Genomic DNA, 57,671 nt, shown 5'->3' with positions numbered 1-57,671 from the left:
ACTTAACAAAGCTTGAGCATATGTCTTATGTCCTTGCGGCAATAGGCGTGCCCTTATTGGTGGTCTCGCTTATCCTGGGCATCCAATGGGCCTATATAAAAGTGCCGGGTGTATCGTGGCTGGATATGAAAATCATCGGTTCGTTTATATTGCTCATCGGCTACAGTGTGTTCTTATACTTAAAAATCCGGAAACAAATGTATGGAAGGACATTGGCCTTTCTGAATATTGGATCCTTCATGATCGTGTTAATCAACTTTTTCCTTTTCGGAAGCCTTTCAACATTCCACTTTTGGAATACTTAGGAGGAAATTATGAGAAAAATTATTGTCGGTTCTAGACGAAGTAAATTAGCGATCACCCAAACGAATTGGGTGATTGCCCAACTTAAAGAACTTGGGGCTCCATATGAGTTCGAGGTGAAGGAAATTGTGACAAAGGGTGACCAAATCCTCGATGTCACACTTTCCAAGGTAGGCGGTAAAGGCTTGTTCGTCAAAGAGATCGAACAAGCGATGCTCGATAAAGAAATCGATATGGCCGTACATAGCATGAAGGATATGCCGGCAGTGCTTCCCGAAGGCTTGACGATCGGGTGCATACCTCCACGTGAGGATCACCGGGATGCCTTGATATCAAAAAATCATGAAACCTTATCCGGATTGAAGCCAGGCTCCATCATCGGCACTAGCAGCCTGCGCCGTGGCGCCCAGATTTTAGCAAGAAGGCCGGACCTTGAAATCAAATGGATTCGCGGCAATATCGATACCCGCTTGAACAAGCTGAAAACGGAAGATTATGATGCGATCATCTTAGCGGCAGCCGGACTTTCAAGAATGGGCTGGGAGCGGGAAATCGTTACCGAATTCCTGGATGAAGACATTTGCATTCCAGCAGTCGGTCAAGGAGCGCTTTCCATTGAATGCCGTGAAGACGACAAAGAGTTGCTCGCTGAACTTGCTAAATTAACATGCGAAAAAACGAAAAAGACCGTCGAAGCGGAGCGTGCCTATTTGGATAAAATGGAAGGCGGATGTCAGGTACCGATTGCCGGCTTCGCGGTGGCAAAGGATAATGGCTCCGTTGCCTTGACGGCATTGGTCGCTTCCCCGGATGGAAAGGTGATTTACAAGGAAATGGTCGAGGGTGAAGATCCCGAGGCAGTCGGACATGAAGCTGCCAAAAAAATAAGTGAAATGGGCGGTAAAGAATTGATCGATCGCGTAAAAGCGGAGCTCGATCAGTAATGACTCCCTTTCAGCCTCTTAAGGATTATCAGGTACTGATCACCAGAGGGAAAGGACAGGCTGATGGCTTAAAGGCATCTATCGAGGAAAATGGCGGAACGCCGCTTCTTGTGCCATTGCTGGAGTTCACCCTGCCTGATCGTTTGGAGGAGGTCCGTCAATGCTTAGCGGCGATTCATACCTATGACTGGATCATCTTGACCAGTCAAAATGGGGTGGATTACTTCTTTCAGCTTCTTGGTAAACGGCCAAGGACTCTTCCGAAGATAGCGGTGATCGGTTCCAAAACGGAAGTCGCCCTGAAACGGTACGGATATGAGGCGGATTTCGTGCCATCCGAATTTGTTGCCGAAGGGTTCGTTTCGGAGTTCATTACCATATTGGAACCTGGAACCCGTGTGCTGCTGGCGAAAGGGAATCTAGCCAGGTCCGTCATTGCGGAGGCAATCAATGAAGGTGGAGCATCATGTGATGAAGTGATCATCTATCGCACCGTACTTCCAGCAAGCAGCGAACAAGAACTCGTCCATCTTATAAAGAATCATGCCATTGACATCATAACCTTTACGAGTTCTTCGACGGTCAATCATTTCCTGCAGATCATGGAAAGCCATGAATTGGGTACATACATAGACCGGATCGTCATCGCATGCATCGGTCCCATCGCCGCCAAGACGGCTGTTAAACATGGATTATCAGTAGACGTGTGTCCTGATGTCTATACGACGGACGCCATGGTTGCCGATATCATTCACTTCATCATGAAACGAAATACTAAGGGAGGAACTTTACAATGAAAAATATTCCATTCAATCGCCACCGCCGTTTGCGTGCAAGTGCAGGCATGAGGGCTTTGGTCCGTGAAACACAATTGCATAAAGAGGATTTGATTTATCCCATCTTCATCATTGATGGTGAACAGGTAAAAAATGAAATTAACTCGATGCCGGGTATCTATCAGCTTTCCATGGATAACTTGGAGGCGGAAATGGATGAAGTGGTAAGTCTTGGGATTAAATCGGTCATTTTATTCGGTGTACCCTTTGAACATGATAAAGACGAACACGGTACAGGGGCGTTTCACCATAACGGACTCGTGCAGGAAGCGACCCGCCTTATCAAAAAACAATATCCGGAAGTGATCGTCATTGCTGACACCTGCCTTTGTGAGTATACAAGCCATGGCCATTGCGGAGTGGTTGAAGGGGAAAAAATCCTCAATGATGCTTCCCTGGACCTTCTTGCCAAAACAGCAATCAGCCAGGCAGAGGCCGGCGCTGATATCATCGCCCCTTCCAATATGATGGACGGGTTCGTGGCAGCCATCCGTGCAGGACTTGATGAAGCCGGATATGAAGATATACCGATCATGTCCTATGCCGTGAAATATGCTTCTGCTTTTTACGGTCCCTTCCGTGATGCAGCGAATGGCGCGCCGCAATTCGGCGACAGGAAAACATATCAAATGGATCCAGCCAACCGTCTTGAAGCATTCCGTGAAGCGGAATCCGATGTCGCTGAAGGTGCGGATTTCCTAATCGTTAAACCGGCACTCGCTTATATGGACATCATCCGGGATGTTAAAAATAATTTTAATCTCCCTGTTGTTTCCTACAATGTCAGCGGTGAATATTCAATGGTCAAGGCAGCCGCCCAAAATGGCTGGATTGATGAAAAAGCGATCGTGACGGAAATGCTGACAGGATTGAAGCGTGCGGGTTCCGACTTGATCATCACGTACTTCTCAAAAGATGTTGCACGGTGGATGGACGAAGATCAACAAAGATAAAAAAAAACCGGTAATGGAAAAGGGGATTGAATCATGCGGTCATATGAAAAATCGAAAAAAGCGTTTGCCGAAGCAGTAAACTTGATGCCAGGCGGAGTGAACAGCCCGGTACGTGCCTTCAAGTCAGTGGACATGGACCCCATTTTCATGGAGCGCGGCAAAGGCTCAAAAATGTATGATATCGATGGCAATGAATATATCGACTATGTTCTTTCATGGGGACCGCTTATCCTCGGTCACACAAATGATCGTGTCGTCGAAGCATTGAAAAAGGTAGCCGAATCGGGCACTAGCTTTGGAACATCTACGGTAATCGAGAATGAACTCGCTAAGTTGGTCATAGACCGCGTGCCTTCGATTGAGATGATCAGGATGGTATCTTCCGGAACGGAAGCGACCATGAGTGCTCTCAGGTTGGCACGAGGCGTTACAGGACGTGATAAAATCCTGAAATTCGAAGGCTCTTATCATGGACACGGAGATTCCCTGTTAATCAAAGCAGGTTCCGGCGTTGCCACGTTAGGATTACCGGATAGCCCCGGTGTACCGGAAGGCATTGCCAAAAATACGATTACCGTGCCTTATAATGATCTTGCAGCAACCAAATATGCATTTGAACAATTTGGCGAAGATATCGCCTGTATCATCGTCGAGCCGGTTGCCGGCAATATGGGGGTCGTTGCGCCACAGCCAGGCTTCCTCGAAGGCTTACGGGAAGTGACGACCGAATATGGGGCCTTATTGATCTTTGATGAAGTCATGACAGGCTTCCGTGTCGGATATCATTGTGCCCAAGGGTATTTTGGCATCGCGCCGGATCTTACCTGCCTTGGCAAAGTGATTGGCGGTGGACTGCCGGTTGGAGCCTTCGGAGGCAAGCGTGAATTGATGGAACGAATTGCTCCTAGCGGAACGATTTATCAAGCGGGAACATTGTCAGGCAACCCGCTGGCCATGACGGCTGGTCTTGAAACACTGAGCCAATTGACGCCTGAATCTTATCAAGAATTCACTCGAAAAGGCGATATGCTTGAAAAAGGCATTGGCGAAGCAGCCAAAAAGTACGATGTCCCACATACATTCAACCGGGCAGGCTCGATGATCGGACTATTCTTCACGAATGAAGAAGTCATCAACTACGATACAGCCAAAACATCCGATCTTGAATTTTTCGCCTCTTACTATCGGGAAATGGCGGACCAAGGCATCTACCTGCCGCCGTCCCAGTTCGAGGGCTTATTCCTATCCACTGCACATAGTGATGAAGATATCGAAAAAACCATCTCAGCTGCAGAAAAGGCTTTTGCCAAATTAAAGAAATGATTCGAAAAAAAACGCTTAAGTCAGGCTACCCTCCTCCAAACGCTTTTGGAGAACGGAAGCCTGACTTTTTTTTATTTACTCGATTGTGGCCGGATTAAGTAGGGTGTAGGTCGAATTAATGTGGTTACAGGCCGGATTAAGTTGGATGTAGGTCGGATTAATGTGGAGGTAGGCCGAAAAAGTGGGCGCAGGCCGGATTAAGTTGGTTCAGGACGAAAAAAGGTAGCAGTAGGCCGAATTAAGTTGGATGTAGGTCGGATTAAGTTGGGTTCAGGACGAAAAAAGGTAGCAGTAGGCCGAATTAAGTTGGGCTCAGGCCGGATTAAGTTGGTTGCAGGCCGAAAAAAGGTAGCAGTAGGCCGAATAAAAGTCACTGTAGGCGAATTATAGGCAAAAGCCCGAATCATGTACATGAAATTTCTCCTTTATAGCTGCGGACAAAAACGTGGACTAGATAGGTTTAGATGAAAATAAGGAATAATTGATCGTTTTCCTTCATAGATTGTTATTGGTATATGTACCGTTTCTGAAGTTGAAAGGAGGAGTTGTTTTGTCGCAAGAAAATGAATCGCATTTACGATTTTCTTTAGAGGAATCCGTTTGGTTCCAGAAGGGACAGGAAGTGGCTGAGCTTTATTCGATTTCCCTGGATCCGAATGTGACGATTCAAGAGAGTGATCAATATGTTTTTATACGAGGCTCGTTAGACTTATGCGGTGAATACAAGGACTCGCAAAATGGTGAACAAGAGGAGTTTTCGCAAACCTTTTTGCCAAAAGCCGTGCAAAAGGTCGAGAGGCATCTCAATGGACTTAATGAGTTCACACACCGTTTTCCGGTTGATATAACGATTCCGACAAATCGGGTTGCTTCATTGGAGGAAATCGATGTCTCGATTCAGAGCTTTGACTATGCGTTGCCGGAACATAATCACTTGAAATTGCAGGCGGATTTATTGATAACTGGAATTTACAATGATTCATACGTGGAAGAGCGGTTCGATACGGAACAGGAAGCAGGGGAATTGGAGGAACAGGAAGAAACGGATGGAGAAAATGAGTCTTACATTCCTTATGCGGCTGGAATGCCGACCATTCCGGATTTTCAGCCTGTTTTCCGTGATGAGGAGGAAGATGAGTTATATTCGCCATTTTCCGCTGAGGCAAAACGGGTAGCCGAAGCTAACGAAGAGGAAGAAGAAGAGCCGATTTACTTAAGCGATCAGCACAGCGCTCCTGTTTTCGAAATGCCGGTGTCACCTTATCCTGAAGAGGAGGAGTGGGAAGCGGAAGTAAGCAGACAGGAAGACACGGATGCCAGTGAACAAGGGTCCGAAGAACCTGTATTATCCGTGCAGGAAGAGAGGTCTAGCAGGCAGGAAAAAACGATAGAGAACGTGGAATTGCCAATGGCGTCCTTGAATGCGGAAGAAGGTCAGGGGGATGCTGGCAATCATCAGAGTGTTCCAATTGCCAGCGGTCCAGTGTCACGGTTCAAAACCGAGGGCGGCGCCCTTCAGGAAGAGGATGAAGTTGTGGCCGCAGGTCCGATCCTCAACGAACAGGTGAAGGTGGAAAAGGAAGTCGAGCTTCCTTCATCGATAGGGGACCTGTTCAAAGAAAGGGAAAGACCGGCACCGCAAGCCAAAGATAAGGAAGTGAAAACGTACAAGGGCCGGAAGCAAGCAGCGGAACGGGATGAAAAAGAAACGGCTGAGCATGGGGAAAAGCAGTCTTCCATCATGGATTTATTCGGCAGGAAGCAAGATGAAGAATTGGTAAGGATGAAGGTCTGCATCGTTCAGCAAGGAGAAACGCTTGAAGACTTGGCGCAGCGTTATGATGTAACGGTCCAATCGATACTCTTCAGCAATGAATTGGAGTCGAATCAGAGTATCGAGGAAGGTCAAGTCGTTTATATACCGAAGGCGGTTGCCTATAAAAATTAACCGTGACAGAGAGCAGCGCATCCATATGGCCTGCTCCTGTTTTTTACGAAGGTAACGGGTTTAGTTTTTTTAGAGAAGGTGAGTGGGTCTCGTGAGGGAAAACGAGAATCAGCAGTCGGTTAATCGGGATCGGGACACGGAAGCCGTCTTGAGGGAATATGCCCTTTATGTACAATATATAGAGGATTTCGGACGGGTGAAGAAAGTATACAGTGATCGTGGTACGTTTGCCTTGAAATCAATTTTACCGCATAATGGCATAGATTTTATTAAAAATGTCCAAAAGCTTTACCATCGCGGTTATAATCGGATCGTTCCCATCTATCAAACGATGGATCAGCGTTATGCCGTCCTCCATAATGGCCGGTTGTATTACTTGATGCCGTGGTTGAACAACGAAGGGGACGGGGAGCGTGATGAAAAGCATAAGCAAATGTTCCGGGAGCTTGCCCGGATGCATACGCTGACCGTAAAGGAAACGCAAGTGGATATAGAAGAACGGGAAGCACATTATGAGCGGACGCTTGAGGCCTGGAATAATGAGAAGGACTTTATGGATGAGTATATTGTCAGTTGTGAAAAGAAGTGGTATATGTCGCCATTCGAAATGTCTGTGTGTACGTTCTTCACTGATATTTCACAAGCCCTGAAGTACTCGATCAAGAAGTTTGAAACCTGGTATGAAAAGACGAAGGAAAGTGAAAAGGTTCGAACCGTCGTTACTCACGGAAAGATTTCCCTTAAGCATTTCGTTTATGATGAACGGGGATATGGCTATTTCATCAATTTTGAGAATTCGAATACGGCACCGCCTCATTTCGATTTATTGCCTTTTCTCGTTAAATCGGCGAGGACCTATCCGATCCAAAGTGATGATTGCGTCGATTGGCTATATAACTATATGCGATATTTTCCGCTGAAGGAAGAAGAACTGCTGCTCATGCAAAGCTATCTTGCTTTTCCTTCATCTGCTTTGGAGCTGGTGAAGGGATATTCGGAGGGCAGGTCGATCCGCTCCGAGCTGGATCATGTCACCCAACTGCAGCGGCAATTCTGGTTATTGAAAAACATTGAGTATATGGTGATGAAAATCGAGGAAATCGAGCAGCAGAAAAAGGCGGCTGCCGAGGCTGCCAAAGAAGAGCAGTCGCCCTCAAGCTAAATATACATGATTGGATCATCTCCAGTCATGTATATTTTTTTGCTGTAGGGGAATAATTAAATCCATTCGAAATATAAAGACATGGCCAGGAAAATGAATGCGACCAACAGGAGCATATCAAAGAAAGTCGGGAAAATCAGGGTCCGCAATCCTTGGAAAACGATGAAGGGAACGATGAACTGCTGGCAAACACCGCGGAATTTTTTCATCCAAGGCGGTAAAGTATAGGGAGTATATCTTCGTTTCATATTTATTACCTTCCTTTTTTGGACGTCTAATATTCTATGGGCGGCAGTGGAAAAGGTGAAAAAACCGTCACAATGACCGTTGGTGGAGGATACTATGAGATATGGATGGTCCTGCTTCGTTAAAAAAGTAAGCGAAAAGATGATTGACTCTAGCCCCATTTTTTTTGTACTATATACTATATGCGTTTAATGATTTTACATATGAATAGAAATCAATGCTAAGACCGGAAATAGTAAGATGAAATGCACTTTTCAGAGAGGAAGCCGATTGGTGAGAGGCTTTCAGGCAGCAGCATCCGAAGTCGTCCGCGAGCAGTTTTCGTGAAAGATTTTTAGTAGCGAAGGCCGGTGAAGAGCCGTTATCCGATTTGAGAGCCGAAAGGGATTATTTTTCTTTTTCGGAAAAAAGGTGGCACCGCGAACAACTTCCTTCGTCCTTTTATGATGATGGAAGTTTTTTTTATGCCCAAAAAGGAGGAAATGATATGGAAGAGAACCAGATTTCGATGCCGACTAAATATGATCCGCAGGCAATAGAGAAAGGCCGCTACAAATGGTGGCTTGATGGGAAGTTTTTTGAAACGAAGAGTGATGATACAAAAGAACCTTATACGATTGTCATCCCGCCGCCGAACGTGACAGGCAAGCTGCATCTTGGCCACGCATGGGACACGACGCTTCAAGATATATTGACGCGCATGAAAAGGATGCAGGGCTATGATGTTTTATGGTTGCCGGGCATGGACCATGCCGGTATCGCGACGCAAGCGAAGGTGGAACAGAAACTACGTGCTGAAGGCGTAAGCCGCTATGACCTTGGACGTGAAAAGTTCGTTGAAGAAACATGGAAATGGAAGGAAGAATATGCGAGCCATATCCGCGAACAGTGGTCAAAGCTAGGTCTAGGGCTTGATTATACCCGAGAACGCTTCACTCTTGATGAGGGTCTTTCAAAAGCGGTCCGCGAAGTATTCGTCTCCCTTTATAATAAGGGCTTGATTTACCGCGGCGAATACATCATCAACTGGGACCCATCGACGAAAACGGCGCTGTCCGATATCGAGGTCATTTACAAGGATGTTCAGGGTGCGTTCTATCATATGAAATATCCGTTAGTGGACGGCTCGGGTGAAATCGAAATAGCCACAACCCGTCCGGAAACGATGCTTGGCGATACGGCGGTTGCCGTACATCCTGAAGATGACCGGTATAAGCACTTGATCGGCAAAATGGTCCGCCTGCCAATCACGGGCCGGGAAATCCCGATTGTCGGGGATGATTATGTCGATATGGAATTCGGTTCCGGCGCAGTGAAAATTACACCTGCACATGATCCGAATGACTTTGAAATCGGCAACCGTCATGACTTGGAGCGCATCCTCGTGATGCATGAAGATGGGTCGATGAATGAAAAGGCTGGTAAATATGAAGGCATGGATCGTTTTGAATGCCGTAAACAAATCGTCAAAGATCTTCAGGAAGAGGGTGTGCTCTTCAAAATCGAAGATCACCTGCACTCAGTCGGACATTCAGAAAGAAGCGGAGCTGTTGTTGAGCCGTATCTTTCCACGCAATGGTTCGTTAAAATGCAGCCACTTGCGGATGCTTCGGTTGAGCTTCAAAAAGGGTCCGATGAAGAAAAAGTCCATTTCGTTCCAGACCGTTTCGAAAAAACGTATTTACACTGGATGGAAAATATTCGCGACTGGTGTATATCCCGTCAGCTATGGTGGGGCCACCGCATTCCAGCTTGGTACCATAAAGAAACAGGTGAAGTATACGTAGGACATGAAGAGCCTGCGGATGCGGAAAACTGGGAACAAGACACAGACGTTCTGGATACATGGTTCAGCTCGGCTTTATGGCCGTTCTCGACGATGGGCTGGCCTGATGCGGACAGTGTCGATTTCAAACGCTACTACCCAACCGGGGCACTTGTTACGGGCTATGACATCATCTTCTTCTGGGTTTCAAGGATGATTTTCCAGGCGCTTGAGTTTACGGGTGAACGTCCATTTGAAGATGTATTGATCCACGGCCTCGTTCGTGATGAACAAGGACGCAAGATGAGTAAATCGCTTGGCAATGGTGTCGATCCGATGGATGTCATCGATCAATACGGCGCCGACTCGCTGCGTTACTTCTTATCGACTGGCAGCTCACCAGGTCAGGACCTTCGTTACAGTACGGAAAAAGTCGAGGCGGTTTGGAACTTCTCCAATAAGATTTGGAACGCATCCCGATTCGCTTTAATGAACATGAATGGAATGACGTACGATGAAATCGATTTGAGCGGCGAGAAATCTGTAGCAGATAAATGGATTTTGACACGTTTGAATGAAACGATCACGAATGTGACGAGACTTGCGGACCGTTATGAATTCGGTGAAGTCGGCCGTGTGCTTTATAACTTCATCTGGGATGACTTCTGTGACTGGTATATCGAAATGGCGAAGCTTCCATTATACGGTGAAGATGAAGCGGCAAAGAAAACGACACGTTCAATCTTGGCTTACGTGCTCGATAACACAATGAGGCTGCTGCATCCTTTCATGCCATTCATCACCGAAGAAATCTGGCAAAACCTTCCGCATCAAGGGGAGTCCATCACTGTTGCCGCTTGGCCGGAAGTGAACGAAGAATTGACGGATTCGGCTGCAGCCGAGGAAATGAAGCTGCTTGTTGAAATCATCCGCTCCGTCCGTAACATCCGGGCTGAAGTGAACACGCCGCTAAGCAAAAAAATCAATTTGATTTTAAAAGCGAAGGACGAGTCCTTCTTGACGACACTGCAGAAGAATAGCAGCTATATTGAGCGATTCTGTAATCCTGAACAATTGACGATCGGCATTGAGGTCGAAGAGCCAGCCCAAGCGATGACTGCTGTCGTAACCGGTGTGGAGTTGATCCTTCCGCTGACAGGACTGATCAATATTGATGAAGAAGTGAAACGTCTTGAGAAAGAGCTCGACAAACTCAATAAAGAAGTGGAACGTGTACAGAAAAAATTAGGCAACGAGGGCTTCGTCAAGAAGGCGCCGGCAAGCGTCATCGAAGAAGAACGCGCCAAAGAAAAAGACTATAGCGAGAAACGCGATTCCGTGATCCACAGAATCAATGAATTGAAACAACTGTAAACATGAAAGGAGGAACCAGCATATTGGCTGGTTCCTCCTTTTTTTATCGTGAATCTTAAACGTCCTGCAGGGTGTTGATCCTGTCCTTAATGAAAGTGAGATATTCCCTTACGATATTGATCTCGCTTAAGGCACTTAACGTACGGCTCCCGACGACATCCTCGATTTCATTGAGCAGCAGGCTGCCGTCTTTGGCAAAAATGAAATCGATGCCGACCAGGCCAAAATCAAACGCTTCGATGATTCTTTCAACCAGCGCTAAATCGTGTGGAGCTAGTTCACATAAGGAAGCTGTTCCGCCTAACGTATAATTGGCCTTGAAGCTCGAAGCTGATTCGCGGAGCACGGCGGCCTTCACTTGGTTGCCTATTACAAAAACACGGATATCCTGTCCGAATCGGCCAGGCTTTTGCACGATCCAGTTTCCTTCATTCAACTGGGCCAAATCAGCCTCATTCTCGATTAAATACACCTGCTTCCCGCCGCGGCCTTTTGTTTCTTTAGCGATGAAAGGGAGTGCCATATCAGTTGCCTTCGGCCGTCCGTTGCAATATACGGTATCGGCCATCGGAATTCCCATCGCTGATAAATATTGATGGGTCTTTGCTTTGTCATTCGCCATTTCGGATACGGAAGAAGAGTTGAAGCAAACAATCCCCATTTGCTCCAGCTGTCTCGTGAAAAAAGGGTCGATGGTCCGCACGATGGCAAAGGCTGGCATTGTGATTGGCTCCAGCACATGCTCGGCATATAACGCATTGAAGCGATGGCCGATCCGCAGATCTTCACGATGATAGAAATGCAAATCAAGATCAAGCTTGCTTGCCTCGTCCAGCATCCATTCTATGTAGCCTTTATTTTTTTCGGCATCCTCGCGGTTATATATCAGCCAGCCTGCTTGTTTTCTCATCTGTCGCACTCCCCTTCCCTATATTGTTCAACATATGATCAAACATGCTGTCAGCGATGTTGATGCCGGTGCATTCATATATATTAAGCAAATGAGAATTCGAATTCACCTCGCACAAAAGCGGCCCATCTTCACCGAATAACAAATCGACGCCAGCAAATGCGGCGCCAAGAATCTCGGCACAACGGATCGCCAGTATGGCTTCCTCCTTCGTGGGTGTATAGGGCTGGGCCCTGCCGCCAGCTGTCATGTTGGCCCGGAAGTCACTCTCGGAATGGCGTTGCATCGCAGCTATGACTTGATCGCCGACGACATTGATGCGAATGTCACGTCCTTTGCTGTGCCTGATGAATTCCTGGATGATGAATGGTTTGTGGCCAAGAAGACGGATTGCCTTGAGAAGTTCTTCTTCCGTTTGAATCAAATAAACTTGTTCCCCGAAAGAACCGTACGACTCCTTGACGACAAGCGGGAATCCAAGCTCGCTTCCGATTTGGTTGAAAACATCCATATTAACCCTTTCGATACCCTCGTAGGTGAAAGGAGGAAAGACGGTCTTCGGCATCGGTATGTTATGTCCCGCTAAGGCTTGATGCGTTTTCGCTTTGCTGTCGCAAATATCGATAGCAGAACTGCTGTTGTATACCGGGAGGCCGAGCAATTCCAAATGGCGCGCCAAATGGATATCTTTATCCATGAATAGGACAAAGTCAGGCAGCTTTCCAAACGTTCCTTTAAGCATTGGAATCCCGTTTTCAATGACGGGAATAAGATCCGAATTACGGATGAGGGTTGCCTTGATTTTTTTTCTTTCAGCCGATTCTTTGATGAACAAAGCCAGGCTGGAAAATTTATCATGCTGTAAATAGCCATTCACGACAATCCAGCAATGGAGGTCAGAAGAAGTTTTCATGAATTAACACTACCTTTCGTCTAGGTTAATCGTTCATATATTGATAAAATAATCTTAACGCATTAGAGCGGTATAAAGATAGAGGAGGCTCGATGATTAATGGCAAGGACCATGAAAGAAATCAATCATTTTTTTGAACGACGACAAGTTCGATTGGGCATGAATTTCGGCCTGTCACGCATGGAAGCATTATTAAAGAAATTAGGCAACCCGCATGAAGGGTTAAAGTATATTCATATTGCCGGTTCAAATGGGAAAGGATCGACGCTGCAGTATATGAAAGGAATTTTGATGGAAGAAGGAGTCCGGGTCGCTTCGTTCACATCCCCGTATTTAAGCCGCATGAATGAACAGCTGAAGATAAATGCAGATGAAATCAGCGATAAGGATTTCATCGCTGTGTTCACGGAACTGTGGCCGTTCATCCAAGAGATGGATCATGCAGGGAATGGCCCCACCCAATTCGAAATATTGACGGCCATGGCGTTCTCTTATTTTAGCAAGAAAGAGGTAGATCTGGTCTTAATGGAAACCGGACTTGGAGGCAGGCTGGATACGACGAATGTCATCAAGCCGTTGCTTTCGATCATTACCTCGATTTCCTTGGAGCATACGAATATCCTCGGTGACACATTGGCGGAAATCGCTTCAGAGAAGGCAGGCATCATCAAAAGCGGGGCGCCGGTCATAAGCGGAGTGACGGCGAAAGAACCGGCAGACGTGATCGAAGATAGGGCACATGCAGTCGGTGTTCCGTATTACCAATTAGCCAGGGATTTTCAAATAAGGCATGTAAAGAAAAGAGAAGGCAGACAAAGCTTCTCGTTTACGCATGGGAATAGGACCATCGATCATCTTGAAATGAACATGTTAGGCCAACATCAAATCGAGAATGCAGCATTGGCCATTGCTGCCGTCCAGATCGGCCTGGAACATACCGATGAAAAAAACATCCGCAAAGGAATAGCGGAAGCGAAATGGGATGGCCGTTTTGAAAAAATCTCCAATGACCCTTTGGTGATTTTGGATGGTGCCCATAATCCTGCGGGCATTCAGGTTCTTGTGGATACGCTGAAGGCACATTACCCTGAATATCACTACCGATTCGTTTTCAGCTCTTTTAAGGATAAGGATTATGCCAAGATGCTGCATGAACTTGAAAAAGATGCGCTTGAGATCATCATTACCGAATTCGGCCATGATCGGGCTGCCGATGCGCAGACGCTTTATGAAGCATCTCATCACGAGAATAAACAGCTAATCAAGGATTGGCAGGCGGCCATAACGGAAGGAAGACGGAAAACAGGGGACAAGGAGGTTCTTGTCATCACTGGTTCCCTGCATTTCCTTTCTCTTGTGAGGGCATTCCTGCAAGACTGACCAATTCGAATCGGGAGGGATCAGACAGTGTTGGCGTGAAGGAGATAGGGGGAGCAATGGAAAATAAAACGGGATATCCACTGCTTCCGTGAAGTTTTTTGTCAGCCAACTCCACGTATATTTGTTAAAATATGCTTATATATTGTTCCTGGATGCTAAATGAATCGTATCAAATCAAGCGGGAATGGGAGATGTTTTGGAAGGGCCGGCCTGAAGATGAAATACGGGGGGATGAATGACGATGAGGAACCGTAATGATTATCGTAAAAGAGATGTCCTGGCAAGGGCTTGGGACATGCTGATGAAGGATTTTATGCAGGCGGGGAAACGACCAATCTGGACGGTTCCCCTGTGCATCTTACATAAATGATCGCTATCCATATTTATCTCCTCATACTAGGCTTGATTTTAGGCTCCTTTTTTAATGTCGTCGGTTTAAATGTTCCAGTAAGTCACGCATTTGTAAACCGTCGCTCGGCTTGCCCATCCTGTGGGCGTACCTTGAAACCCCTTGAGTTGATACCGGTCATTTCCTATATGCTGCAGGGCGGAAAATGCCGTGGCTGTAAAGCGAGGATTTCCCCCGTATATCCGGTCGTGGAAATGCTGACAGGCATTTTATTTGCCTCAGCTCCGATATTCCTCGGCTGGTCGGGCGAGCTTCTTATTGGCTGGACATTGATTTCGTTATTCATGATCATTTTTGTCTCCGATGTGACCTATATGCTCATACCTGATAAAATACTGCTTTTCTTTATGGTGATTTTTATCATTCTGAGAGTGTCGTTCCCTTTGTCCCCGTGGTGGGATTCGATAGCCGGGGCGGCGATCGGCTTCAGTCTTCTGCTCCTGATCGCCGTGGTGAGCAAGGGGGGGATGGGCGGTGGTGATATCAAATTGTTTGCAGTGATCGGATTTGCATTGGGAACGAAGCTGGTCCTCCTGTCCCTTCTTTTTGCTAGTTTTTATGGGGCGCTCTTTGGCATCATCGGGATGTCCAGCGGCGTACTAGACAAGAAAACCGTCATTCCTTTCGGTCCGTACATCGTTTTTGGGACATTGACGGCTTATTATTGGGGCGATTATATGGTGAGTTTGTATGCAAGCTTCCTAAGATGAGTGTAAAGGACCACTCTGGATAAGGGGGAATTTGTCAAAATGCCCCTGGGTCAGCACAACTAGTGAATTTCCCCCATTTGCATTCAAGGGAATGGATGGCACGGAATTTGTGAGGCATGGATATTGATGCGGCAATGAACCAGAAGTACCAGTGATTAAGAAGACCCTTGTAACCTAGTGGTCTGTAAAAGGGAAATTTGACGAAACCTATTAATGACAAGACGACAAAAGTCTTGTTATTTTTTTTTGGCACTATGATAGGATGGAAAAAATGATCAGGAGAGGAGGAATGAAAGTGGGCAAGTCAGGAAAAAGCAAAGGCGTCAAGATAAAAATAAATGGGGAAGAAAAAATATTTACCGATAAAGGCAGAATTGAAAGCGAAGAGGCAGCGAGCGAAGAGCAGGAACAACAAGATGAGAGTTTCGAATGGATCCTTCCTGATGAAACAAGCGAGAACAAGATGGTATTGGTCCCCACACCCCCAAAGAAAAAAATGCCGAAGCTTATCGGCTTTGGTGCCAGCTCGCGGAAAGGCCCGGAAAGTAGGCCGCTTAAGACATTTTTGATTGCTGTCATTTGTGCGGTGTTTTTTGGTTCGATACTTGGCTTGATTGCGGTTAAAACGATCACCAGGGAAAAAGCTGCGGTTCCATCAGTAGAAACCCCGATTTCAACGAAGGCACCAGTGGAGGATAAAAAAGCGGCAGTGAAGGAAAATGGGACGCAGCTGAAGACATTCCTTGTGCAGGGCGGAGTGTTCAGCAGTGAGGATGCAGCCAGGCAGGTACAAAAGAAAATTTTGGGGAAACAGGTTCCCGCTGAAATTTTCAAACTGGAAGACAGCTATTATTTATTCCTGGGTTCGGCAGAGAGTTTAGCTTCAAGCAAGGAGCTGGCCTTATTCTTAAAGTCCTATGATGTCGACGTTTATTGGAAGGAAATCAATCTGGAAGCGGCTGGAAAAAGCGGGGAAGATGAAAAAAACCTCATCAAGATGAAGACGGTATATGCGTCACTAGCGGAAATATCCGCTGCCAAGCTTCGTGGTAAAGAAGCGACAGTTAACAGGGAAGTGCTGAAGAAAAACTTGAATGAATTGAAGGCGGCGAAAGTATCGGGAGAGTTAGCGAAAATGAATGCTGACCTATCTGCTGCGGCACAGTCGATTACCGAGTTCGAGCGTTCGAAAAAGGAAGACAAGCTGCTGCAGGCACAAGGAAGCCTGCTGGATTTCTTGTTGAATTATCAAAATACATCAAGTTAAGTAAAAAAAGGGAGCCGTCCAACTGGACGAGCTCCCTGCCAAAAGCTGTCTGGTGACAGCTTTTTTATTTTCCGGGAAATACTTAACTGGATTTGTCGATTCGTAGTAAACAATAATTGTGGATTGGAAGATAATTTGATAGGATAGATATGTATCTCCCTATGTAAAGAAAGGTGACCTTTTAATTATGCAGCCATTGATTTTAGCTTCTTCATCACCACGTCGTAAAGAACTTCTGCAGTTTCTACAAATCCCCTTTGAAAGCATGAATTCCAATGTCGATGAAACGATTGATGATACCATGTGCCCGGATGCTGCTGTGAAAGAGCTTGCCTCGCGTAAGGCGAAAGCCATCGCAGCAAGATTTCAGGAACGCTGGGTAATCGGCTCGGACACGGTTGTCGTCCTTGATGGAAAGATATTAGGCAAGCCAACAAGCCGCGCGGATGGAAAAAGAATGCTGGAGATGCTATCAGGCCGGACACATGAGGTATATACGGGTGTTGCCATCTTATTCGGCAAGCATGGCAAAGTGTTCGCAGAAAAAACGGAAGTGACATTTTGGGAGCTGCCAGGAGCTGAAATCGAACGTTATCTGGATAGCGGGGAACCTTTTGATAAAGCGGGCGGTTATGGGATACAAGGATACGGATCCCTGCTTGTCAAACAAATCAAAGGGGACTACTTCTCTGTCGTCGGGCTTCCGGTTTCAAGATTGGCCCGTGAGCTCAAGGCGTTGCAGGCGGACATAGGTGAATGATTTCCGCTCTGGCATCTCCCTTTCGATGGGAGGAAGGATGTTTTGAGTGAAAAAATGTTAATAAAGGATTACCCGAAAGAAGAGAGACCGCGCGAACGGTTTCTGCAAGACGGACCGCAAAGCCTCTCCAACCAGGAGTTGCTCGCGCTGCTATTGAGGACGGGTACACGGGAAGAATCCGTACTCCAGCTAGCAGGCAGGCTCATCAATTCGGTCAAAGGCCTGCGTCTGTTAAAAGAAGCCTCCGTGGAAGAATTGACAGGAATCAAAGGAATAGGCGAAGCGAAGGCGATCCATATTCTTGCATCAGTCGAACTTGGCAGGAGAATGAACCAATTGAATGATCAAGACCGCTATGTGATTCGTTCACCTGAAGATGGGGCCAATTACTGCATGGAGGAAATGCGGTTTTTGACCCAGGAACATTTCGTCTGCCTTTATTTGAATACGAAAAATCAAGTGCTCCAAAAAACAACAATCTTCATCGGCAGCCTCAATGCCTCGATCGTGCACCCGCGCGAGGTTTTTAAAGAAGCTTTCAGAAGGTCTGCCGCCTCTATCATCTGTCTTCATAACCACCCCTCCGGAGACCCCACTCCTAGCAGAGAAGATATTGAAGTGACGAAAAGATTAGCCGAATGTGGTAGAATTATCGGGATTGAAGTATTGGACCACATCATTATCGGGGAGCATAAATATGTTAGTTTGAAGGAAAAAGGTTATTTATGACACTATCAAAATTTTTGACGATACGATATAATATTGTTTATGATTTTTAAAAGAGGAAACTTTTTCAAAACTCTTATTGTCAAAAAACGACAAATTACATGTTGAACTTATAAAAAAAGGCATTTTTGTTTACGAAAGGGAGATACCAATGTTTGGAATAGGCGCTAGAGATATAGGGATTGATTTAGGAACGGCTAACACGCTCGTATATGTTAAAGGAAAAGGGATCGCGGTTCGCGAACCATCCGTTGTAGCGGTGCAAACCGATACAAAGCAAATCGTTGCAGTCGGAAACGATGCGAAAAACATGATCGGCCGTACACCTGGAAACGTGGTTGCCCTCCGTCCGATGAAAGACGGCGTAATTGCCGATTATGAAACGACGGCTACCATGATGAAGTACTATATGAAAGAAGCCCAAAAAAAAGGTGTATTCGGCAACAAGCCATATGTCATGATTTGCGTTCCTTCTGGAATTACAGCTGTTGAGCAGCGTGCAGTCATTGATGCAGCCAGACAAGCGGGGGCACGTGATGCATACCCGATCGAAGAACCGTTTGCAGCAGCGATTGGTGCAGACCTTCCTGTTTGGGAGCCTACAGGCAGCATGGTCGTTGATATCGGCGGAGGAACGACGGAAGTGGCCATCATTTCCCTTGGGGGTATCGTAACAAGCCAATCCATCCGCATTGCTGGTGACGAAATGGATGATGCCATTATCGTTTACATACGCAAAAACTACAATTTGATGATCGGTGAGCGCACTGCAGAAGCGATTAAAATGGAAATTGGTTCTGCCGGTGACACGGAAGGCGTCGAAAACATGGAGATTCGCGGCCGTGACTTATTGACTGGTTTACCAAAGACGATCGAAATCACAGCTGATGAAATATCCAAAGCATTAAGCGATACAGTTTCTGCTATTGTGGATTCCGTGAAAAACACCCTGGAAAAAACACCGCCTGAATTGGCCGCAGATATCATGGACAGAGGCATCGTCCTGACCGGCGGAGGAGCTTTACTGCGCAATTTGGATAAAGTGATCAGTGAAGAGACGCAAATGCCGGTGATCATCGCCGAAAATCCGCTGGATTGTGTGGCGATCGGCACGGGGAAAGCGTTGGACCACATTCACTTATTCAAAACTAAATCAAGAGATTCCCGATAAGCATAACTTCTCAAATAGGAGCCGGCTCAACAAAAGGTTGCAATTTTGAGCCGGTTTTTCTTATGTTCAAGCTGGGTATGACCAGTACAGGCAGCACATGCAAGATTTATAAGAGTGAAGTATAAAGATAGTAAGATATGATATTAAGATATAGAGGTGCAATTACCATGCCACAGTTTTTTAATAAAAAGCTCCTTCTCTTGCTCGTTAGTATCATCGTTCTCGTGGCATTGATCGGTTTTTCCTTAAAGGAAAGAGAAGAGTTGACATGGCCGGAGCAATTCCTGAAAGATACGACAGGCTGGGTTGGGAATGTGTTTAATAAGCCAGTATCGGGTATAACAGGATTTGTAGGGGGCTTAAAGGACCTTCAACATACATACGATGAAAACAAAAAATTGAAGGCCCGCCTGGATGAATATGTATTATTGAAAACCCAGGTACAGGATTTAAAAGAAGAAAATGATGAATTTCGCGATAACCTCAAAAAAGAAGATGACCTGCGGAAGTATTCATCGATTCAATCGACGGTCATCGGCCGTAATCCTGACCGTTGGAATGAGATGCTGACGATCAATAAAGGAAAGCGTAATGGGGTAGAAAAAAATATGGCCGTCATCAAGTCCAATGTGCTCGTAGGCAAGGTCAAATCCGCGACTGATTTCACGGCTTCGGTTCAGCTCTTAAGTTCGATCGATAAAGCCAACCGTGTTTCGGCCATCGTTCAAGGTGATGATAAGGCATACGGTTTGATTGAAGGATTCGATGATAAAAGGAACCTTTTGTTAATGAAACGGATTCCATATGATAAAAAAATCAAGAAGGATTCGACGGTCATCACTTCCGGTTATGGCGGGATCTTCCCAAAAGGCCTTTTGATCGGAAAAGTGGTTGATGTCAAAGTGGATCAATATGGATTGAACCAGACTGCATATATTGAACCTGCCACGGATTTATACGATATAAATAATGTTATGGTCGTTCAGCGTGAAGTTGGCGGGGTAGCGGATGAAAGTGATGGGGAGGATGAAGTGGAGTGAAACAATTCATCCTTTCTTTTATAGCCCTGATTTTTTTCGTTTTTGAAAGCATCTTTGCGCAGCTGTTTGCTGGAGATACGTTCGGGGACGATAAAATCCTCGTTCCCCATTTTATGATGATTTTCATCTTTTTCCTGACCATGTACGGTTCCAGGAAAATGGGCATGCTTTATGGAGCCATCCTTGGATTGACCTATGATGTCGTGTATACGGAAATCCTGGGAATCTATATGTTCCTGCTTCCTTTTCTTGCCTACTTGATTTCAAAATGCATGAAAATCCTGCAAAATAATATATTGATTGCCTGTCTGACGGCTTTTTTATTCACGGCCGTTTTGGAGCTGGTCATCTTTCAGATGAATACCATCCTTTCGTTCGCCGATATGCCATTCGGTGAATTCGCGGAGAGGAGATTGCTGCCGACCTTGTTATTGAATCTCGTATTCATTATCGTCAGCTGCTATCCTTTAAAGAGAATATTCGAAAAGCTTGATTTGCAAGGAGACGCGGAATAACGTTTCAATGTCCGAAGAGCAGGTCGGAATTGTATTTTCTCTTTTCCGAGGACGTAGAAAAAGGAAAATTGTTTTCCTATGTCGAATTATATTTCATTGAGGTGAAACAAACGTCATGAATAAAAGAATTCAGCAAAATGTCATGATTAAGGGAACAAAAGACGGGTTTATGCTTCATCTCGATGATTCTTGCTCATTTTCCGAATTATTGAAAGAGTTAGAAGTGAAGCTTTCGGCAAACTATCAGTTTCAAGAAAATGACCCGTCCATTTCCGTTAAAGTACATACAGGGAACCGCTATCTTGATGAAAAACAAGAAGAAATGATTAAAGAGGTCATCCACAAAAAAAAGAAGCTTTTCGTAGATGAGATGATTTCGAATGTCCTGACAAAGGATGAAGCGAACCGCTGGAAAGACGAAAACCAAGTGACGACCGTGACCAAGGTGATAAGATCTGGACAGGTTTTTGAAGTTCCCGGGGATTTACTCCTGATCGGGGATGTCAATCCTGATGGAACGGTACGTGCCGGTGGCAGCATATATGTAATGGGGCAGCTAAGGGGAATAGCCCATGCCGGTTACAAGGGGAATAATGAGGCCATAATAGCGGCCTCGGTCATGAAGCCTGCCCAGCTCCGCATTGCCGGACAAGTCAATTTATCTCCTGATGAATATACGAAATGGGGGCATGATTTGGAATGTGCCTTCATGGATGATGATGAAAATATCATTATCGACAAACTGCAAGTTTTAAAGAAATATAGACCTAATTTAAATAGATTAGAAGGGGGTCTCTAATCGTGGGAGAGGCAATAGTTATAACATCCGGTAAGGGTGGTGTCGGGAAAACGACCACCTCCGCCAATTTGGGAACATCTTTAGCTCTTCTAGGCAAAAAGGTTTGCTTGATTGATACGGATATCGGTCTGCGGAACTTGGATGTGATCATGGGGTTGGAAAACCGGATCATCTATGATTTGGTCGATGTGGTCGAAGGGCGCTGTAAGATACATCAAGCGCTTATTAAAGATAAACATTTCGAGGATTTGCTTTATTTGCTTCCGGCTCCGCAAAATAGTGATAAATCAGCGGTGAATGAAGAGCAGATGAAGAAACTCATCAGCGACATGAAGCCGGACTATGATTATATCCTCATTGACTGCCCAGCAGGCATAGAGCAGGGCTTCAGGAATGCCATCGCCGGGGCAGACAAGGCGATCATCGTGACGACTGCCGAGAGACCCGCTGTCAGGGATGCAGACCGCATCATTGGCCTGCTGGAAAAAGAAGAGCAAATTGAGCCGCCCCAATTGATCATCAACCGGATACGCGGCCATTTGCTTCATGAAGATGAAGAAATGGATATCGATGGCGTTACCGATTTTCTAAAAATTGATTTGATTGGTGTCATTCCTGACGATGACCAGGTCATTGTGGCAGCGAATAAAAAGGAACCAATTGCCTATAATCCAGACAATAGAGTCTCGCTTGCCTATCGGAACATAGCCCGCAGGATTCTTGGTGAATCCGTGCCTTTGTCGCCAATCGGCGGCGAACCGAAGGGCTTCATGTCCAAATTGAAAAAGTTCTTTAGCGTACGGTGAATTCCCTTTTCCGTGACTCTATTTGGATCGTCTGAAAAGTAAGGGGCCAAGCCCTTGGAGTCAAACAAATTCAATGGAAGCGGGAGCATTTGATGCCCCGCTTTTTTTTGCTTTTCGAATACATAAAAAAGGCAAGCCATGGTTTTGGCTTGCCTTGTCTATATGCAGATAGGTTATCCGCGTCTGCCGCCTCTGCCGCCGCGTTTCGATTCGGTGCTGCGTTTAAGAGTCGATAAATTTTCTTCACTAGTCTTTAAGAAGCGAACCATTTTATCTTCGAAATTTTCCTTTGGTTGGAAGTTACCTTTTGAACGAAAATCTTTAGAACGGCTATCCCCTTGGCGTGGTGGGCGTTTGGTATAAGAAGAGGTTTGCCCTTCGGGTCTATCTATAGCCTTTTTGATGGACAAGGCAGTTTTTCCGTCTTTCTCACTAATCACTTTTACTTCAATTTGGTCGCCTACTTTAAGATGGTCATTGACGTCTTTTACATAGCTATCTGCTACCTCACTGATATGCACAAGACCTGTCGAGCCTCCTGGTAATTCTACAAATGCTCCAAAATTAGTGATACCTGTTACTTTACCTTGTACTTTGCTGCCTATTTCGATTGACATAAAAAAATGTTCCCCCTCAATAATGTTAAAACCACTTTATTATAACAAATTTCAGGGAACAATATCAATTGGATTTTTCCCTCATTTATCCGAATTCATCAATCGATGCGAAAATCCTTTGGATTTCATGGCTTTTTGCTCGATTTACAGGTGCGATATTTATTTTATTTCCAACATCTTTTCTCGGTCATAGTCTGGACAAGTTGCTCATACGCTGTAATATAGCGCTTTTTAAAGCAGGGGGGATCCTTTATGGATGATCGCAGGAAAGATATCCGCAATCGCATCGCCAAGAGACGCAAGGTTAATGAAAGTCCAGTTGGAAACGGCAGTTGGACGGAGATCAACAATGATGAATCGTATGGTGTTGATTCTTTTAACGGATATTCGGAAAAAGATCATCCGCTTTTCAGGAAAGAATATTTCTTCTTTAAAATACTTGTCAGTGTCTGCCTGTTCCTGATCATCGCGGTGATGTTCAAACATCCTTCGGCACGGCTGGAGCCTGCCAGGAGCTTTGTCACGGAAAACATGAGCAAGGAATTCCAATTCGCTTCCATCTCCAATTGGTACGAAAATGCGTTTGGCAAACCGATCGCTTTTTTGCCAAAGGAAGCGGATAAGGAAACGGTTGACACGAAGGAATATGCGATGCCTGCCTCAGGCAAGATCACCCAAACTTTCGAGACGAACGGTGAGGGGATCATCCTGGAAACGAGCAAAGGCTCCAAGGTGGAGGCAGTCAATGAGGGCGTAGTCATTTTTGCCGGTGAAAAGGAGGGGATAGGGAAGACGGTCGTCATCCAGCATGCCAATCAAAGTGAATCCTGGTACGGGCAGCTGAAAGAGATTGATGTGAAGCTGTACGAATTTGTTAAAAAGGGCAATGAAGTAGGACAGGTTACAGTCAGTGAAGACGGATCCAAGGGCAGGTTTTATTTAGCGATCAAAGAAAATGACGCTTTCGTCAATCCTAAAAAGGTGATTCAATTTGAGTGAATATGGGAAATTGCTGTTTAAGATCAGGGTGCATCCGACATTGTGGTTCGTGATTGGCGTTGCCATCCTCACTGCCCATTTCGTGGAAGTGCTGATGCTGCTGCTCATCGTCTTCATTCATGAAATGGGGCATGCCGTCTGTGCTCAGCACTTTAAATGGCGGATAAAATCCATCCAGCTGCTTCCTTTCGGGGGGGCTGTCGAGACGGAGGAGTATGGCAATAAAAGTTTGAAGGAGGATTTGGCGGTTGTGCTTGCCGGTCCGCTTCAGCATGTTTGGCTTATTGGTGCAGCTTTTTTGCTCTATTTCTTTTCTTTTATTTCCCAGGAGCTGTATCAGCCCTTTTTGTATATGAACTTGATGCTGCTGGCGTTTAATTTGCTGCCGATTTGGCCCTTGGACGGGGGGCGGCTGCTATTCATAGGTATTTCGCTTTATTGCACCTTTCTTGAAGCCCAGAAGCATACACTTCATTTTTCGGCAGCATTCGCTGTCGTGGCTTTTTTGACCTGGCTCATTCTTGATCCGCTCAATTTGAATATTTGGCTCATCGTCTTTTTCATCAGTCTCTCACTCGTGATGGAATGGCGGCAGCGCTATTATGCATTTATCCGCTTCCTCCTGCAGCGCCATTACGGGCATACGAATGACTTGGCGAAATTGAAGCCCATTTTGGTGGATGCACAAGAACCGATTTATAAAGTGTTGGAACTGTTTCAACGAGGGTGCAAACATCCCGTCATCATCATGAAAAACGGCAAGGAGAGCGGCTCTTTGGATGAAACGGAAATCCTTCATGCTTATTTTTCCGAGAAAATGACAAATGGGAAAATCGGTGACCTATTATATTCTTATTAAATATGTTATCCTTTCTTCAAATTGAGGAGAGGATTTTTTTAATGAAAAAGATGATTGCCAACCTGGCTTCACGCGAAAAAAGAGTCGCCGTATTGGAGAATGAGGTACTACGCCAGCTTGTCATTACGCCTGATCACCACCGCAGTACGGTCGGTAACATTTATCTTGGGAAAGTGACGAAGGTATTGCCCGGTATGGATGCGGCCTTCATTGATTATGGGGCAGAGAAGAATGGCTTCTTGCATCGAGACGAGCTCCCTTCCTTCCAACTGACAAAAAACGTTGAAGGAAAAGCGGCCATCGGTCAATTTGTCCGTCAGGGAGAAAAGCTGCTCGTTCAGGTAAGCCGTGATGAGACAGGTACAAAAGGAGCTAAATTGACGGGGCTGATCGAGTTTTCCACAGAATCCCTCGTATACATACATGGAATCGATTATGTCGGCGTGTCCAAGAAATTCAAAAACGAGCACCTGCAAATGCAGTGGCGGGAAACAGCCCTGCAAAACAAAAATCCTGATGAGGGATTGATCGTACGCACCTCGATGGAGAACGAGAGTGAAGCGGTCTTCCTGGAAAGGCTGACTTCATTGCGTGAGCAGTATCAAGGACTTGAAAGGAAGGCTGCCTCCCTCAAGGCTCCGGCACTGCTGCTTGCGAGGGATAAGTTTTTGGAGATGATCATGAATGAAATGTCCCGAACGGCAGTCGGCCAGCTTGTCGTCGATGATTCAGCAGCCTGCCGCGCATTGAGTAAATGGGTAGAGGAAAATGAGAAGGGATGGGAAATATCCCAGGCACCCGGTCCGCAAAATATTTTTTCCGAAGCGAATATGGAAGCGCAAGTGGAAAAATTGAGCAAGAAAATCGTTTGGCTTGATAATGGCGGTTATTTAATCTTTGAAGAAACGGAAGCATTCACGGTCATCGATGTCAATTCAGGCAAGTTCACCGGAAAAGTGGCCAAGGAGGCAACCTTGTTTGCCGTGAATCAGGCGGCGGCGAAAGAGATCGCCCGCCAGGTAAGGCTTAGGAATATCAGCGGAATCATTTTGATCGACTTCATCAATATGGCTCAATCGCGCCACGAGCAGGAAATCATCGATATCGTTAAAAAGGAGACGGCAAAGGATGAGAAGCGGGTACAGGTCATCGGCTTTACTGAACTGGGCATCCTCCAAGTGACAAGAAAGAGAACCTCGCCGTCTTTAAGCGAATTGATGACGGTTCCTTGCCCGGTTTGCAGTGGAAGCGGGAAAATCGAGAGCCCGGAAACCGTAGCCTTCCGGCTGGAGCGTGAACTGCTGGAGCACCGCAAGACCGATGATGAAGCGGTCTGGGTCGAGGCAAGTAAGGCGGTGGCGGACGTGCTGCTCGGTGAAAAAGAATCGTACAGGCAGACGTTGGAGGAATTGATCGGCAAAAGGGTATTCCTATCATTTATCCCCGGCTCCATGAATGCCTATTCCATCAAGCGCTTTGGAAGCATGAAGGAAATCAGCGGCGCCATCGAATGACGGGAGAGAATTTCTACAAATATATTGACAGGCATTCCGGTTTCATGATAGGATTTTACTGTTATGTTTGTAGCACCCGTGCTACAACCGCTCAACAACAGGTCCCAAGCTTTTGCCTTTCAGGCAAGACGCCTGTGATTGGCGAGTCTGAGACATTCAAGGAGGTGCAAGTATGTACGCAATTATCGAAACTGGCGGTAAACAAATTAAAGTAGCAGCTGGCGAAGCGGTTTACATTGAAAAATTAAACGCAGAAGCAGGCGAAACTGTTACATTTGACAAAGTTTTATTCGTAGGTGGCGAAGACGTGAAAGTCGGTGCTCCACTAGTTGAAGGCGCTACTGTAACAGGTACTGTCGAAAAACAAGGGAAGCAAAAGAAAATCACTGTTTTCAAATACAAAGCGAAGAAAAACAATCGTAAAAAACAAGGTCATCGTCAACCATACACAAAAGTTGTTATCGAAGCAATCAACGCGTAAGGGCTGATTCTAGATGATTAAAGTTGTCTTTAATGCTCCGCAGGAACGAATTGCTTCGTTCACCTTAAGCGGACATGCCAATTTTGCTAAAAAAGGTTCTGATATCGTTTGTGCAGGTGTATCGGCTGTATCCTTCGGGGCAGTCAATGCAATCATGTCCTTAACGGACGTGGAGCCTGAGATCGAGCAAGGAAGAGAAGGCGGCTATCTTCGCTGCGTCATCCCGGGGAATCTTTCACCGGAATCCGAAGAGAAGGTCCAGCTGCTTTTGAACGGCATGCTCGTATCGCTGCAAACCATCGAACGTGATTATGGTAAATACATGAAAATTATCCTCAACCAATAGGAGGTGGAACAAATGTTAAGATTAAATCTTCAGTTCTTCGCTTCGAAAAAAGGAGTAGGTTCTACAAAGAACGGACGTGACTCAATCTCTAAGCGTCTTGGCGCTAAACGTGCAGACGGTCAATTCGTATCTGGTGGTTCTATCCTTTACCGTCAACGCGGAACGAAAATCTATCCAGGTGAGAATGTAGGCCGTGGTGGAGACGATACTCTATACGCTAAGGTAGACGGTGTTGTTAAATTCGAACGTTTTGGACGTGACCGTAAAAAAGTAAGCGTATATCCAGTTGCACAAGAAGCATAATTGGCATCTTTGAACAGAGGCTGACTCAAAAGGGTCTGATTCCTTCTACGAGACACTATATACCGCGTCATTTTTAATAATGGTAGGGCTATATAGTAGAGAAGAAGGGGTCCGGCCCTTTATTTATACTATGGTTCGATAAATAACCAGCGTTTTGCAGGAGACTTTAGTCATCAGTATAAGGAAAACAACCTCTGACTTACAAAAGGCTCGCCAACCGGCGGGCTTTCTTACACTTTCAGGGGAACAACCGCATTACTCATTCACCCCGTTTGGTTCATCCGGATGGACAGTCCAATTCAACTATACCATCTCCAATTGGTGCTAAGATAAGGCCCATTCTCTTTTCAAGTTCAAATGGCTCTACCATCGTCCAAAGAACTCAGGGTGTGTGGCTGTATTTTTTGGACGGGGGCTTCATGTGAAGGCATGTGAATCGAGCTTCATTTCCTGTTTGTTGTTTTTTTGTTATACTGTAAAATGGAAGTATTCAACATGATAGAGCTGAAAAAAGTTTCTTTATCATAATTGAAGGTGTAAATAATGGATAAAAATTGGACGACTATTGAAACCCTGCGTCAAACCAGGCATGATTGGCTGAATAAAATTCAAATCATCAAAGGCAATCTTGAGCTGAACAGAATTGACCGTGTCAAGGGCATCATTGATGAAATCATTATTGAAACTCAGAATGAAGCACGTCTGTCCAGCTTGAATTTACCGAAATTCACCGAAATGCTGCTGACTTCCAATTGGAATAACGGATCATTTTATTGCGAATATGAAATCATCGATGTGTTTGAAGGATCTGCCGAGGTGGATGAGCGGATGTATCGCTGGACGACCGATTACTTTTCCATTTTGGATAAGAGTCTGGACCCGGCTTTTGAAAACGTACTGTCTGTTTCCATAGGTGAAAAAGAAATGAGCAACATGCGCTGTTCCTTTCATTTGCAAGGCAGGTTCATTGACCAACCAGCAGTGATCGAGTTTTTGGAACGGTCGCTAACGGCTGGGCAAACGATCGAATTGTGCGAATGTAATGAGGATGAAATGTTTTTTAAGATGAATATTATTTTTTAGAGAAGTATACAGCAAGAATTGACTTGCAGAAAACAAGGAAGTGATAGCATGTTTGTCGATCAAACGAAAGTCTATATAAAAGGCGGAGACGGTGGTAACGGGATAGTTGCTTATCGTCGCGAGAAATTCATACCAAAAGGCGGACCTGCAGGCGGAGATGGCGGTAATGGCGCCAATGTCGTTTTTGAGGTGGAAGAGGGCTTGCGTACGTTAATGGATTTCCGCTATCAACGTCACTTTAAGGCACCGCGGGGTGAGCATGGCATGTCCAAAAACATGCATGGAGCGGCCGCAAAAGATATGGTCATCAAGGTTCCGCCAGGCACGGTTGTCATTGATGAAAAAACGAAGGAAGTCATTGCTGATCTAGTTGAGCACGGACAGCGTGCCATCATTGCCAAGGGTGGGCGCGGAGGCCGGGGGAATTCCCGTTTTGCTACACCTGCCAATCCTGCTCCTGAAATCGCCGAGAACGGGGAACCTGGCCAGGAACGCGATATCATCATGGAGTTGAAGCTGTTGGCTGATGTCGGTTTGGTCGGTTTCCCTAGTGTGGGGAAATCCACTTTGCTTTCGGTCGTTTCCGCAGCAAGACCTAAAATTGCCGAATACCATTTCACCACGATCGTCCCTAACCTCGGTATGGTGGAAACGGAAGATCACCGCAGTTTCGTCATGGCCGATTTGCCTGGTCTGATCGAAGGGGCTTCCGAAGGGGTCGGCCTTGGCCATCAATTCCTGCGCCATATTGAAAGAACGAGGGTAATCGTTCATGTAATCGATATGTCCGGACTTGAAGGCAGGGATCCATATGAAGACTACCTAACGATCAATAAAGAACTGGAAGAATACAACCTGCGCTTGACCGAGCGTCCGCAAATCATCGTTGCAAGTAAAATGGATATGCCGGACTCTGCAGAAAATCTTGCGGCATTCAAGGAAAAGCTGGAAGAAGACTACCCTGTTTTCCCGATTTCTGCGGTGACGCGTGACGGAATTCGTGAGCTTCTTTATGCAATTGCCGATAAAATCGAAGAAACACCTGAGTTCCCACTTGATCATGAAGAAGAAAATACGGGAATCCACCGTGTTCTTTATAAACATACATCACAGTCGGATGAGTTCAACATTGAACGCGAATCCGATGGCAGCTTTGCTGTATCAGGATTCAAGATCGAGCGTCTATTCAAAATGACGGACTTCACCCGTGAAGAGTCGATCCGTCGTTTCGCCAGGCAGCTCCGTTCATTCGGAGTCGACGAAGGCCTTCGTCAAAGAGGGGCCACAAATGGCGATATCGTCCGTATCCTTGAATATGAATTTGAATTTGTTGATTGATTAGATGCCATGATGGCAGGCAAAAGGAGGCGTGCAGAGTTTGAATAAGGCCGATCAGAAGTTTTTCCTCGTTCGAGAGGATGTCCTTCCCGAAGCGATGAAAAAAACGCTGGATGCAAAAGAAATGATTGAACGGGGAAAAGCGGAATCAGTTTGGGAAGCCGTACAGCGGGTGGACCTAAGCAGGAGCGCTTTTTACAAATACCGGGACACGGTGTTTCCGTTTCATACCGTTGTCAAAGAAAAACTGATTACCCTGTTCTTCTATCTTGAAGATCGGTCCGGTACTCTATCGGAGCTATTACGGCTCGTCGCATCATCCGGCTGCAACATCATGACCATCCATCAAACGATTCCTTTGCAGGGCCGTGCCAATGTCACCCTGTCCCTCAACACGGGCGGAATGACGATGGATATTAATGAACTGCTTACAAAACTGCGTAAAATGGAGTTCGTCGAAAAAGTCGAAATCATTGGGAATGGCGCATGAAAAACAGCCTGTACATGTTATATGTACAGGCTGTTTTTTTATAAGTGGCGATTAACTATTGTAAAAAATCTGAAAATGGCATAACATAAACAATAGATTTTCCGTGAAAGGGAGTTTATAATATGACATCAAAAATCGCATTTCTAGGGCCAAAAGCAACGTTCACGGATTTAGCTGTTTCACGACTATTTCCTAATGACATAAAGATACCGATGAATACGATTCCCGACTGCCTTGATGCTGTCCGGGACGGCGAAGTGAATCACACGCTCGTCCCCATCGAGAATGCATTGGAGGGCTCGGTCAATATAACGATGGATTACCTGGTCCATGAAGTCACATTACCGATAAAAGGGGAAGTGACGATTCCGATCCAGCAGCATTATATGGTGCATCCGGATCATGCGTATCCAGGTTTCAAACCGGACATGGTATATTCGCATTCCCATGCCATTGCCCAATGCCGCAAATTTCTACATAAAGATTTGAGGGGCATTCCATATGAGTATGTGACGTCGACCGCCGCTGCTGCGAAGATGGTGATGGAGAACCCTGACATCAACATTGCTGCCATTGCCAATGATATGGCTGCAGCGGAGTATGGCCTGACGATCGTGAAGCACAATATCCATGATTACGAACATAATCATACAAAGTTCATCGTCGTATCGAACAGTGAAGTGGACTATACCGGGCATTTGACGGTTGAAGGAGATGCGAAGACGACCTTGATGGTCCAGCTTCCTGCCGACCACTCGGGGCAGCTGCATCAAGTGCTTTCCGCTTTCTCCTGGAGGAAGCTGAACCTCTCCAAGATCGAATCAAGACCGATGAAAACCGGCCTTGGCCATTACTTTTTCATCATTGACGTTGAGATGGCCCTTGACGATGTTCTCATCCCAGGCGCCATATCCGAATTGGAGGCACTTGGCTGCACGGTTTCGGTCATGGGAAGCTATTCATGCTTTAAAGTAAGAAACGGTGTGGTGCAGCGCTGATTTCCGGTCGGAATGACTTGTTGCGAAGGGTGCATACCTTTTCCACAGTTTCAAAAAGGTCCAGCCTATAGCGGCGGGCCTTGGAATCAGGAAGGAATATAATGATCATGATTGAGACGGCGCCCTGGAGCTTATCCGGGGCGTTTTTTTGTGGGAGGAGGCCGGTTTGAAAAGGCCGAATGTACTCACCATTCTTGCTGAACTCGTATACAATGGGTAGGCGAACGGCAAAATCGATAAAAAAGAATACATACCTACAAGACGAAAGCAACAGCGGCACTTTTTTATGGCCGGGTGAGTATTAAAAATGCATGGAGCGGGTGGTGTTCAGTAGAGATGGATAGTCAATTCAAGGAAACTTTCGGTTCTTGGACGCAAGCGATAGGGACGGTCATTTCTGCTGTTGGAGGAACACCATCGAAAGTGTTCGATGAGGATTTTCGCAAAAACCTGGATTTGATCGGCAATGAACTTCAAGCGACAGGAAATGCGATATTGGCGGATGCGGAAGAAACATGGTCACTAGATAAATTCGGCAATCAAATACAGGCGATCGGTAATTCGACTGTCATCTTAGGCTTGGTCATTGACTTCGATGAGGTGACGAAGCAGGAATTGATCATCAAAGGCAACCTGATTCAGGCGTTAGGCGGGGGAACAGCGGTAGCGGGGGCATACGAAAATCCTGATGAACCTGAACAGGCCTTGAATGTCACGGGGAATATTTTGCAGGCGATCGGGAATTCGATGCAAGCGATTGGTGGAATTAGCGAATTAAGAAATAGCATCCTTGAAAAAGATCAGGAAAATGATGAAGGTGAAAAACAAGAAAACGATGAAGGCAAACAAGAAGAAAACGAGGAGGGAAAACAAAAATATCAATATCCTGATTTAGACGAAAAGCAGACAGATGCTGAATTAATACAGACGATGGGGGGCTGGATACAAGCGGTCGGTTCCGTCCTCAACCTCATTGGCCAATTGAGAAGCAATGAAAGCCAATCAGGCCAGGACAGCTCCCATGAAAGCCATTCGGATCAGCAGCAAGTATAGATAGTCAGACAAGAAAAAACCCCTCCAGATAAGATGGGGTTCGTTCAGTCAATCAACCAATATGCCGGCGTCCCTTAGTGCCTCCTCCGCCTCGTCAAGCAGTTCCTCGGAAGATGCGCTCAGTGTATGGAGATGGATGCCGCTCGTTAGCTCCGATAAAAAGGAAGCATTCGTGGCAGATACCCTTGAGAGGAATTGCTGGACTTCCTTACGGCTGCTGACCATGATGGAAGCAGTAAGGTCACCGTATACAGGGTGCTCGATTTTGACATCCTTCACCGTGATGCCGATATCCACGAGCAGATATAGCTCTTCCTGCGTCCGGGAAGGATCGTGCTGGCAAGCGATGATCCTTTCGGGCTTTTTCGTGCTTTCGGTCGGTAAGAACATATAGCCTTGGCTCGTGGCAATGATCGGTTCATTCCGTGCTTTCAGAAGCGTTATATCGCCAACGATGACTTGGCGGCTTACATTCGTCATTTGCGAAAGTTCGCTGCCAGTAACGGGCTCTGGGCTTGTTTGCAATATATGTAAAAGTTTCGTCCGTCTTTCTTCCCCGAGTAATTTCTTTCTTTCCATCATTCATTCACCTCTTTATGATAAACATTCTACCATAGAATGGCCGGTCTTATCGAATGGCAGCCACTCCTTCGAGGCAGTCTGCCAATTTGTGAATATCATCTGCAGTGGTATGTTTTCCAAAGGAAAGACGGACGAATTGATGGGCTTCTTCTTCGTTTTTCCCGATTGCCATCATGGTTTTGGATGGCTCCTGTTTACCGATCTGACAGGCGCTCCCCGTCGATACCGCGAAGCCCTTCCTGTTTAATTCGAGCATGATGTACTGCCCTTGCAAACCCGCGAAGGTCAGCGCGAGGATGTGCGGCAATTGCTCAGTTTTCGCTTCGATGATTTGAAAGTCGACCTTTCTTTCCGTTAGTTGGTGAATCAATTGAATCCTAAGCATGAAAATCCGCCTATGCTCATTTTCGATGATATCTCCTAAATTTTTGGCAGCTGTCACGAACGAGGCTATACTGGGGACATCCACCGTACCAGGACGGAATCCAGATTCATGCGTGACATTCGGAATCAAAGCCTTTAAATGCTGGATGGCTGGGAAAATCGCGGCCCCGGTCCCTTTTGGTCCATAAACTTTATGGCTGGAAATGGACATTCCATCACATAAAGCGGATAACCTATCCAGTGGCAACTTTGCAAATGATTGAACACAATCGACATGCAAAAAGGCTTGATGCTCCCGAACGATTCTGCTTATTTGCTCAATGGGCTGAATGACACCTATTTCAGAATTCACATGCTGGACAATGACCAGGCAGGTTTTCTCCGACAGAGCTCCCCTCAGGTGTTCGATATCGATGAGGCCATCTTCCCAATGCCGTAAATACGTCACCTCGTAGCCGGATTGTTCAAGCTTGCAGATATAGTTGGCAATCGATGCATGCTCGGTCCGGCTAACAATCAGATGGTTTTGCCAAGCTGGTTTTGAAGCGATAAATGTATCGATTGCAAGCATATTGCCTTCCGAACCACCGCTCGTGAAGATGATGCCTTCTTTTTTTATATTCAGCATATCTGCCAGTTGCTGTCGTGACATATCCAATAAACGTGCACTATCAGAGCCAATATCATGCAAACTGCTTGCGTTCCCGAAAAACCTCCGGGAGGCTTGGCTGTACACGTCGATCGCTTCTTCATCCATCGGCGTAGTGGCCGCATAGTCCAAATAGATCACTAAATCACTTCCATCCTTCATTCTAAAAAACTCTTGATAATAGTTTAATAATATGTAAATATAGTTGTCAAGACACCTGTCGTAAACAGGAGGTAAATAATCATGGTTAGAACGGAAGTCATCGTGATAGGCAGTGGTATTGCAGCCTTGAAAACGGTATTGGAAGCAAGTGACCATAAACATGTGATACTCATCACAAAATCAGAGCTTCGTCATAGTAATTCCTACTTGGCACAAGGAGGGATTGCCGCGGCACTATCCGATCAGGATGGGGTATCCTTACATAAAAAAGATACGCTGGCTGCCGGCCAGCACCATAACAAAGTGAAGGCAGTGGAAAAACTTGTCGAGGGGGCCCCTTTGGCGATCTCTGAACTTATCCAGTCCGGTATGCAATTTGACCGAAATCATGACGGCAGGCTGATGCTTGGGATGGAGGGTGCCCATAGTGAAAGGAGAATCCTTCATTGTCACGGCGATGGTACAGGAAAGTACATGATGGAGCACCTAATAGAATGCTTGAAAAGCTCGAAGGTTCAGGTAATCGAGAATGAGGCCGCGGTGGAGTTGATCATCGGTGAAGATGAATCTTGCATCGGCGTCAAAACCCTTGATAGGTCAGGGAAACTGGCTTTCTATCATGCAGAGCAAACGGTTCTGGCAACGGGCGGATGCGGTTCGCTATACCGTTTTACATCTAATTCACAAACGGTATCAGGTGATGGAATCGCGCTTGCGTTCAAGGCGGGGGCGAAGGTTCGTGATATGGAATTCATCCAGTTCCATCCGACACTGCTTTTTGTGAATAACAAAGCCGAAGGTCTTATTTCGGAAGCGGTCCGTGGTGACGGCGCCCTATTAGTGACTGAAGATGGAATGCCGATCATGCAGGATGTACATCGGTTGAAGGATCTCGCCCCGAGGCATATTGTCGCACAGACGATTTTTTCTTATTTACAGCGCGGTGAAAAGGTGTTTTTGGATATTTCGATGATCAAGGATTTTAAAAAGCGATTCCCGACGGTGAGCTCATTATGTGAGAGAAGCGGGGTGAATCTCCAGTTCGGAAAGATCCCGGTTGCACCTGGGAACCACTTTTTAATGGGAGGAATCGAAGTGGATGAGTGGGGGAGAACCTCTGTCCCTTCTTTGTATGCAGTCGGTGAGGTGGCATGCACGGGTGTGCATGGTGCGAACCGACTGGCAAGCAATTCACTTCTCGAAGGGCTGGTTTTTGGCAAGATCCTTGGCGATTTGCTTGCTCATACGCCAGCAAGGGAGCTGCCAAAAGAAAAAGAGCGGTCCCAATGTGCCTGTCATGTTGCTTCTTTACCTGATTTACGGGCATTGAAGGAAAAATTGATGAATGAAGCGGGCATCGTCCGGACGGAAGCGGGGTTAATTCGTTTGAAGAATTATCTCGAGGCTTTTCACATCGAAAACCTGCTGCATCTGGAAGTTACCGGACGATCACTAGCAGAAATCACCAAAGCTAACGCCATTATCGTAGCTTGGCTGATTGCCGAATCGGCGTTGACTAGAACGGAAAGCAGGGGCGGTCATTACCGCAGTGATTATCCAAGCGAAGATGACTCCCTATGGCTTGGAAAATCGGTCATCCTTGCATGCCAAGACGTGAAAAATAGAGTGAAGGGAAGACGACAGTATGAACATATTGAAGCTTAAGCGAATGCTGGAGCATTTTTTGATCGAGGACATCGGGGAATGTGATGTAACGAGTGATACGATTTTCGGTCCGTCAAAGCAGGGGGCGTTGACATTCATTGCAAAGGAGGGCGGGGTTTTTAGCGGAAGCGACGTCATCAGGACAGGGTTTGCCTTGTTGGATAACCAAATCGAGGTGACCCTCCATGTCCGGGATGGTGAAGTGTTTGAAACGGGTCAAAAGCTTGCACGGATGACAGGCAATATGGCTTTGCTGTTAAAAGGGGAACGGGTTGTTTTGAATTTGGTGCAGCGCATGTCGGGAATTGCCACGCTTGCTCATGAAGCGACGATGATCTTAGCGGGGACGAAGACAAGGGCATGTGATACAAGGAAAACCACCCCTGGCCTGCGAATGCTTGAAAAATACGCGGTCCGCTCAGGCGGTGCCTTCAATCATCGAAATGGTTTGTATGACGCCGTCATGATCAAAGATAATCATATTGCTTTCGCAGGTTCGATTACCGAAGCGGTTCAGTCGGTCAAAGCAAAACTGGGGCATACATGTAAGGTGGAGGTTGAAACGGAATCATTGGAACAGGTCCTTGAGGCTGTGGAAGCCGGTGCGGATATCATCATGTTCGATAACAGGAGTCCTGACGAAATCAAGCAATGGATCAAATCGGTTCCTGGCCATATCATAACGGAAGCTTCAGGAGGGATTACGCTGGGCAAGTTAGCGACATTTCGTGAAACGGGAGTGGATTACATTTCGTTGGGCTGTCTGACGCACAGCGTCCGGGCTCTTGATATCAGTGCAAAAGTTACAGAACGTGAGGGGGTATTAAAATGAATATACTGGAGATGGCTGGCACGGCAAGGAATGTCCTGCCTGAAAAGTACAAAACGATGACAGTGGAGGATATGGAAAAAACGGTACTAGCCATAAAAAGGCGCTTAGGTAACCGTCTTTATATACCTGGTCATCATTATCAACGGGAGGAAGTGATCCGGTTTTCCGATGTAACGGGAGATTCACTTCAGTTGGCCCAGCTTTCCGCCCAAAATCGTGAAGCGGATTATATCGTGTTTTGCGGTGTGCATTTCATGGCCGAAACGGCCGATATTTTGACAGAAGAAGGGCAGACCGTCATTCTGCCTGACATGCGTGCAGGCTGTTCGATGGCAGATATGGCGGATATCGATCAAACGGAACGGGCCTGGACAAAGCTTCAGGAATTATTTGGAGATTCTATCCTTCCGCTTACTTACGTTAATTCGACTGCGGCCATCAAAGCATTTGTGGGGAAGAATGGCGGAGCTACGGTGACTTCTTCCAATGCACAAGAGATGGTCTCATGGGCCCTTGAGCAAAAAGAACGGATCCTGTTTCTCCCCGATCAGCACCTTGGCCGGAATACAGCCTTTGATATTGGCATTCCGTTGGAGGAAATGGCTGTTTGGGATCCTCACAAGGAGGAACTGATCCATGAAGGTGAACGAAAGGATCTGAAGGTGCTGCTATGGAAAGGGCATTGTTCGGTCCATGAAAATTTTACGACGGCGAATATTGAAGCACTTAGGAAAGAGCAGCCTGCCATGAATATCATCGTCCATCCGGAATGCCGCCGGGAAGTGGTTGCCATGTCGGATTATGCCGGTTCCACATCTTATATCATTGATATGATTGAAAAGGCACAAGCGGGAAGCTCTTGGGCAATCGGCACGGAAATGAACCTTGTCAAGCGACTAATCGCCAATAATCCAGACAAGCAAATCATCTCCCTAAATCCGAATATGTGCCCATGCCTTACGATGAACCGGATAGATTTACCGCATCTGCTATGGGCTCTTGAATCAATCGAAGCAGATCAAATCATCAACCCGATAAAAGTGGAAAAGAAAATTGCGGCTGATGCAATCCTTGCTTTAAATCGAATGCTTGAACGGGCCTGAAATCGCCTGTCTATCTCCAGGCTTATTGGACATTGGAAAAAGGGGGCCCTTGCAGCCCCCTTTTTATGTATTGCCCGTATTGATTGCCATTAAAGATTTTTTGCTTCAAACGTATTGCCTTCATTCATATTTCCGGATTCGAACCCCTTATTGAACCAACGTTTTCGCTGTTCGGACGTACCGTGTGTGAAGCTGTCGGGAACTGCGTAGCCTTGTGCTTTTTTCTGGATGGAGTCATCCCCCACGCCGCTGGCTGCATTCAAAGCCTCATCAAGATCGCCTTTCTCAAGTAAATTCTCCCCCTGGACATGATGTGCCCACACCCCAGCTAAATAATCGGCCTGTAATTCAAGGCGGACAGAATATTTATTATATTCGGTTTCACTAACCTTGGAACGATCCGGCATAACCTTTTCCGTTGTTCCCAATAATGTCTGGACGTGGTGCCCGACTTCATGAGCAATCACATAGGCCATGGCAAAATCCCCTGGTGCCTGGAATTCTTCCTTTAACTCCTGATAAAAACTGAGATCGATATATAGCTTCTTATCGCCTGGACAATAAAACGGTCCCACTGATGAACCTGCGATCCCGCATGCCGATTGCACGCTTCCTGAGTACAGGACAAGAGTCGGTTCTTCATAATTCAGGCCGTTTTCCCGGAATTCCTCAGTCCAGACCCGCTCCGTATCTGCCAGGACGACCGACACAAACTGTGCAAGTTCCTTTTCTTCATCACTTTCCACATAAGTGCCGCCGCTTCCAGGATTAGGTGAAGTCAAGCCGCCCAGTAAATCGCTTGGGTTGCCTCCAAGCAGCGTAACGATCAAGACGATGATTAAGCCGACCCCGCCACCGATGCCTGCCATCCCTTTGCCGCTCATTCCCCTTTTGTCCTCGACGTTCGAACTGCCCTGTCGTCCCTTCCATTTCATTAACATTCCTCCCAGTAAAAATATAAGTGCCAGATATAGCTTAAGCCATCTACTTTCTTATACCCGGAATTCCTTGAATTTAGACTGGACCTTAAAGAAAGGCGGCTTAGGAAGAAGGGGTGAACTGTTTTTCGTGCTTATTTCTTCGCCGAGAAAGTGGGCATCGGTGCGCCTAAATCATTGATCCAATCATAAAAGGCCATTTTGAAGCATAAGTTTTCATGATAAAAATAATAGCAATTCACCCACTACATCATAGTATATATGGACATATGCACAGGAGGGGTTATCAGCGTGAAAATTCATATAGTCCAAAAAGGCGATACACTTTGGAAACTCGCCAAAAAATACGGCGTCAGTTTTGAAGAACTTAAAAAAGTGAACGCTCAATTAAGCAACCCGGACATGATGATGCCGGGAATGAAAATTAAAATACCAGGGACAACCGGAGCAGTAATAAAAGAAACGATTAAACCCAACATTCATATGGGAGTGAAAGAATCCCAGATTCAACAGTATCCAGCTCAGCCGGCACCTATGAAAGAGCAGCAAATGATGCAACCGCCAGTCAAAGAACAGCCAAAGTATCAGCCACCGATGAAGGAACAGCCAAAGTATCAGCCACCGATGAAAGAACAGCCAAAGTACCAGCCACCGATGAAAGAACAGCCGAAATATCAGCCACCGATGAAAGAACAGCCAAAGCCAATCGTGAAAGAAAAGCAAATAATCGTTCCAAAAGAAGTCCAGGTACCGACACCAGTGATTCCTGAGGTCGATATCAATAATTATTATATGGTCAACATGACCAATATGAGTGTGCAAAAGCCCCCTGCACCGCCGCCATTACCGAAGAAAGAAGAGCCGGTCGCTAAAAAGAAAAAGAAGAAGAAGCCAGACGTATCGCCAAGTCATGAATATTGTGAGCCTGTGGATGATTGCATTCCAATGACGCCAATCATGCCAGGAACCGGCTATAGCATGCAGCCTCCGCCATGGGCGCATATGCCGATGCAGGGGATGCAAGCCCCTTATCATGGCGGCTATGGGAACCAGGAAACACAAGGCTATCAAATGATGGATGAAAGCTCCGAGATCTGGGGGGAATCTCCTGACATGCAATCGATGGGGCCGCAAGGGTATGTTCAAGGTGCAAGCATGAATCCATACAATCAGCAACAACACTATCCATATCAAGCATCTGCGCCGATGCCGCACCATTTTTATGGGGGGATGATGGGGCAGCAGCATCAAGTAGCGGGCTCATATATGCAACAAGACCATGAGTCACCAAGCGAATCGCCATACAATCATCATAATCACCCGCAACAGTCTGAAGATGAAGAAGATTGTGGCTGTAATAAGGGGTTGCTTGGAACGTATGGGCCGGAAGTGAAGGGGCAGTATCAACCCGGTCAATCAATGAACGCCTATGAGCATCACCATCCTGATTATCATCAATATCAATCCGATCAATCACAGCCGCAATACCATGATCCGAATTTAGGGGCCTATCCACAGATGGGCAATCCGATGCAATATCAATATGAAACAGAGTCAGCTGAATCAGATCAAGCCCAACAAAATCAACCCTTCGTAATGCCAGGCCAAAACGGAGGTCAGCCTGGCATGATGATGGGAGGCCAAAATGGAGGCCAGCCCGGGATGATGGGAGGCCAAAATGGAGGCCAGCCCGGGATGATGGGAGGCCAAAATGGAGGCCAGCCCGGCATGATGATGGGAGGCCAAAATGGAGGCCAGCCCGGGATGATGGGAGGCCAAAACGGAGGCCAGCCCGGCATGATGATGGGCCAAAACGGAGGTCAGCCCGGCATGATGATGGGAGGTCAAAATGGAGGTCAGCCCGGGATGATGGGAGGCCAAAATGGAGGCCAGCCTGGGATGATGGGAGGCCAAAACGGAGGCCAGCCCGGCATGATGGGAGGCCAAAATGGAGGTCAGCCCGGCATGATGATGGGAGGTCAAAATGGAGGTCAGCCCGGCATGATGATGGGAGGCCAAAATGGAGGTCAGCCCGGGATGATGGGAGGCCAAAATGGAGGTCAGCCTGGCATGATGATGGGAGGCCAAAATGGAGGTCAGCCTGGCATGATGATGGGAGGTCAAAATGGAGGCCAGCCTGGGATGATGGGAGGCCAAAATGGAGGCCAGCCCGGGATGATGGGAGGCCAAAATGGAGGTCAGCCCGGCATGATGGGAGGCCAAAATGGAGGTCAGCCCGGGATGATGGGAGGCCAAAATGGAGGTCAGCCTGGCATGATGATGGGAGGCCAAAATGGAGGTCAGCCCGGCATGATGATGGGAGGCCAAAATGGAGGTCAGCCCGGCATGATGGGAGGCCAAAACGGAGGTCAGCCTGGCATGATGATGGGAGGCCAAAATGGAGGCCAGCCCGGGATGATGATGGGCGGCCAAAACGGAGGTCGGCCCGGCATGATGCGCGGTCAGCTTGGCGGACATCCGGAAGCAATGTTACCTGGACAAATGGGTGGCCAACCAGGCCAATTCGGGGGCGTTCGTGCGCCTGAAACATTTGGGATCCCGACATATGTAGATGAAAGCGATGACTACTAATTATCATGGAGACAGTGTTTTTAACACTCGTCTCCTCTCTTATTTAAATCGTAAGCCAAAGAGTGTCCATCATCTTCAAAGCAGTGTTTATTTAATTACTTTTGAAAAGGGCCATCCATTGATCCTTAAAGGATTCGACAGTTTTGAAAAGTGGGATCGGCAACGAGAATTGACAACTTTGTTAAGGCAAAAGGGATTTGATCAAACGTATTATATCCACCAGAATTTAATGCCCTTTCAATTCAAAGGGAAATGGTATGGCAGTATGGACTATTTTCCACCCAGCAAGAAGAAATTTCGCTTTTCCCATCATAAGGACCGCTTGGAGGGGATAAAGTTATTGGAAAGTTTCCATGATGTATCTGAAAACCTTTCAGTAAAAGCTCCTATATTCGATCAAGCAAAAAAATGGAGGGAACGGCTATCTCTATTTAAAAAGAATTTTACTTATGTTCGTCAATATGTTTCAGAAGATATCGTCAAGGATTGGATAAGATGGGGGGAATGGGCATTAGAGGGATTCGAAAAAAACCAGTCTTTATGGAATCAAGAGAAAAAAGTCATCATCCATGGAGATTGTGCCCACCATAATTTCTTGCGCAAAGCAGACGGCACATTGACTTTGATTGATTTTGACTTGATGGCAATTGCTCCGCGGTGCATTGATTATTTACAATACGCAAACCGGATATCCCATCATTTAGGTGATGCAGCAACGGACCTGTGGCAAGTGCCGCAGCTGCAAAAATATGAGTCAGACCTCGCCTTTTTATTTGCTTTAACCTATCCGACGGATATTTTCCGAGAGTGGAACCGCCTTAATAAAAGCTCATCCCAGTTACATTCCGTCTGGAAACTGACTGTCGAAGGTTTTTCTGAGCGGATGGAAATGAATGAAAAGTTGGCGAAGAAGATTTCTTCCCTGAATAGGAAATAACCCGGTTTTTTGGCCATAACTAACTGAGTACAAACGCCGACAGACACCCATGCTAACTATGAGCGAATGATAGCTCATTAATTACCATGGGAGGGTCATAGGTGCGGAAATTGAAATGGGCAGTGCCGCTTTATACTGTATTGGCCGCCGTTGGTCTGGTTGGATGCGCCAATAATGATACAGCGGAGAACGAGAACTTCACGGATGAAACCGGATACCATTCCACTGAAAAAGATCAGTTAGTACGGAACATAAATTATCAGCATATGACGCAAGGACTGTATGATAAAGATGATGCATACAGTAAGCGTGATCGAAATTATCATGGTCATGAAAGTAAGCCGCTTCGGGCCAAATCATCCTATTATAATGCGTATGAAGGCAATTTGGCAGACCGAGTCAATCGGGTTGCAAATAGCGTGGATCCGGTCGTTGATGCCAGGGCTGTCATCATGAAAAATGAAATGCTTGTTGCACTGCTGCTTGATGACTACAGCCAAGCTGGGGAAATCAAAGAAATAGTGAAACAAAAAATCGGACCGCTATCTCAAGGAAGGACCTTATATGTGACCACCGATGAAGGGGTCTATTACCGGACGATGACACTGGATAACAATCTTCGTGATGGCGATACAAGGGACTTGATCATTCAGGATGCGAATGATATGTTCGATAATCTTAATATTCATGAAAATCACTTGAAATGATGCATGGGCTGACCGCGATTGTGGGGTCAGTCTTTTTGATTTTTTCTGGTTAATAAACGTTGTTTGGGGTCAAACTATTTAAAAAGTAAACGCCTTAAGAGGTGAGTATATTGACTAAACAACTAAGGATTCAATTATTCCTGACCCTATTAATCATGCCATTTTGCTTAACCGTTTTTGCGGAAGAATCTGTGCAAAAGGAAAATGACCCGATCGAAAGGAAGGTCATTTTGCAGCGTATGTACTTGGATGGTGAACTGAGCGAGGAGAAATTGACCGAAACAATTTGGTCGATGGAGGATTTTTGGTCCAAATATGAAGGCTGGAAAGTGGTCGACCAAAATGAAGAACAGATCGTTCTTAAGAAAATTGAAAATGATATCTCGCCGCTATTGAAAGCGAATGGTTATCTCGGGATGCGGGAGGATGGAACGTTGTCCATTTTTATCGGAAGGCCTGAGCATGCCAAAATCATTCATACTTTTTACCAATTGGATGTTGGGAAACTTGAAGTTTATAAGCAGGAGGAATTGCAAAAGGGGATTCCGATCATGAATAAAGACCAATATAAACAGCTCATAAAAGAATACGAACCTTATTCGTTAAACTAGGCTGGGATTCTCCGCCTTCAGACAGTAGGCAACCTCGATAATAGTTTATGGAGGTTGCCTACTGTCTTTTTTAAGTTTTGACAATACTATTTCCATCAACTCATCGTGAACCCGACCCAAATTCGATGCAAGGCCGAAAATGGCGGTACCTGCCCCAACCACTTTGCACATCAGTTTCAACATATAAAAAGAACGCCTTGAGGTGTTTGTAGCCTCAGCCAGATGCTTTCACTCGACTTTGTTTTAAAGGGTGGTCGCAGCATTCGTAGATCTTGTGAAAGACTTTGCTGTTTATGAAATAACTTTCTATGAACAACCATCCGTTTTATGATAAAATGAGAGGTACAGCAAAATCAGGGAGAGAATTAATTTGTATGATTATATAAAAGGCAGGGTCGATTATATCGGACCTGAATACATAGTCGTGGAAAATGGGGGGATCGGATATCAAGTGATGACGCCGAATCCTTTTATTTTTTCCGCCCAATATCAGAAGGATATCCAAGTTTTTTTGTATCACTATGTGCGTGAAGATTTGGTTGCCTTATATGGCTTTCAGAATCGTCAAGAAAAGGCTTTATTCACGAAGCTATTGAATGTAACCGGAATCGGGCCGAAGGGGGCACTTGCCATACTGGCGTCAGGTCAGGTCGATCAGGTGGTGCAGGCGATCGAAAATGAAGATGAATCGTTTTTGGTGAAATTCCCGGGAGTCGGTAAGAAAACGGCAAGACAGATGATTCTGGATTTAAAAGGGAAATTGGAGAACATCATACCGGATGCGTTTCCAAGCTTGTTCAACGAAGGCGTCACGGCTGCTTCCAGCCCAAATGGTTACACGGAGGAATTGGATGAAGCGATGCTTGCCTTGAAGGCACTTGGTTATTCGGAAAAGGAAATTCAAAAGGTTGCCAAGAAATTGCAGACGGAAGATATGACGACCGAACAATATATTAAGAAAGCATTGCAATTGATGCTAAGATAAGGAGTGGCGCAATGGAGGAGAGAATATTCAATCAGGAAGCCGATTTGAACGAACTGTCCTTTGAACAAAGCCTGCGGCCGCAAAACTTAAAGCAATATATTGGACAGGATAAAGTGAAAGCCAACTTGGGTGTATATATCGAAGCGGCAAGGATGCGGGAAGAAACGCTCGACCATGTCCTTTTATACGGGCCGCCTGGCCTGGGGAAAACGACGCTTGCGGTCATCATCGCTAACGAAATGGGTGTCAACATCCGCACGACTTCCGGACCCGCCATCGAGCGGCCGGGAGATTTGGCGGCCATTTTGAGTGCGCTTGAACCCGGTGATGTGCTATTCATAGATGAGATTCACCGTCTGCCCCGTGTGGTCGAGGAAGTGCTGTATCCGGCGATGGAGGATTTCTGTCTCGATATCGTGGTCGGCAAAGGCCCGGAGGCACGCTCGATCAGGATCGACCTGCCGCCGTTCACACTCGTGGGGGCAACGACTCGTGCCGGTTCATTGTCTGCGCCGCTTAGGGACCGTTTTGGTGTTTTGAGCCGACTTGAATATTATACGGAAAACCATCTGACGGATATCATCATTCGTACCTCCAGAATCATGGATACGGAAATGGATGATCAGGCAGCTGCAGAGCTTGCGAGAAGATCGCGGGGCACCCCGAGGATTGCCAACCGGCTTTTACGGAGGGTCAGGGATTTCGCCCAGGTTCGGGGAGATGGCACGATAACGGCAGGGCTTGCCGATTATGCACTCGAATTAATGCAGGTGGACCGTTTAGGACTCGATCATATTGACCATAAATTACTTAAAGGGATCATCGAAAAATTCCGCGGCGGGCCCGTTGGTCTGGAGACGATTGCCGCCACGATTGGCGAGGAAGCACATACGATCGAAGATGTGTATGAGCCCTATCTGCTGCAGGTCGGTTTTCTTCAGCGTACCCCAAGGGGACGTATCACCACACAGCTCGTTTACGAGCACTTCGGGATTGTGATGCCTGAATGATGAATATACCTAAAATGGTGATGATACTCGGCGTAATCATATTCGTGATCGGTTTTGCGATGAAGTATATCCATCTTGGCAGGCTGCCGGGAGATATCTTCCTCAAAAAAGGCAATACGACGTTTTATTTTCCGATCGTGACATCGATCATCATCAGTATCGTGTTGTCCGCTATATTTTATTTGATTGGCCGTTTTAAATAATGATTACAGCTTGATAGACAGGTAAGGAAGTGGAATAGATGAAATTGGATATGTTTGATTTTCATTTACCGGAGGAACTGATTGCCCAAGTTCCTTTGGAAGATAGGGAAGCTAGTCGGTTGATGGTGCTGGACAAGGAATCGGGCAAGATCGAGCATGATGTCTTCAGCCATATCACTGAATATATCAAACCGGGAGATTGCCTTGTGTTGAATGATACGAGGGTGCTGCCGGCACGACTATATGGAAGCAAGGAAGAAACGGGTGCAAAGGTTGAAGTTTTACTGCTCAAGCAAGAGCATGATGATGTTTGGGAAACCCTTGTAAAGCCCGCCAAGCGTATAAAAGAAGGTTCGACAATCGTCTTTGGTGATGGTAAGCTAAGTGCCGTCTGTACAGGCGTACTTGAGCATGGAGGCCGTATCCTGGAGTTTCAATATGAAGGTATTTTTTATGAAATACTGGATAAGCTCGGGGAAATGCCGCTGCCTCCGTATATTAAGGAGCAGCTTGACGACCAGGATCGATATCAAACGGTCTACGCGCGTGAACGTGGATCGGCAGCCGCCCCGACGGCCGGGCTGCACTTTACCGAGCAGTTGCTCGAGAAGCTGAAAGCGATGGGTGTTCATATCGCCTTCATCACGCTTCATGTCGGGCTTGGCACGTTCCGTCCCGTCAGTGTGGACGATATCGACAGCCATGAAATGCATTCCGAATTTTATCAAATGACGGAAGGCACGGCGCGTTTGCTTAATGAAGTGAAAGGAAACGGTGGGAGAATCATTACGGTCGGTACAACGTCCACAAGGACATTGGAGACGATCGCGTCCGGTAATGATGGGGTCTTCAAGGAGGTTAGTGGCTGGACGAGCATCTTCATTTACCCTGGTTATGAGTTTAAGGGGATCGATGCGATGATTACGAACTTCCATTTACCGAAATCGACTTTAATCATGCTTATTTCTGCATTAGCTGGCAGGGAGCATGTCCTTCATGCCTATGAAACGGCAGTGGAAGAAAAATACAGGTTCTTTAGTTTTGGAGATGCAATGTTAATTAAGTAATATAAGAGTGATAAGCTCTTGAAGGGAGTTATTGCGTTGACAGCAATACGATATGAGTTAATCAAAACATGTAAACAGACAGGGGCACGGCTGGGCCGGGTCCATACGCCGCATGGTTCATTTGAAACGCCGGCGTTCATGCCGGTAGGGACGCTTGCTACTGTCAAAACGATGTCCCCGGAAGATCTGAAACAGATGGGGGCAGGCATCATCCTCAGCAATACGTACCATCTATGGCTGCGTCCTGGGCATGAGATCATCAAGGAAGCCGGTGGATTGCATAAGTTCATGAACTGGGATCGGGCGATTTTGACGGATTCCGGTGGCTTCCAAGTCTTCAGTTTGAGCGAGTTCCGCAAAATTGAGGAAGAGGGCGTACATTTCAGGAACCATCTCAATGGCGATAAACTATTTTTATCTCCTGAAAAAGCGATGGAAATCCAAAATGCACTTGGCTCCGATATCATGATGGCATTTGATGAATGTCCGCCATTCCCGGCAACCGAGGAGTATATGAAGAAGTCGGTGGAACGGACATCACGCTGGGCTGAACGCTGCTTGAATGCCCATGAGCGTCCGAACGATCAAGGGCTGTTCGGGATCGTTCAAGGCGGGGAGTTCGAAAACCTTCGTAAACAAAGTGCAAAAGACCTTGTTTCACTCGATTTTCCGGGTTATGCTATTGGAGGGCTATCCGTCGGGGAACCGAAGGATATCATGAACCGCGTACTGGAGTTTACAAGTCCGTTGCTGCCAACCAATAAACCGCGTTACCTGATGGGCGTAGGCTCGCCGGATTCCTTGATCGATGGGGCCATCCGCGGTGTCGACATGTTTGACTGTGTATTGCCGACGCGAATCGCGCGTAACGGTACACTGATGACAAGCAATGGCCGCCTAGTCGTGAAAAATGCAAAGTATGCACGCGACTTTGGACCTATCGACGAAAATTGCGATTGTCATGTCTGCAAGAATTATAGCCGGGCATATATCCGCCATTTGATTAAATGTGAAGAAACTTTTGGGATTCGTCTTACGACTTATCATAACCTGCATTTTCTGTTAAACTTGATGGAACAGGTCAGACAAGCCATTCGAGAAGATCGTCTTGGAGACTTTAGGGAAGAGTTTTTCGAGCAGTATGGTTTCAATAAACCGAATGCGAGAAACTTCTAATTCCATAAATATTTTAATGAGCGAAAGGAGTGAATCTACAAATGGCAATAACTCAAATACTTCCATTAATTTTAATGTTCGTATTGTTCTATTTCTTATTGATCCGTCCGCAGCAAAAACGCCAAAAGGCTACACAAAGCATGCAAAGCAGCTTGAAAAAAGGTGATAAGGTTGCAACGATCGGCGGCATGCACGGAACAATCGATGCAATCGATGAATTGCAAATCGTCATAAAGTCACCAGATGGTACTAAATTGACATTCGACCGTGCTGCAATCCGTGAAATTACGGAAAGTGCACCAAATAAAGAAGTATCGATTTAATAATGAAAACCGGCCCGTGTGGCCGGTTCCGACTGTAGACAAACTCGATGAAAATGGAGTTTGTCTACAGTTTTTTTGTTGTAATTGAACGTTAATTTCCACTGGAGGCACTGGCATATCCCGGTGGAGGCTCGGCTCAACATTATAGGGAAATAAATTAGCCAGTGTTTTTGAGGTTTAAGCATAAAGCGTTGCAAACACGCGCTTATCAGCGGGCGTTCAGGGAAGCCTCCTCGGCGCGATTTTTCTCAACAAATGAAAACCGGGCAAGGATGCCCGGTTTCGTTTGTTTTTTTAATGGGTGCGTGAGTCGGAGCTCATATTGACCCCAAGCACGCCGCCCATCATGGCCGTGATGACGAAACAGCCATAATAGATCCATTGCTTGATGGTGAAGAGTGCGTCATGACCCAAGTATTGAAAAAGGAACACGATCAACAGATAGAGCAAGCCGGTGCTGCCGCCTAAGAATAGACCTTGCTTTTTCCCTTTGCCTCCTGAAATGAATCCACCAATGAACAGCGATAAAAAGGAAACGATCATGACCACGTATGTCAGGGATGATTCCGTCAATGAAGTGAAACGAAGAAGGATGGAAACGATCAAACTTGCAATCATCGCTATGGCAAAGATGGAGCCTACGCCATAAATTACGGCGACACTCATTTTTTTAGTTTCGATGGGTATTCCTCCTTTTTAAAGGCTGATACGTTTTAGCCTGTTTATGTGTTTGTACAAGCATATTCCCCACACGAAGCCTTTAGACCAGGTTTAAGCAGCTTCCGCGAAATTCGAAAAGATTATAGAGTAATTTTTCAATTTCCAAGCCATGCTATGGATGAAGGATGTGTTAGTGAAGTGGATACCTATCTGGCTATTATTTTTAGAACGACGGTGATCTATCTAGTCATCTTATTCCTTTTCCGGATGATGGGTAAGCGGGAAGTCGGGGAGCTGAGCATTCTTGATTTAGTGGTATCCATCATGATAGGGGACATAGCAGTCCTATCCTTTGAAGATTTGGATAAACCATTTTTTCAGCAAATCACCCCGATGTTCGTTCTCGCTTTCATCCAGATCATATTGGCGTTCATATCATTGAAAAGCATCAGGTTTCGGAACATCGTCGACGGTACACCTCAGATTATCATCAATCAAGGGAAAATAGATGAAAAGGCGATGCGTAAGCAACGATATAATTTCGATGATTTATTGACCCAGCTGCGAGAACAAGGAATCAATGATCTGAATGAAGTGCAATTTGCCATTCTCGAATCGTCGGGAAAACTTTCGGTCATTAAAAACACCCAAGGCAAAAGGACGAAAACGAAGGAAACGCCATATCCCCTTATCATTGATGGGAAGATACAGGAAAATAATCTTTATAAAATTGGAAAAAATCAATTTTGGCTTCGACACCAGCTGAAAAAACATGGTGAATCGAAAATCCAGGAGATTTCGATTTGTGGGTACATAGATGGCCAATTTTACATCGATAAAAATGAAACGAAGAAATGAACCGAAGCCTTTTAATGCTTCGGTTCATATTATTTCCAGGCGAACTTCGATAAAAAGCCGCCTACCTTAGGAATCCGGATCAAATCCGCTTTTTTTATGCTGCCGGTCATGAGCAGGAAAAAGGTGAAAAGCAGGATCACGACCGTTACGGACAGCAGCAGCCTTGGTACGAGGGGCTGTGCCGAGAGCGGGGCTTGATACAGATAATAGCCGCCCCAGCCAGAGATTAAAGCAAGAATTAAAGCAGATATATAGCTCCGGAAATGCAACGTGAAGGGTACGACCTTCAGCACGGTGGAAAAATGCAGGAAGGTGACGAGCATCGAACCGACAGCTATACCTACTGCGGCCCCCATGATCCCGAAGCTTTCCTTTGATGCGAGGAGCCAGATCACACCGATTTTGAGAATGTTACCCGCCAGGCTGTTGAACATGGCCGCTTTTGCAAGGTCCAATGCTTGAAGCATGGACTGCAGCGGGAACTGGAAGTAAAAGAGAATGAAGAAAGGTGCCAGGAATTTAATGAAAACGGCGGCATGTGAAGAGCCGTACATGACTTGCAGGATCGGTTCGGCAAAGATGAACAAAATGACGACGGCTAAGCAGCCTGTGATAAATGTGATTTTCAGGGCCTGCTGCAGCCTGTGTTCAACGAGCAGGAAGTTCCCGGTCGTCCGTGCCTCACTGACTGCCGGTACAAGGGCAGTCGCCAATGATGATGTAATGAACGAAGGCAGCATGAGCAGTGGCAGCGCATATCCTGTCAGTTCACCGTATTGGCTCGTGGCTGCGGCTGCGGTGACACCGGCAAGGGCCAAGCTCTGCGCCACCACAATCGGCTCGAAAAACCATGAAAGCGAGCCGATCATCCTGCTTCCGGTGGAAGGAAGCGCAATCCCCATCAATTCCGTGAACGTCCCCTTACCAGACTTCACATTTTTGAAAAAATTCTTCCTGAACTTAAAATGCTTCTTTAGCTTGAAGCTAGTCAAAAGGTAAATGAGGGAGACGAGCTCACCGATTATCGAGGCGAACATCGCTCCGGCTGCCGCATATTCAATCCCATAGGGCAAAAAGGCCTTCGTCAGGACGGCGATGAAGGTGATGCGCGCCACCTGTTCGATCACTTGCGAGAAAGCGAAGGGCTTCATATTTTGCTTGCCTTGGAAATACCCGCGCAGTACCGATGATATCGCGATGATCGGTACGATTGGCGCTATCGCCATCAGGGGCCAGACCGTTCGTGGATCAGTGAATAAGTATTCTGAGAGAACGGGTGCGAACAACAGCATCGCAGGAGTGAAAATCATCGATAGAGCAAAGGTGCAGGCCAAAGAGACGACGAGGATCTTTTTGATTTTCCGTTCGTCACCCCGGGCATTGGCTTCGGCCACAAACTTGGAAATGGCGATCGGCAGCCCCAATTGGGTAATGTTCACGACGAGAAAGAGGGTCGGTAAAGCCATCATATATAAACCAACGCCTTCTTCGCCGATGAAGCGGGCGATGACAATGCGGTTAATGAACCCAAGAACTCTTGTAATCAGGCTTGCGATTAATAATATCAGCGTCCCTTTTAAAAATTTAGACATTGAACTCCCTCCCTGCCTTCTCAAAAAAGCGGTTATGCTATACAATTATCTATATGCTTGTACTTGGACAAAGCATGACAAAAGTGTTTGTTTGCGTTCTGGCAACTGATTGGAGCCCTTTTAAGAAAATGCGCAATCGATAGAGAACATTTTTACTGGAGGCAAAGTGATGGCGAAAATGAATCATCCCTATGAAAGCTATTATGTAAAGGTACGTCCATTCTTGAAGAGCAAGCGCGAGGAATTTCAAATGGTTGGATTGAATGCCGTTACAGAGGAGGATATCTGGGGAACCTTAACGAAAAACAAATGGAAGCGCCCGCAGGAAAACATTCATCTTCACGAGCTTGTCGCCGATATCGTGACATTTTCGAGCAACCAGTTCATGAACTTCCAAATGGTCGAAGCATATAAATCACCAAACTTATTTGAGCCGCTATCCGAGGAGGAATTGAAAGAACTTTTAAAGCAATGACGCAAAGATATACTTAAATTGACAGCTGTTTATAAATGACTCATAATAGATATGGTTATGCTTTTTTTTGGAAAAAAAGCATGGGTAGCTGTGTCTTTTTTTCAGGAAGCAAGGGAAATGCAGGTAGCATATAAACAAAATAAATGACAGGTTTTTAAACTTCAGGAACAGGCGGATTATAGAAAGGGGCCTACTACATAATGGTAAAAAGAAGCAGGATCGTTGCGTTTTTTCTGATCGTTCTTTTGATTTTCGCAGCGATGGGAACGACTTCAAAAGGAATCCTAAAGGATATCAAGCTGGGACTTGATCTTCAAGGCGGTTTTGAAGTGTTATATGAAGTGAAGCCGCTGTCTGGGGAAAAGATCACCCCGGAGGTTTTACGGGCTACAGTAAGCTCACTTGAGCGTCGTGTCAATGTTTTGGGTGTTAGTGAACCTAATATTCAAATCGAAGGGAAAGACCGGATCAGGGTTCAATTGGCCGGGGTTAAAGACCAAAATAACGCTCGTGAAATCCTTTCGACACAAGCTAAATTATCCTTTCGGGATTATAACGATAAGGAAATGATGACCGGTGCGGACCTGAAGGAAGGCGGCGCGAAACAAACGTTCCAAGATAATAAACCGGTCGTAGAAGTCACATTGAAAGATGTGAACAAGTTTAAAGAAATCACGCAAAAAATTTCATCGATGCCAGTACCTACGAATGTTCTTGCCATCTGGCTGGATTTCGAGGAAGGCAAAGATTCCATCAAGGATAAAGCTTCACAAGACAATATGATATCCGCTCCTGCTGTCAGTGAAGTTTTCAATACGAAAAAGGTATACATTACAGGGCAATTCACGGTTGAAGAGGCGAAAGAGCTTGCAGACCTCCTTGATGCCGGTGCACTGCCTGTCGACTTGAAGGAAAAATACTCCACGTCTGTCGGAGCCCAATTTGGTGCAGGCGCACTGAACGATACGATTTTTGCCGGCATCATCGGGATTGCACTCATTTTCATCTTCATGCTCGTTTATTACCGCTTCCCGGGATTCATTGCCGTCGTCACACTGAGCGTCTATATCTTCCTGACGCTGCTGGTCTTCGAGTGGATGAACGCAGTCCTTACTCTTCCAGGTATAGCGGCATTGGTGCTCGGGGTCGGGATGGCCGTCGATGCCAATATCATAACCTATGAGCGGATCAGGGATGAACTGAAGCTTGGCCGTACTGTAAAAGCGGCTTATAAAGAAGGTACGAAAAACTCGCTTAGCACGATCATGGATGCGAACTTGACGACCTTGCTTGCTGCAGCCGTCCTGTTCTATTACGGGACAAGCTCGGTTAAAGGGTTTGCGACGACCTTGATCATCTCGATTTTAATGAGCTTCATCACTGCCGTTTATGGTACGCGTCTATTCATGAGCCTGTGGGTGAAAAGCGGGTTCCTCGACAAACGCACATCATGGTTTGGCGTGAAGAAGAAATATATTCATAACCTAAACGAGAAGATCAATTTAATGTCATTGCCGACACGCTTCGATAAAATCGACTTCGTCAAGCATCGGAAGGCTTTTTATGGCATTTCGATCGGGATTACGATTATCGGGATCATCTTCCTGTTCGTTTTTCGCTTGAATCTGGGAATCGACTTCACAAGCGGAACCCGCATTGAAGTTGCATCTAAGGATGTCCTGACGACTCAACAGGTCGAAACGGAAATGGGCAAGGCCGGCATTGATGTCAATGATATCAAGGATGTCAGACTTGCTGGAAAAGAAAACAAAAATGCTGTCGTCCGGACGGTTGGTGTTCTTGATAAGCAGGAAATCGCTGTTTTGAAGGATCATTTCAAGAAGGATTACGGGGCAGAGCCGAATGTGAGCACCGTATCACCGACGGTAGGGAAAGAGCTTGCGAAAAATGCCATCTTTGCCTTGGCGATCGCCTCACTCGGTATCATCTTGTATGTATCGATACGGTTTGAATGGCGAATGGCTGTACCGGCCGTCGTCGCACTCGTTCATGATGCGTTCTTCATCGTTACGATTTTTAGCTTGCTTCGCCTTGAGGTGGATATCACCTTCATTGCTGCGGTTCTGACAATCGTCGGTTATTCCATCAATGATACGATCGTTACGTTTGACCGGATTCGGGAAAACCTACGTTTCAGCCGTAAAATCAAAACCGTCGAAGAGCTTGAGAATATCGTGAACATCAGTATCAGGCAAACGCTGACGAGATCGATCAATACAGTGCTGACGGTACTCGTTACGGTTATCGCCTTGATGATTTTCGGCAGTGAAGCCATCAGGAACTTTTCGATTGCCCTGTTCATCGGGCTGATATGCGGTGTGTATTCATCGCTATTGATCGCTTCCCAATTCTGGCTTGATCTAAAAATCAGGGAATTGAAGAAGAAAGGTCCGCTAAATACGGCAAAAGAAAAGAAAAAAAGCCTTGAAGGGCAAGTTTAATAAGATCGGGAAGGCTGGCATCATGCCAGCCTTCTTTTTTGATGGCTATTATCGCATACTTTGACGCTTTACTCCGGTCCCGCCTCCGTCTCGCAAACTGCTCCAATCATACGTAAATCGTTTCGTTTTAAAAACAACCATCTTCACGAAAAGAGCTTTCTTTATAAATCTTGGGAATCCCTTGGATTTAAAATAAAATTGAAACCGGCATACTCGTTTTGTATAATAAGTAAATTGAGGGGTGAATTCATGTTAAAGCCAAAAACGCGGTGGAACTTGCGAACTGCCGATGAAAACAAAGTTGCTATACTAGCGGAAGAGCTTCATATCACACCTTTGGTTGCAGCCCTGCTTGTGAATCGAGGCCTGGATACGATCGATAGTGCCCGATCCTTTTTATTTGTAAAAAATCAAACTTTCCATGACCCATTTTTATTGAAAGATATGGATAAAGCCGTATATAGAATAAGAGAAGCGATTCAAAACGGAGAAAAAATAAGGATATTCGGTGATTATGATGCGGATGGAGTGACATCGACCACCGTGATGTTGACGACGCTGATGCGGATGGGAGCCGATGTGGACTTTTATATTCCGAACCGGTTTACGGAGGGCTATGGCCCGAATCCAATGGCGTTCCGCCTGGCGGCTGAGCAAGGAGTGAAGGTATTGATCACCGTCGATACCGGAATTTCGGCAGTCGCCGAAGCGGACCTTGCCGGCGAGCTTGGCATGGACTATATCCTGACCGATCATCATGAACCGGGACCTGTACTGCCCAAGGCATTGGCCATCATCCATCCTAAACTGGAAGAGGGTTCCTATCCTTTTAAAGACCTTGCCGGAGTGGGCGTCGCCTTTAAGCTGGCGCACGCTTTGCTTGGAGAACTGCCTGAGGATTTGCTTGAAATAGCGGCAATCGGTACCATTGCCGATTTAGTGCCTTTAAAAGGGGAGAACCGCCTCATCGCAGCAAAAGGAATTGAGCAGCTGCGTTTGACTGGCCGACCGGGGCTTGTTGCCTTAATGAAAGTGGCGAATGTCCAACAGGAAGCCTTGAATGAGGAATCGATCGGCTTTGCCATGGCTCCTAGGATCAATGCAGTCGGACGGCTTGGCGATGCCGACCCGGCTGTCGATCTATTGATGGCGGCAAACCTTGCGGAAGCGATGGAGCTTGCCAATGAAATCAATGATATCAATAAAGAACGGCAAGCCATGGTCGCTACGATGGCGGAAGAAGCGATCAAGGAAGTCGAGGAAAACTTCCCGCTGGAGTCCAATGGTGTGCTCATCATCGGAAGAGAAGGCTGGAATGCAGGAGTGGTGGGGATCGTCGCCTCCAAACTTGTTGAACGCTTTTACCGTCCCACGATAGTTTTGAGCTATGACCGGGAAAAGGGATTGGCCAAAGGTTCAGCACGGAGCATCGCCGGATTCGATCTTTTCGAAAGCCTTTCATCCTGCCGGGAATTGCTGCCCCATTTTGGCGGACATCCGATGGCAGCCGGAATGACGTTGAAAATGGACGATGTTCAGGAGCTTAGGGACCGCATGAACGTGATCGCGAAGGAACAGCTAACGGAGGAGGACTTCACGCCCATTACTGACCTGGATGGAGCGACGGCCTTGGCAGACGTTTCAATTCAAACGATCCAGGAGATGAGCTTGCTTGCGCCATTTGGGGTGACGAATCCGAAGCCGAGGATTTTGATAGATTCCGTACAGCTTTCAAGCGTCCGCAAAATTGGCGCGAACCAAAATCATTTGAAAGTTCAGCTTGAAGATGGGGACAATCACAAACTGGATGGCGTAGGGTTCGGGCTCGGCCATTTTGTCGATGAAATAGCGCCGCACGCCGAGGTTTCGGTAATTGGGGAGCTATCCATCAATGAATGGAATAATATGAAGAAGCCGCAGATCTTCGTCCAGGATATCTCGGTGGACCATTGGCAGTTATTTGATTATCGCGGGAAGGGGCAGGCGGAAAAATGGCTGGCGGACATTCCCGCTCAAAACCGGAAAATCGTCATGTTCTCGGAGGATATTTATGCGAGGTATCCCTTTTTACAAAATCATCCCGATCTCGTTCATATCAAGAACGGGGAGGATGCCGATGAACTCGATTGCTTCGAGGCGCATGTGGTATTCATGGACATGCCGCCGTTAAGGGATGTACTGAAACGGGTGATAGCCAATAAGAAGCCATCGCGTATTTATGCCCACTTCTCCCATGATCAGGACCATTTCTTAAGTACGATGCCGACAAGGGATCATTTTAAATGGTTTTATGCCTTCCTGGCTAAAAAGGGGCCGCTCGATGTGAAACGGTATGGTGATGACCTGGCGAAATATCGCGGATGGTCCAGAGATACGGTCGATTTCATTTCAAAGGTGTTTTTTGAGCTGGATTTTGTTACAATAGAGAATGGGTTAATTATGCTCACAACCAATGCGAAAAAACGCGATCTCAGTGAATCTGAATCGTTCATAAGAAAGAAAGAGCAATTTGAGCTTGAACAAGAGCTTGTTTATTCTTCCTATCAGCAATTATTCGATTGGTTCAATCTTTATTTAGTTCATGAGGCAACAGACCTTGAGGAGGAAACAAAGCAATGGATTTAAAGCAATATGTAACAATTGTACAAGACTGGCCAAAACCGGGTGTTATCTTCAAAGATATTACGACATTAATGGATAACGGCGCCGCTTATAAATACGCAACAGATCAAATTGTCGAATATGCACGCGATAAGCAAATTGATTTAGTGGTGGGACCGGAAGCACGCGGATTCATCATCGGGTGTCCAGTCGCTTACTCATTGGAAGTGGGATTTGCACCAGTGAGGAAAGAAGGAAAGCTTCCACGTGAAACGATCAAAGTGGAATACGGCCTCGAGTATGGAACGGATGTATTGACGATCCATAAAGATGCGATCAAACCGGGACAACGTGTTTTGATCACCGACGATTTACTTGCCACGGGCGGTACAATCGAGGCGACGATCAAATTGGTCGAGGAGCTTGGCGGAATTGTAGCCGGGATTGCATTCCTTATCGAATTGACTGATTTGGACGGTAAAGATAAATTAGATGGCTATGATGTTTTGACATTGATGAGCTTTTAATAAAAGAAGGGCACTCTGACCAGGGTGCTCTTTTCTGTTTTACGCATGATTTCACTGGATTTTGTCGAATTTCCAGTGAAAAAATGCAGGATTCTAAATAAAATACTCGTTTATCTCTTTACATCCTTGTCTTTTTTTTCGATAATAGTAATATTAAAGAGTTTTCTGCTAATAAGTTATTTGCACTTGTATCCGTTTTTAGCGGATTTATTTTTTTCGCAAAAATTGT

Annotated in this window: 57 protein-coding genes and 2 other annotated features (1 of these 59 cut by a window edge); of the genes, 48 read left to right on the top strand and 9 right to left on the bottom strand. The window is 46.1% G+C overall.

The genetic code is table 11. From position 1 onward, the window contains the following. The 7 genes from MHI53_RS17070 to ysxE form a co-directional block, all read left to right on the top strand. Positions 1-305: the 3' end of a cytochrome c biogenesis protein gene (locus tag MHI53_RS17070; protein WP_061143497.1), read on the top strand. Its footprint begins 526 nt before the window's first position; the window shows 305 of its 831 coding nt (coding positions 527-831); its start codon lies beyond the left edge, outside the window; the stop codon is at positions 303-305. A gap of 9 nt (positions 306-314) precedes the next feature. Continuing rightward, a complete protein-coding gene (hemC, locus tag MHI53_RS17065) occupies positions 315-1,247 on the top strand; it encodes a hydroxymethylbilane synthase (protein WP_340371806.1) in 933 nt (310 codons plus the stop codon). Beyond that, a complete protein-coding gene (locus MHI53_RS17060; RefSeq protein WP_061143495.1) occupies positions 1,247-2,044 on the top strand; it encodes a uroporphyrinogen-III synthase in 798 nt (265 codons plus the stop codon). The genes hemC and MHI53_RS17060 overlap by 1 nt, the downstream gene beginning before the upstream one ends. Beyond that, complete coding sequence (gene hemB / locus MHI53_RS17055; protein ID WP_340371805.1) at positions 2,041-3,036, top strand: porphobilinogen synthase; 996 nt, start codon at positions 2,041-2,043, stop codon at positions 3,034-3,036. The genes MHI53_RS17060 and hemB overlap by 4 nt, the downstream gene beginning before the upstream one ends. Positions 3,037-3,069: 33 nt before the next feature. Then, on the top strand, positions 3,070-4,359 hold the full coding sequence (gene hemL / locus MHI53_RS17050; protein ID WP_061143493.1) for a glutamate-1-semialdehyde 2,1-aminomutase: 1,290 nt from the start codon (positions 3,070-3,072) through the stop codon (positions 4,357-4,359). A 550-nt stretch (positions 4,360-4,909) separates the two neighbouring features. Beyond that, on the top strand, positions 4,910-6,307 hold the full coding sequence (locus MHI53_RS17045; RefSeq protein WP_340371804.1) for a LysM peptidoglycan-binding domain-containing protein: 1,398 nt from the start codon (positions 4,910-4,912) through the stop codon (positions 6,305-6,307). Positions 6,308-6,398: 91 nt separating this feature from the next. Further along, entirely contained in the window at positions 6,399-7,469 is a 1,071-nt protein-coding gene (gene ysxE, locus MHI53_RS17040; RefSeq protein WP_061143491.1) for a spore coat protein YsxE, read from the top strand. Between the two features lie 56 nt (positions 7,470-7,525). Here the strand turns inward: ysxE and MHI53_RS17035 are convergent, their stop codons facing one another. Next, on the bottom strand, positions 7,526-7,717 hold the full coding sequence (locus MHI53_RS17035; protein ID WP_061143490.1) for a hypothetical protein: 192 nt from the start codon (positions 7,715-7,717) through the stop codon (positions 7,526-7,528). A gap of 211 nt (positions 7,718-7,928) precedes the next feature. Next, positions 7,929-8,159, top strand: a binding site (T-box leader). Between the two features lie 43 nt (positions 8,160-8,202). Between MHI53_RS17035 and MHI53_RS17030 the strand changes: the two genes are divergently transcribed. After that, complete coding sequence (locus MHI53_RS17030) at positions 8,203-10,854, top strand: valine--tRNA ligase (protein ID WP_061143529.1); 2,652 nt, start codon at positions 8,203-8,205, stop codon at positions 10,852-10,854. Between the two features lie 55 nt (positions 10,855-10,909). Here the strand turns inward: MHI53_RS17030 and MHI53_RS17025 are convergent, their stop codons facing one another. Next, complete coding sequence (locus MHI53_RS17025; RefSeq protein ID WP_340371803.1) at positions 10,910-11,764, bottom strand: ATP-grasp domain-containing protein; 855 nt, start codon at positions 11,762-11,764, stop codon at positions 10,910-10,912. After that, a complete protein-coding gene (locus MHI53_RS17020; protein WP_340371802.1) occupies positions 11,733-12,677 on the bottom strand; it encodes a RimK family alpha-L-glutamate ligase in 945 nt (314 codons plus the stop codon). The genes MHI53_RS17025 and MHI53_RS17020 overlap by 32 nt, the downstream gene beginning before the upstream one ends. 99 nt (positions 12,678-12,776) lie before the next feature. Between MHI53_RS17020 and MHI53_RS17015 the strand changes: the two genes are divergently transcribed. The 11 genes from MHI53_RS17015 (at position 12,777) to minD (ending at position 22,260) form a co-directional block, all read left to right on the top strand. Then, entirely contained in the window at positions 12,777-14,057 is a 1,281-nt protein-coding gene (locus MHI53_RS17015) for a folylpolyglutamate synthase/dihydrofolate synthase family protein (RefSeq protein WP_340371801.1), read from the top strand. Positions 14,058-14,298: 241 nt separating this feature from the next. Then, a complete protein-coding gene (locus MHI53_RS17010) occupies positions 14,299-14,427 on the top strand; it encodes a hypothetical protein (protein ID WP_260320254.1) in 129 nt (42 codons plus the stop codon). Continuing rightward, positions 14,424-15,176 carry an A24 family peptidase gene (locus tag MHI53_RS17005; RefSeq protein WP_340371800.1) on the top strand — a complete coding sequence of 251 codons (753 nt, stop codon included), beginning with the start codon at positions 14,424-14,426 and terminating at the stop codon, positions 15,174-15,176. The genes MHI53_RS17010 and MHI53_RS17005 overlap by 4 nt, the downstream gene beginning before the upstream one ends. Positions 15,177-15,471: 295 nt before the next feature. Next, on the top strand, positions 15,472-16,443 hold the full coding sequence (locus MHI53_RS17000; protein WP_340371799.1) for a hypothetical protein: 972 nt from the start codon (positions 15,472-15,474) through the stop codon (positions 16,441-16,443). A 187-nt stretch (positions 16,444-16,630) separates the two neighbouring features. Then, positions 16,631-17,203, top strand: coding sequence for a Maf family protein (locus tag MHI53_RS16995; protein WP_061143485.1), 573 nt, complete (start codon positions 16,631-16,633; stop codon positions 17,201-17,203). Positions 17,204-17,257: 54 nt separating this feature from the next. Beyond that, positions 17,258-17,932, top strand: a complete 675-nt coding sequence (radC, locus tag MHI53_RS16990) for a DNA repair protein RadC (protein WP_061143527.1) — start codon at positions 17,258-17,260, stop codon at positions 17,930-17,932. Positions 17,933-18,080: 148 nt separating this feature from the next. Beyond that, complete coding sequence (locus tag MHI53_RS16985; protein WP_061143484.1) at positions 18,081-19,100, top strand: rod shape-determining protein; 1,020 nt, start codon at positions 18,081-18,083, stop codon at positions 19,098-19,100. 167 nt (positions 19,101-19,267) lie between these two features. Next, positions 19,268-20,140 (top strand): rod shape-determining protein MreC, encoded by an 873-nt coding sequence (mreC, locus tag MHI53_RS16980; RefSeq protein WP_061143483.1) that lies wholly within the window; start codon positions 19,268-19,270, stop codon positions 20,138-20,140. Then, the gene (gene mreD, locus MHI53_RS16975) at positions 20,137-20,655 is read left to right on the top strand and encodes a rod shape-determining protein MreD (protein ID WP_061143482.1); all 519 of its coding nucleotides are present in this window, start codon (positions 20,137-20,139) and stop codon (positions 20,653-20,655) included. The genes mreC and mreD overlap by 4 nt, the downstream gene beginning before the upstream one ends. Positions 20,656-20,770: 115 nt before the next feature. Next, positions 20,771-21,454: a septum site-determining protein MinC gene (gene minC / locus MHI53_RS16970; protein WP_061143481.1), complete on the top strand. Its 684-nt coding sequence runs from the start codon at positions 20,771-20,773 to the stop codon at positions 21,452-21,454. 2 nt (positions 21,455-21,456) lie between these two features. Continuing rightward, positions 21,457-22,260: a septum site-determining protein MinD gene (minD, locus tag MHI53_RS16965; RefSeq protein ID WP_061143480.1), complete on the top strand. Its 804-nt coding sequence runs from the start codon at positions 21,457-21,459 to the stop codon at positions 22,258-22,260. Positions 22,261-22,433: 173 nt separating this feature from the next. Here the strand turns inward: minD and MHI53_RS16960 are convergent, their stop codons facing one another. Further along, on the bottom strand, positions 22,434-22,877 hold the full coding sequence (locus tag MHI53_RS16960; protein ID WP_034308861.1) for a S1 domain-containing RNA-binding protein: 444 nt from the start codon (positions 22,875-22,877) through the stop codon (positions 22,434-22,436). Positions 22,878-23,129: 252 nt separating this feature from the next. Here MHI53_RS16960 and MHI53_RS16955 point away from each other — a divergent pair, with 252 nt between their 5' ends. The 11 genes from MHI53_RS16955 to MHI53_RS16905 all read left to right on the top strand — a co-directional run bounded on the left by MHI53_RS16955 (position 23,130) and on the right by MHI53_RS16905 (position 32,341). Continuing rightward, positions 23,130-23,876, top strand: coding sequence for a M23 family metallopeptidase (locus tag MHI53_RS16955; RefSeq protein WP_061143478.1), 747 nt, complete (start codon positions 23,130-23,132; stop codon positions 23,874-23,876). Continuing rightward, entirely contained in the window at positions 23,869-24,735 is an 867-nt protein-coding gene (locus MHI53_RS16950) for a M50 family metallopeptidase (RefSeq protein WP_340371798.1), read from the top strand. Before MHI53_RS16955 ends, MHI53_RS16950 begins: the two co-directional genes overlap by 8 nt. Positions 24,736-24,776: 41 nt before the next feature. Beyond that, positions 24,777-26,249 carry an Rne/Rng family ribonuclease gene (locus tag MHI53_RS16945; RefSeq protein ID WP_340371797.1) on the top strand — a complete coding sequence of 491 codons (1,473 nt, stop codon included), beginning with the start codon at positions 24,777-24,779 and terminating at the stop codon, positions 26,247-26,249. A 75-nt stretch (positions 26,250-26,324) separates the two neighbouring features. After that, positions 26,325-26,408: a sequence feature (ribosomal protein L21 leader region), on the top strand. 13 nt (positions 26,409-26,421) lie between these two features. Continuing rightward, entirely contained in the window at positions 26,422-26,730 is a 309-nt protein-coding gene (gene rplU, locus MHI53_RS16940; RefSeq protein ID WP_034308849.1) for a 50S ribosomal protein L21, read from the top strand. A gap of 13 nt (positions 26,731-26,743) precedes the next feature. Beyond that, positions 26,744-27,076, top strand: a complete 333-nt coding sequence (locus MHI53_RS16935) for a ribosomal-processing cysteine protease Prp (RefSeq protein ID WP_340371796.1) — start codon at positions 26,744-26,746, stop codon at positions 27,074-27,076. 12 nt (positions 27,077-27,088) lie between these two features. Next, on the top strand, positions 27,089-27,379 hold the full coding sequence (rpmA, locus tag MHI53_RS16930) for a 50S ribosomal protein L27 (protein WP_061143474.1): 291 nt from the start codon (positions 27,089-27,091) through the stop codon (positions 27,377-27,379). A gap of 543 nt (positions 27,380-27,922) precedes the next feature. Continuing rightward, on the top strand, positions 27,923-28,462 hold the full coding sequence (locus tag MHI53_RS16925) for a Spo0B domain-containing protein (RefSeq protein WP_061143473.1): 540 nt from the start codon (positions 27,923-27,925) through the stop codon (positions 28,460-28,462). A 48-nt stretch (positions 28,463-28,510) separates the two neighbouring features. Then, positions 28,511-29,800: a GTPase ObgE gene (gene obgE, locus MHI53_RS16920; RefSeq protein WP_061143472.1), complete on the top strand. Its 1,290-nt coding sequence runs from the start codon at positions 28,511-28,513 to the stop codon at positions 29,798-29,800. 40 nt (positions 29,801-29,840) lie between these two features. Further along, on the top strand, positions 29,841-30,290 hold the full coding sequence (locus MHI53_RS16915) for an ACT domain-containing protein (RefSeq protein WP_061143471.1): 450 nt from the start codon (positions 29,841-29,843) through the stop codon (positions 30,288-30,290). Positions 30,291-30,412: 122 nt separating this feature from the next. Further along, positions 30,413-31,288 (top strand): prephenate dehydratase, encoded by an 876-nt coding sequence (gene pheA, locus MHI53_RS16910; RefSeq protein ID WP_061143470.1) that lies wholly within the window; start codon positions 30,413-30,415, stop codon positions 31,286-31,288. Between the two features lie 336 nt (positions 31,289-31,624). Beyond that, positions 31,625-32,341 (top strand): hypothetical protein, encoded by a 717-nt coding sequence (locus MHI53_RS16905; RefSeq protein WP_081092507.1) that lies wholly within the window; start codon positions 31,625-31,627, stop codon positions 32,339-32,341. A 48-nt stretch (positions 32,342-32,389) separates the two neighbouring features. Here the strand turns inward: MHI53_RS16905 and MHI53_RS16900 are convergent, their stop codons facing one another. After that, entirely contained in the window at positions 32,390-32,923 is a 534-nt protein-coding gene (locus MHI53_RS16900) for a transcription repressor NadR (protein WP_061143469.1), read from the bottom strand. Positions 32,924-32,969: 46 nt separating this feature from the next. Beyond that, on the bottom strand, positions 32,970-34,118 hold the full coding sequence (locus MHI53_RS16895) for an IscS subfamily cysteine desulfurase (protein WP_260320244.1): 1,149 nt from the start codon (positions 34,116-34,118) through the stop codon (positions 32,970-32,972). Positions 34,119-34,199: 81 nt separating this feature from the next. On the opposite strand from MHI53_RS16895, the gene nadB reads away from it, so the two are divergent. From nadB to nadA, 3 genes are read left to right on the top strand one after another with little or no spacing between them, the layout of a single operon-like run. Next, positions 34,200-35,783: an L-aspartate oxidase gene (gene nadB, locus MHI53_RS16890; RefSeq protein WP_340371795.1), complete on the top strand. Its 1,584-nt coding sequence runs from the start codon at positions 34,200-34,202 to the stop codon at positions 35,781-35,783. Beyond that, entirely contained in the window at positions 35,764-36,615 is an 852-nt protein-coding gene (nadC, locus tag MHI53_RS16885) for a carboxylating nicotinate-nucleotide diphosphorylase (protein WP_340371794.1), read from the top strand. The genes nadB and nadC overlap by 20 nt, the downstream gene beginning before the upstream one ends. Further along, positions 36,612-37,718, top strand: a complete 1,107-nt coding sequence (gene nadA / locus MHI53_RS16880; RefSeq protein WP_340371793.1) for a quinolinate synthase NadA — start codon at positions 36,612-36,614, stop codon at positions 37,716-37,718. Before nadC ends, nadA begins: the two co-directional genes overlap by 4 nt. 89 nt (positions 37,719-37,807) lie before the next feature. Here the strand turns inward: nadA and MHI53_RS16875 are convergent, their stop codons facing one another. Continuing rightward, on the bottom strand, positions 37,808-38,653 hold the full coding sequence (locus tag MHI53_RS16875; RefSeq protein WP_061143465.1) for a neutral zinc metallopeptidase: 846 nt from the start codon (positions 38,651-38,653) through the stop codon (positions 37,808-37,810). A gap of 294 nt (positions 38,654-38,947) precedes the next feature. On the opposite strand from MHI53_RS16875, the gene safA reads away from it, so the two are divergent. The 10 genes from safA to yajC all read left to right on the top strand — a co-directional run bounded on the left by safA (position 38,948) and on the right by yajC (position 48,267). Then, a complete protein-coding gene (gene safA, locus MHI53_RS16870; RefSeq protein WP_340371792.1) occupies positions 38,948-41,248 on the top strand; it encodes a SafA/ExsA family spore coat assembly protein in 2,301 nt (766 codons plus the stop codon). Further along, entirely contained in the window at positions 41,238-42,185 is a 948-nt protein-coding gene (locus MHI53_RS16865; protein ID WP_340371791.1) for a phosphotransferase, read from the top strand. Before safA ends, MHI53_RS16865 begins: the two co-directional genes overlap by 11 nt. Before the next feature lie 101 nt (positions 42,186-42,286). Continuing rightward, complete coding sequence (locus MHI53_RS16860) at positions 42,287-42,892, top strand: YhcN/YlaJ family sporulation lipoprotein (RefSeq protein ID WP_340371790.1); 606 nt, start codon at positions 42,287-42,289, stop codon at positions 42,890-42,892. Positions 42,893-43,002: 110 nt separating this feature from the next. Next, positions 43,003-43,503: an intercompartmental signaling factor BofC gene (locus tag MHI53_RS16855; protein WP_061143726.1), complete on the top strand. Its 501-nt coding sequence runs from the start codon at positions 43,003-43,005 to the stop codon at positions 43,501-43,503. Positions 43,504-43,873: 370 nt separating this feature from the next. Further along, positions 43,874-44,488 (top strand): Holliday junction branch migration protein RuvA, encoded by a 615-nt coding sequence (gene ruvA / locus MHI53_RS16850; protein ID WP_061143725.1) that lies wholly within the window; start codon positions 43,874-43,876, stop codon positions 44,486-44,488. An 11-nt stretch (positions 44,489-44,499) separates the two neighbouring features. Then, a complete protein-coding gene (ruvB, locus tag MHI53_RS16845) occupies positions 44,500-45,498 on the top strand; it encodes a Holliday junction branch migration DNA helicase RuvB (RefSeq protein ID WP_340371789.1) in 999 nt (332 codons plus the stop codon). Further along, positions 45,495-45,701, top strand: a complete 207-nt coding sequence (locus tag MHI53_RS16840; protein WP_340371788.1) for a DUF2905 domain-containing protein — start codon at positions 45,495-45,497, stop codon at positions 45,699-45,701. The genes ruvB and MHI53_RS16840 overlap by 4 nt, the downstream gene beginning before the upstream one ends. 38 nt (positions 45,702-45,739) lie before the next feature. After that, on the top strand, positions 45,740-46,768 hold the full coding sequence (gene queA / locus MHI53_RS16835) for a tRNA preQ1(34) S-adenosylmethionine ribosyltransferase-isomerase QueA (RefSeq protein WP_340371787.1): 1,029 nt from the start codon (positions 45,740-45,742) through the stop codon (positions 46,766-46,768). Positions 46,769-46,804: 36 nt separating this feature from the next. After that, the gene (tgt, locus tag MHI53_RS16830; protein WP_061143721.1) at positions 46,805-47,944 is read left to right on the top strand and encodes a tRNA guanosine(34) transglycosylase Tgt; all 1,140 of its coding nucleotides are present in this window, start codon (positions 46,805-46,807) and stop codon (positions 47,942-47,944) included. Between the two features lie 41 nt (positions 47,945-47,985). Beyond that, a complete protein-coding gene (yajC, locus tag MHI53_RS16825) occupies positions 47,986-48,267 on the top strand; it encodes a preprotein translocase subunit YajC (protein ID WP_061143720.1) in 282 nt (93 codons plus the stop codon). A gap of 294 nt (positions 48,268-48,561) precedes the next feature. On the opposite strand, the gene MHI53_RS16820 is transcribed toward yajC, so the two are convergent. Continuing rightward, positions 48,562-48,933, bottom strand: a complete 372-nt coding sequence (locus MHI53_RS16820; RefSeq protein ID WP_185113134.1) for a TIGR04086 family membrane protein — start codon at positions 48,931-48,933, stop codon at positions 48,562-48,564. Between the two features lie 192 nt (positions 48,934-49,125). Here MHI53_RS16820 and MHI53_RS16815 point away from each other — a divergent pair, with 192 nt between their 5' ends. Beyond that, positions 49,126-49,785, top strand: a complete 660-nt coding sequence (locus MHI53_RS16815; RefSeq protein WP_232732479.1) for a DUF421 domain-containing protein — start codon at positions 49,126-49,128, stop codon at positions 49,783-49,785. Positions 49,786-49,814: 29 nt separating this feature from the next. On the opposite strand, the gene spoVB is transcribed toward MHI53_RS16815, so the two are convergent. Beyond that, positions 49,815-51,377, bottom strand: coding sequence for a stage V sporulation protein B (spoVB, locus tag MHI53_RS16810; RefSeq protein ID WP_340371786.1), 1,563 nt, complete (start codon positions 51,375-51,377; stop codon positions 49,815-49,817). A gap of 169 nt (positions 51,378-51,546) precedes the next feature. On the opposite strand from spoVB, the gene MHI53_RS16805 reads away from it, so the two are divergent. The 4 genes from MHI53_RS16805 (at position 51,547) to MHI53_RS16790 (ending at position 57,442) form a co-directional block, all read left to right on the top strand. Then, positions 51,547-51,852 (top strand): post-transcriptional regulator, encoded by a 306-nt coding sequence (locus MHI53_RS16805; protein ID WP_061143716.1) that lies wholly within the window; start codon positions 51,547-51,549, stop codon positions 51,850-51,852. Positions 51,853-52,052: 200 nt separating this feature from the next. Then, the gene (gene secDF, locus MHI53_RS16800) at positions 52,053-54,314 is read left to right on the top strand and encodes a protein translocase subunit SecDF (RefSeq protein WP_340371785.1); all 2,262 of its coding nucleotides are present in this window, start codon (positions 52,053-52,055) and stop codon (positions 54,312-54,314) included. Between the two features lie 249 nt (positions 54,315-54,563). Next, on the top strand, positions 54,564-56,939 hold the full coding sequence (recJ, locus tag MHI53_RS16795) for a single-stranded-DNA-specific exonuclease RecJ (protein WP_340371784.1): 2,376 nt from the start codon (positions 54,564-54,566) through the stop codon (positions 56,937-56,939). Beyond that, positions 56,930-57,442, top strand: coding sequence for an adenine phosphoribosyltransferase (locus tag MHI53_RS16790; protein WP_064462123.1), 513 nt, complete (start codon positions 56,930-56,932; stop codon positions 57,440-57,442). The genes recJ and MHI53_RS16790 overlap by 10 nt, the downstream gene beginning before the upstream one ends. Positions 57,443-57,671: the final 229 nt, after the last annotated feature.

The organism is Peribacillus sp. FSL E2-0218 (assembly GCF_037992945.1).
Lineage (GTDB): Bacteria > Bacillota > Bacilli > Bacillales > DSM-1321 > Peribacillus > Peribacillus simplex_B.
This window is presented reverse-complemented; position numbering and strand designations above follow the sequence as displayed.

Bases quoted from the DNA above. Each gene is read 5' to 3' on its own strand.
- hemC (WP_340371806.1), top strand. From the start codon at position 315: ATGAGAAAAATTATTGTCGGTTCTAGACGAAGTAAATTAGCGATCACC.
- MHI53_RS17060 (WP_061143495.1), top strand. From the start codon at position 1,247: ATGACTCCCTTTCAGCCTCTTAAGGATTATCAGGTACTGATCACCAGA.
- hemB (WP_340371805.1), top strand. From the start codon at position 2,041: ATGAAAAATATTCCATTCAATCGCCACCGCCGTTTGCGTGCAAGTGCA.
- hemL (WP_061143493.1), top strand. From the start codon at position 3,070: ATGCGGTCATATGAAAAATCGAAAAAAGCGTTTGCCGAAGCAGTAAAC.
- MHI53_RS17035 (WP_061143490.1), bottom strand. From the start codon at position 7,717: ATGAAACGAAGATATACTCCCTATACTTTACCGCCTTGGATGAAAAAA.
- MHI53_RS17030 (WP_061143529.1), top strand. From the start codon at position 8,203: ATGGAAGAGAACCAGATTTCGATGCCGACTAAATATGATCCGCAGGCA.
- MHI53_RS17025 (WP_340371803.1), bottom strand. From the start codon at position 11,764: ATGAGAAAACAAGCAGGCTGGCTGATATATAACCGCGAGGATGCCGAA.
- MHI53_RS17020 (WP_340371802.1), bottom strand. From the start codon at position 12,677: ATGAAAACTTCTTCTGACCTCCATTGCTGGATTGTCGTGAATGGCTAT.
- MHI53_RS17015 (WP_340371801.1), top strand. From the start codon at position 12,777: ATGGCAAGGACCATGAAAGAAATCAATCATTTTTTTGAACGACGACAA.
- MHI53_RS17010 (WP_260320254.1), top strand. From the start codon at position 14,299: ATGAGGAACCGTAATGATTATCGTAAAAGAGATGTCCTGGCAAGGGCT.
- MHI53_RS17005 (WP_340371800.1), top strand. From the start codon at position 14,424: ATGATCGCTATCCATATTTATCTCCTCATACTAGGCTTGATTTTAGGC.
- MHI53_RS16995 (WP_061143485.1), top strand. From the start codon at position 16,631: ATGCAGCCATTGATTTTAGCTTCTTCATCACCACGTCGTAAAGAACTT.
- radC (WP_061143527.1), top strand. From the start codon at position 17,258: ATGTTAATAAAGGATTACCCGAAAGAAGAGAGACCGCGCGAACGGTTT.
- MHI53_RS16985 (WP_061143484.1), top strand. From the start codon at position 18,081: ATGTTTGGAATAGGCGCTAGAGATATAGGGATTGATTTAGGAACGGCT.
- mreC (WP_061143483.1), top strand. From the start codon at position 19,268: ATGCCACAGTTTTTTAATAAAAAGCTCCTTCTCTTGCTCGTTAGTATC.
- minC (WP_061143481.1), top strand. From the start codon at position 20,771: ATGAATAAAAGAATTCAGCAAAATGTCATGATTAAGGGAACAAAAGAC.
- MHI53_RS16960 (WP_034308861.1), bottom strand. From the start codon at position 22,877: ATGTCAATCGAAATAGGCAGCAAAGTACAAGGTAAAGTAACAGGTATC.
- MHI53_RS16955 (WP_061143478.1), top strand. From the start codon at position 23,130: ATGGATGATCGCAGGAAAGATATCCGCAATCGCATCGCCAAGAGACGC.
- MHI53_RS16945 (WP_340371797.1), top strand. From the start codon at position 24,777: ATGAAAAAGATGATTGCCAACCTGGCTTCACGCGAAAAAAGAGTCGCC.
- rplU (WP_034308849.1), top strand. From the start codon at position 26,422: ATGTACGCAATTATCGAAACTGGCGGTAAACAAATTAAAGTAGCAGCT.
- MHI53_RS16935 (WP_340371796.1), top strand. From the start codon at position 26,744: ATGATTAAAGTTGTCTTTAATGCTCCGCAGGAACGAATTGCTTCGTTC.
- rpmA (WP_061143474.1), top strand. From the start codon at position 27,089: ATGTTAAGATTAAATCTTCAGTTCTTCGCTTCGAAAAAAGGAGTAGGT.
- MHI53_RS16925 (WP_061143473.1), top strand. From the start codon at position 27,923: ATGGATAAAAATTGGACGACTATTGAAACCCTGCGTCAAACCAGGCAT.
- obgE (WP_061143472.1), top strand. From the start codon at position 28,511: ATGTTTGTCGATCAAACGAAAGTCTATATAAAAGGCGGAGACGGTGGT.
- pheA (WP_061143470.1), top strand. From the start codon at position 30,413: ATGACATCAAAAATCGCATTTCTAGGGCCAAAAGCAACGTTCACGGAT.
- MHI53_RS16905 (WP_081092507.1), top strand. From the start codon at position 31,625: ATGGATAGTCAATTCAAGGAAACTTTCGGTTCTTGGACGCAAGCGATA.
- MHI53_RS16900 (WP_061143469.1), bottom strand. From the start codon at position 32,923: ATGATGGAAAGAAAGAAATTACTCGGGGAAGAAAGACGGACGAAACTT.
- MHI53_RS16895 (WP_260320244.1), bottom strand. From the start codon at position 34,118: ATGAAGGATGGAAGTGATTTAGTGATCTATTTGGACTATGCGGCCACT.
- nadB (WP_340371795.1), top strand. From the start codon at position 34,200: ATGGTTAGAACGGAAGTCATCGTGATAGGCAGTGGTATTGCAGCCTTG.
- nadC (WP_340371794.1), top strand. From the start codon at position 35,764: ATGAACATATTGAAGCTTAAGCGAATGCTGGAGCATTTTTTGATCGAG.
- nadA (WP_340371793.1), top strand. From the start codon at position 36,612: ATGAATATACTGGAGATGGCTGGCACGGCAAGGAATGTCCTGCCTGAA.
- MHI53_RS16875 (WP_061143465.1), bottom strand. From the start codon at position 38,653: ATGAAATGGAAGGGACGACAGGGCAGTTCGAACGTCGAGGACAAAAGG.
- MHI53_RS16865 (WP_340371791.1), top strand. From the start codon at position 41,238: ATGACTACTAATTATCATGGAGACAGTGTTTTTAACACTCGTCTCCTC.
- ruvB (WP_340371789.1), top strand. From the start codon at position 44,500: ATGGAGGAGAGAATATTCAATCAGGAAGCCGATTTGAACGAACTGTCC.
- MHI53_RS16840 (WP_340371788.1), top strand. From the start codon at position 45,495: ATGATGAATATACCTAAAATGGTGATGATACTCGGCGTAATCATATTC.
- queA (WP_340371787.1), top strand. From the start codon at position 45,740: ATGAAATTGGATATGTTTGATTTTCATTTACCGGAGGAACTGATTGCC.
- yajC (WP_061143720.1), top strand. From the start codon at position 47,986: ATGGCAATAACTCAAATACTTCCATTAATTTTAATGTTCGTATTGTTC.
- MHI53_RS16820 (WP_185113134.1), bottom strand. From the start codon at position 48,933: ATGAGTGTCGCCGTAATTTATGGCGTAGGCTCCATCTTTGCCATAGCG.
- spoVB (WP_340371786.1), bottom strand. From the start codon at position 51,377: ATGTCTAAATTTTTAAAAGGGACGCTGATATTATTAATCGCAAGCCTG.
- MHI53_RS16805 (WP_061143716.1), top strand. From the start codon at position 51,547: ATGGCGAAAATGAATCATCCCTATGAAAGCTATTATGTAAAGGTACGT.
- secDF (WP_340371785.1), top strand. From the start codon at position 52,053: ATGGTAAAAAGAAGCAGGATCGTTGCGTTTTTTCTGATCGTTCTTTTG.
- recJ (WP_340371784.1), top strand. From the start codon at position 54,564: ATGTTAAAGCCAAAAACGCGGTGGAACTTGCGAACTGCCGATGAAAAC.
- MHI53_RS16790 (WP_064462123.1), top strand. From the start codon at position 56,930: ATGGATTTAAAGCAATATGTAACAATTGTACAAGACTGGCCAAAACCG.